The organism is Kosakonia sp. HypNH10 (genome assembly GCF_029850615.1).
Lineage (GTDB): Bacteria > Pseudomonadota > Gammaproteobacteria > Enterobacterales > Enterobacteriaceae > Kosakonia > Kosakonia cowanii.
Genome location: NZ_JAOTIU010000008.1, coordinates 57,672 through 113,106, shown reverse-complemented (window position 1 = coordinate 113,106; position 55,435 = coordinate 57,672). Strand labels below are relative to the sequence as shown.

The 55,435-nt window shown below is 55.4% G+C and carries 60 protein-coding genes and 2 tRNA genes (2 of these 62 only partly in view); 25 read left to right on the top strand and 37 right to left on the bottom strand.

Annotated elements, in window-relative coordinates:
* The 4 genes in view from N7V53_RS19560 to dolP are tightly spaced (at most 22 nt apart) and all read left to right on the top strand, a layout consistent with a single transcriptional unit that may run on beyond the window.
* Positions 1–806 carry the 3' portion of a penicillin-binding protein activator gene (locus tag N7V53_RS19560; RefSeq protein ID WP_279794583.1) on the top strand. Its footprint begins 1,354 nt before the window's first position, so 806 of the gene's 2,160 nt are visible here — the last part of the coding sequence; its start codon lies off the left edge, out of view; its stop codon occupies positions 804–806.
* Entirely contained in the window at positions 764–1,159 is a 396-nt protein-coding gene (locus tag N7V53_RS19555) for a YraN family protein (protein WP_279794581.1), read from the top strand. The genes N7V53_RS19560 and N7V53_RS19555 overlap by 43 nt, the downstream gene beginning before the upstream one ends.
* A 22-nt stretch (positions 1,160–1,181) precedes the next feature.
* Positions 1,182–1,772, top strand: coding sequence for a DnaA initiator-associating protein DiaA (gene diaA, locus N7V53_RS19550; protein ID WP_023481027.1), 591 nt, complete (start codon positions 1,182–1,184; stop codon positions 1,770–1,772).
* 9 nt (positions 1,773–1,781) lie between these two features.
* The gene (dolP, locus tag N7V53_RS19545; RefSeq protein ID WP_023480922.1) at positions 1,782–2,357 is read left to right on the top strand and encodes a division/outer membrane stress-associated lipid-binding lipoprotein; all 576 of its coding nucleotides are present in this window, start codon (positions 1,782–1,784) and stop codon (positions 2,355–2,357) included.
* A gap of 46 nt (positions 2,358–2,403) precedes the next feature.
* Here the strand turns inward: dolP and N7V53_RS19540 are convergent, their stop codons facing one another.
* Together N7V53_RS19540 and N7V53_RS19535 are read right to left on the bottom strand one after the other, a co-directional pair.
* Positions 2,404–3,441, bottom strand: a complete 1,038-nt coding sequence (locus N7V53_RS19540) for a permease (RefSeq protein ID WP_279794579.1) — start codon at positions 3,439–3,441, stop codon at positions 2,404–2,406.
* Positions 3,442–3,495: 54 nt separating this feature from the next.
* Positions 3,496–4,149 (bottom strand): NAD(P)H-binding protein, encoded by a 654-nt coding sequence (locus N7V53_RS19535; RefSeq protein ID WP_279794578.1) that lies wholly within the window; start codon positions 4,147–4,149, stop codon positions 3,496–3,498.
* A 119-nt stretch (positions 4,150–4,268) separates the two neighbouring features.
* On the opposite strand from N7V53_RS19535, the gene N7V53_RS19530 reads away from it, so the two are divergent.
* Complete coding sequence (locus N7V53_RS19530; RefSeq protein WP_023480806.1) at positions 4,269–4,787, top strand: type 1 glutamine amidotransferase domain-containing protein; 519 nt, start codon at positions 4,269–4,271, stop codon at positions 4,785–4,787.
* Here the strand turns inward: N7V53_RS19530 and N7V53_RS19525 are convergent.
* Complete coding sequence (locus N7V53_RS19525) at positions 4,773–5,210, bottom strand: YhbP family protein (protein ID WP_270221574.1); 438 nt, start codon at positions 5,208–5,210, stop codon at positions 4,773–4,775. The genes N7V53_RS19530 and N7V53_RS19525 overlap by 15 nt on opposite strands.
* A gap of 14 nt (positions 5,211–5,224) precedes the next feature.
* Between N7V53_RS19525 and N7V53_RS19520 the strand changes: the two genes are divergently transcribed.
* Positions 5,225–5,566 (top strand): GIY-YIG nuclease family protein, encoded by a 342-nt coding sequence (locus tag N7V53_RS19520; protein WP_076769244.1) that lies wholly within the window; start codon positions 5,225–5,227, stop codon positions 5,564–5,566.
* On the opposite strand, the gene N7V53_RS19515 is transcribed toward N7V53_RS19520, so the two are convergent.
* Both N7V53_RS19515 and N7V53_RS19510 read right to left on the bottom strand, forming a co-directional pair.
* Positions 5,553–6,056 carry an N-acetyltransferase gene (locus N7V53_RS19515; protein WP_279794574.1) on the bottom strand — a complete coding sequence of 168 codons (504 nt, stop codon included), beginning with the start codon at positions 6,054–6,056 and terminating at the stop codon, positions 5,553–5,555. The genes N7V53_RS19520 and N7V53_RS19515 overlap by 14 nt on opposite strands.
* Entirely contained in the window at positions 6,050–6,574 is a 525-nt protein-coding gene (locus N7V53_RS19510) for an SCP2 domain-containing protein (RefSeq protein ID WP_279794572.1), read from the bottom strand. The genes N7V53_RS19515 and N7V53_RS19510 overlap by 7 nt, the downstream gene beginning before the upstream one ends.
* Positions 6,575–6,814: 240 nt before the next feature.
* On the opposite strand from N7V53_RS19510, the gene N7V53_RS19505 reads away from it, so the two are divergent.
* The 3 genes from N7V53_RS19505 (at position 6,815) to N7V53_RS19495 (ending at position 9,844) form a co-directional block, all read left to right on the top strand.
* The gene (locus N7V53_RS19505; protein WP_094422227.1) at positions 6,815–7,810 is read left to right on the top strand and encodes a peptidase U32 family protein; all 996 of its coding nucleotides are present in this window, start codon (positions 6,815–6,817) and stop codon (positions 7,808–7,810) included.
* Positions 7,811–7,817: 7 nt separating this feature from the next.
* Positions 7,818–8,696: a U32 family peptidase gene (locus tag N7V53_RS19500; protein WP_279794569.1), complete on the top strand. Its 879-nt coding sequence runs from the start codon at positions 7,818–7,820 to the stop codon at positions 8,694–8,696.
* Between the two features lie 140 nt (positions 8,697–8,836).
* Positions 8,837–9,844 carry a luciferase-like monooxygenase gene (locus N7V53_RS19495; RefSeq protein WP_279794568.1) on the top strand — a complete coding sequence of 336 codons (1,008 nt, stop codon included), beginning with the start codon at positions 8,837–8,839 and terminating at the stop codon, positions 9,842–9,844.
* 124 nt (positions 9,845–9,968) lie between these two features.
* Here N7V53_RS19495 and mtr read toward each other — a convergent pair whose 3' ends face one another.
* The 11 genes from mtr to N7V53_RS19440 form a co-directional block, all read right to left on the bottom strand.
* Positions 9,969–11,213: a tryptophan permease gene (gene mtr / locus N7V53_RS19490; protein ID WP_279794567.1), complete on the bottom strand. Its 1,245-nt coding sequence runs from the start codon at positions 11,211–11,213 to the stop codon at positions 9,969–9,971.
* Between the two features lie 141 nt (positions 11,214–11,354).
* Complete coding sequence (locus N7V53_RS19485; protein WP_094422235.1) at positions 11,355–13,259, bottom strand: DEAD/DEAH family ATP-dependent RNA helicase; 1,905 nt, start codon at positions 13,257–13,259, stop codon at positions 11,355–11,357.
* A 182-nt stretch (positions 13,260–13,441) separates the two neighbouring features.
* Entirely contained in the window at positions 13,442–14,326 is an 885-nt protein-coding gene (nlpI, locus tag N7V53_RS19480) for a lipoprotein NlpI (protein ID WP_023481039.1), read from the bottom strand.
* Positions 14,327–14,434: 108 nt separating this feature from the next.
* Positions 14,435–16,570 carry a polyribonucleotide nucleotidyltransferase gene (gene pnp / locus N7V53_RS19475; protein WP_279794564.1) on the bottom strand — a complete coding sequence of 712 codons (2,136 nt, stop codon included), beginning with the start codon at positions 16,568–16,570 and terminating at the stop codon, positions 14,435–14,437.
* A 244-nt stretch (positions 16,571–16,814) separates the two neighbouring features.
* Entirely contained in the window at positions 16,815–17,084 is a 270-nt protein-coding gene (gene rpsO, locus N7V53_RS19470) for a 30S ribosomal protein S15 (protein ID WP_017457357.1), read from the bottom strand.
* A 145-nt stretch (positions 17,085–17,229) separates the two neighbouring features.
* A complete protein-coding gene (gene truB, locus N7V53_RS19465; protein WP_279794562.1) occupies positions 17,230–18,177 on the bottom strand; it encodes a tRNA pseudouridine(55) synthase TruB in 948 nt (315 codons plus the stop codon).
* A complete protein-coding gene (gene rbfA, locus N7V53_RS19460; RefSeq protein WP_023480926.1) occupies positions 18,177–18,578 on the bottom strand; it encodes a 30S ribosome-binding factor RbfA in 402 nt (133 codons plus the stop codon). The genes truB and rbfA overlap by 1 nt, the downstream gene beginning before the upstream one ends.
* A gap of 95 nt (positions 18,579–18,673) precedes the next feature.
* Positions 18,674–21,388: a translation initiation factor IF-2 gene (infB, locus tag N7V53_RS19455; RefSeq protein WP_023480825.1), complete on the bottom strand. Its 2,715-nt coding sequence runs from the start codon at positions 21,386–21,388 to the stop codon at positions 18,674–18,676.
* Positions 21,389–21,412: 24 nt separating this feature from the next.
* Complete coding sequence (gene nusA / locus N7V53_RS19450) at positions 21,413–22,900, bottom strand: transcription termination factor NusA (protein ID WP_023480893.1); 1,488 nt, start codon at positions 22,898–22,900, stop codon at positions 21,413–21,415.
* 28 nt (positions 22,901–22,928) lie between these two features.
* A complete protein-coding gene (rimP, locus tag N7V53_RS19445; protein WP_017457352.1) occupies positions 22,929–23,381 on the bottom strand; it encodes a ribosome maturation factor RimP in 453 nt (150 codons plus the stop codon).
* 209 nt (positions 23,382–23,590) lie between these two features.
* Positions 23,591–23,667: transfer RNA gene (locus tag N7V53_RS19440), tRNA-Met, on the bottom strand.
* Between the two features lie 377 nt (positions 23,668–24,044).
* Between N7V53_RS19440 and argG the strand changes: the two genes are divergently transcribed.
* The gene (gene argG / locus N7V53_RS19435; protein WP_023481007.1) at positions 24,045–25,391 is read left to right on the top strand and encodes an argininosuccinate synthase; all 1,347 of its coding nucleotides are present in this window, start codon (positions 24,045–24,047) and stop codon (positions 25,389–25,391) included.
* Between the two features lie 129 nt (positions 25,392–25,520).
* Here argG and N7V53_RS19430 read toward each other — a convergent pair.
* The 6 genes from N7V53_RS19430 to rlmE all read right to left on the bottom strand — a co-directional run bounded on the left by N7V53_RS19430 (position 25,521) and on the right by rlmE (position 31,124).
* Positions 25,521–25,607: transfer RNA gene (locus N7V53_RS19430), tRNA-Leu, on the bottom strand.
* A gap of 20 nt (positions 25,608–25,627) precedes the next feature.
* Positions 25,628–25,960 (bottom strand): preprotein translocase subunit SecG, encoded by a 333-nt coding sequence (gene secG / locus N7V53_RS19425; RefSeq protein WP_054802976.1) that lies wholly within the window; start codon positions 25,958–25,960, stop codon positions 25,628–25,630.
* Positions 25,961–26,186: 226 nt separating this feature from the next.
* A complete protein-coding gene (gene glmM, locus N7V53_RS19420) occupies positions 26,187–27,524 on the bottom strand; it encodes a phosphoglucosamine mutase (RefSeq protein WP_279794558.1) in 1,338 nt (445 codons plus the stop codon).
* Positions 27,517–28,365, bottom strand: coding sequence for a dihydropteroate synthase (gene folP / locus N7V53_RS19415; protein ID WP_279794556.1), 849 nt, complete (start codon positions 28,363–28,365; stop codon positions 27,517–27,519). Before folP ends, glmM begins: the two co-directional genes overlap by 8 nt.
* Before the next feature lie 98 nt (positions 28,366–28,463).
* Positions 28,464–30,395 carry an ATP-dependent zinc metalloprotease FtsH gene (gene ftsH / locus N7V53_RS19410; protein WP_023480969.1) on the bottom strand — a complete coding sequence of 644 codons (1,932 nt, stop codon included), beginning with the start codon at positions 30,393–30,395 and terminating at the stop codon, positions 28,464–28,466.
* A 102-nt stretch (positions 30,396–30,497) separates the two neighbouring features.
* Positions 30,498–31,124: a 23S rRNA (uridine(2552)-2'-O)-methyltransferase RlmE gene (gene rlmE, locus N7V53_RS19405; RefSeq protein WP_094422249.1), complete on the bottom strand. Its 627-nt coding sequence runs from the start codon at positions 31,122–31,124 to the stop codon at positions 30,498–30,500.
* Positions 31,125–31,242: 118 nt separating this feature from the next.
* Between rlmE and yhbY the strand changes: the two genes are divergently transcribed.
* The gene (gene yhbY, locus N7V53_RS19400; RefSeq protein WP_023480872.1) at positions 31,243–31,536 is read left to right on the top strand and encodes a ribosome assembly RNA-binding protein YhbY; all 294 of its coding nucleotides are present in this window, start codon (positions 31,243–31,245) and stop codon (positions 31,534–31,536) included.
* Positions 31,537–31,689: 153 nt separating this feature from the next.
* Here the strand turns inward: yhbY and greA are convergent, their stop codons facing one another.
* A complete protein-coding gene (greA, locus tag N7V53_RS19395; protein WP_023480955.1) occupies positions 31,690–32,166 on the bottom strand; it encodes a transcription elongation factor GreA in 477 nt (158 codons plus the stop codon).
* A 247-nt stretch (positions 32,167–32,413) separates the two neighbouring features.
* Between greA and dacB the strand changes: the two genes are divergently transcribed.
* Positions 32,414–33,847: a serine-type D-Ala-D-Ala carboxypeptidase gene (gene dacB, locus N7V53_RS19390; protein WP_279794553.1), complete on the top strand. Its 1,434-nt coding sequence runs from the start codon at positions 32,414–32,416 to the stop codon at positions 33,845–33,847.
* Positions 33,848–33,926: 79 nt separating this feature from the next.
* Here dacB and cgtA read toward each other — a convergent pair whose 3' ends face one another.
* The 4 genes from cgtA to rplU all read right to left on the bottom strand — a co-directional run bounded on the left by cgtA (position 33,927) and on the right by rplU (position 36,768).
* Entirely contained in the window at positions 33,927–35,105 is a 1,179-nt protein-coding gene (gene cgtA / locus N7V53_RS19385) for an Obg family GTPase CgtA (protein WP_279794552.1), read from the bottom strand.
* Positions 35,106–35,120: 15 nt separating this feature from the next.
* Positions 35,121–36,086, bottom strand: a complete 966-nt coding sequence (locus N7V53_RS19380; RefSeq protein WP_279794550.1) for a DMT family transporter — start codon at positions 36,084–36,086, stop codon at positions 35,121–35,123.
* A gap of 93 nt (positions 36,087–36,179) precedes the next feature.
* The gene (gene rpmA / locus N7V53_RS19375; protein ID WP_017457338.1) at positions 36,180–36,437 is read right to left on the bottom strand and encodes a 50S ribosomal protein L27; all 258 of its coding nucleotides are present in this window, start codon (positions 36,435–36,437) and stop codon (positions 36,180–36,182) included.
* Between the two features lie 19 nt (positions 36,438–36,456).
* Positions 36,457–36,768 carry a 50S ribosomal protein L21 gene (gene rplU, locus N7V53_RS19370; RefSeq protein WP_003025032.1) on the bottom strand — a complete coding sequence of 104 codons (312 nt, stop codon included), beginning with the start codon at positions 36,766–36,768 and terminating at the stop codon, positions 36,457–36,459.
* Positions 36,769–37,028: 260 nt separating this feature from the next.
* Between rplU and ispB the strand changes: the two genes are divergently transcribed.
* Positions 37,029–38,000, top strand: coding sequence for an octaprenyl diphosphate synthase (gene ispB / locus N7V53_RS19365; protein WP_023481026.1), 972 nt, complete (start codon positions 37,029–37,031; stop codon positions 37,998–38,000).
* Positions 38,001–38,213: 213 nt separating this feature from the next.
* A complete protein-coding gene (gene sfsB, locus N7V53_RS19360) occupies positions 38,214–38,489 on the top strand; it encodes a DNA-binding transcriptional regulator SfsB (protein ID WP_023481038.1) in 276 nt (91 codons plus the stop codon).
* 55 nt (positions 38,490–38,544) lie between these two features.
* Here the strand turns inward: sfsB and murA are convergent, their stop codons facing one another.
* The 7 genes from murA to mlaF all read right to left on the bottom strand — a co-directional run bounded on the left by murA (position 38,545) and on the right by mlaF (position 43,343).
* Entirely contained in the window at positions 38,545–39,804 is a 1,260-nt protein-coding gene (murA, locus tag N7V53_RS19355) for a UDP-N-acetylglucosamine 1-carboxyvinyltransferase (protein ID WP_270221581.1), read from the bottom strand.
* A gap of 53 nt (positions 39,805–39,857) precedes the next feature.
* Positions 39,858–40,112: a BolA family iron metabolism protein IbaG gene (ibaG, locus tag N7V53_RS19350; protein ID WP_023480818.1), complete on the bottom strand. Its 255-nt coding sequence runs from the start codon at positions 40,110–40,112 to the stop codon at positions 39,858–39,860.
* 126 nt (positions 40,113–40,238) lie between these two features.
* A complete protein-coding gene (gene mlaB / locus N7V53_RS19345) occupies positions 40,239–40,532 on the bottom strand; it encodes a lipid asymmetry maintenance protein MlaB (protein ID WP_023480865.1) in 294 nt (97 codons plus the stop codon).
* Positions 40,529–41,167, bottom strand: a complete 639-nt coding sequence (gene mlaC / locus N7V53_RS19340; protein ID WP_023481036.1) for a phospholipid-binding protein MlaC — start codon at positions 41,165–41,167, stop codon at positions 40,529–40,531. Before mlaC ends, mlaB begins: the two co-directional genes overlap by 4 nt.
* 17 nt (positions 41,168–41,184) lie before the next feature.
* Entirely contained in the window at positions 41,185–41,736 is a 552-nt protein-coding gene (gene mlaD, locus N7V53_RS19335; RefSeq protein ID WP_023480973.1) for an outer membrane lipid asymmetry maintenance protein MlaD, read from the bottom strand.
* Positions 41,737–41,740: 4 nt separating this feature from the next.
* A complete protein-coding gene (mlaE, locus tag N7V53_RS19330; protein WP_023480856.1) occupies positions 41,741–42,523 on the bottom strand; it encodes a lipid asymmetry maintenance ABC transporter permease subunit MlaE in 783 nt (260 codons plus the stop codon).
* 7 nt (positions 42,524–42,530) lie between these two features.
* Complete coding sequence (gene mlaF, locus N7V53_RS19325) at positions 42,531–43,343, bottom strand: phospholipid ABC transporter ATP-binding protein MlaF (RefSeq protein WP_023481012.1); 813 nt, start codon at positions 43,341–43,343, stop codon at positions 42,531–42,533.
* Between the two features lie 230 nt (positions 43,344–43,573).
* Between mlaF and N7V53_RS19320 the strand changes: the two genes are divergently transcribed.
* The 11 genes from N7V53_RS19320 to npr all read left to right on the top strand — a co-directional run bounded on the left by N7V53_RS19320 (position 43,574) and on the right by npr (position 51,495).
* On the top strand, positions 43,574–44,548 hold the full coding sequence (locus tag N7V53_RS19320; RefSeq protein ID WP_279794546.1) for a calcium/sodium antiporter: 975 nt from the start codon (positions 43,574–43,576) through the stop codon (positions 44,546–44,548).
* Positions 44,549–44,561: 13 nt separating this feature from the next.
* Complete coding sequence (kdsD, locus tag N7V53_RS19315; RefSeq protein ID WP_023481006.1) at positions 44,562–45,548, top strand: arabinose-5-phosphate isomerase KdsD; 987 nt, start codon at positions 44,562–44,564, stop codon at positions 45,546–45,548.
* Positions 45,549–45,562: 14 nt separating this feature from the next.
* Positions 45,563–46,129: a 3-deoxy-manno-octulosonate-8-phosphatase KdsC gene (gene kdsC / locus N7V53_RS19310; RefSeq protein ID WP_023480796.1), complete on the top strand. Its 567-nt coding sequence runs from the start codon at positions 45,563–45,565 to the stop codon at positions 46,127–46,129.
* A complete protein-coding gene (gene lptC, locus N7V53_RS19305; RefSeq protein ID WP_023480988.1) occupies positions 46,126–46,701 on the top strand; it encodes an LPS export ABC transporter periplasmic protein LptC in 576 nt (191 codons plus the stop codon). Before kdsC ends, lptC begins: the two co-directional genes overlap by 4 nt.
* On the top strand, positions 46,670–47,230 hold the full coding sequence (lptA, locus tag N7V53_RS19300; RefSeq protein WP_023481020.1) for a lipopolysaccharide ABC transporter substrate-binding protein LptA: 561 nt from the start codon (positions 46,670–46,672) through the stop codon (positions 47,228–47,230). Before lptC ends, lptA begins: the two co-directional genes overlap by 32 nt.
* 6 nt (positions 47,231–47,236) lie before the next feature.
* Positions 47,237–47,962: an LPS export ABC transporter ATP-binding protein gene (lptB, locus tag N7V53_RS19295; RefSeq protein ID WP_279794545.1), complete on the top strand. Its 726-nt coding sequence runs from the start codon at positions 47,237–47,239 to the stop codon at positions 47,960–47,962.
* Positions 47,963–48,010: 48 nt separating this feature from the next.
* Entirely contained in the window at positions 48,011–49,444 is a 1,434-nt protein-coding gene (rpoN, locus tag N7V53_RS19290) for an RNA polymerase factor sigma-54 (protein ID WP_279794543.1), read from the top strand.
* A gap of 22 nt (positions 49,445–49,466) precedes the next feature.
* The gene (gene hpf / locus N7V53_RS19285; RefSeq protein ID WP_023480744.1) at positions 49,467–49,754 is read left to right on the top strand and encodes a ribosome hibernation promoting factor; all 288 of its coding nucleotides are present in this window, start codon (positions 49,467–49,469) and stop codon (positions 49,752–49,754) included.
* Between the two features lie 80 nt (positions 49,755–49,834).
* On the top strand, positions 49,835–50,326 hold the full coding sequence (gene ptsN / locus N7V53_RS19280; RefSeq protein WP_023480947.1) for a PTS IIA-like nitrogen regulatory protein PtsN: 492 nt from the start codon (positions 49,835–49,837) through the stop codon (positions 50,324–50,326).
* 45 nt (positions 50,327–50,371) lie between these two features.
* The gene (gene rapZ / locus N7V53_RS19275; RefSeq protein ID WP_023480906.1) at positions 50,372–51,226 is read left to right on the top strand and encodes an RNase adapter RapZ; all 855 of its coding nucleotides are present in this window, start codon (positions 50,372–50,374) and stop codon (positions 51,224–51,226) included.
* Positions 51,223–51,495 carry a PTS phosphocarrier protein NPr gene (gene npr / locus N7V53_RS19270; protein ID WP_023481048.1) on the top strand — a complete coding sequence of 91 codons (273 nt, stop codon included), beginning with the start codon at positions 51,223–51,225 and terminating at the stop codon, positions 51,493–51,495. The genes rapZ and npr overlap by 4 nt, the downstream gene beginning before the upstream one ends.
* Here npr and mtgA read toward each other — a convergent pair whose 3' ends face one another.
* The 3 genes from mtgA to arcB form a co-directional block, all read right to left on the bottom strand.
* Positions 51,496–52,227 carry a monofunctional biosynthetic peptidoglycan transglycosylase gene (gene mtgA, locus N7V53_RS19265; RefSeq protein ID WP_124967177.1) on the bottom strand — a complete coding sequence of 244 codons (732 nt, stop codon included), beginning with the start codon at positions 52,225–52,227 and terminating at the stop codon, positions 51,496–51,498.
* The gene (gene elbB, locus N7V53_RS19260; RefSeq protein ID WP_023480733.1) at positions 52,224–52,877 is read right to left on the bottom strand and encodes an isoprenoid biosynthesis glyoxalase ElbB; all 654 of its coding nucleotides are present in this window, start codon (positions 52,875–52,877) and stop codon (positions 52,224–52,226) included. The genes mtgA and elbB overlap by 4 nt, the downstream gene beginning before the upstream one ends.
* Positions 52,878–53,107: 230 nt before the next feature.
* Positions 53,108–55,435, bottom strand: the 3' portion of a protein-coding gene (gene arcB / locus N7V53_RS19255; protein WP_270221585.1) for an aerobic respiration two-component sensor histidine kinase ArcB. It continues 9 nt past the right edge of the window; 2,328 of the gene's 2,337 nt are visible here — the last part of the coding sequence; its start codon lies off the right edge, out of view; the stop codon is at positions 53,108–53,110.

Sequence of the window (55,435 nt, the reverse complement as noted above, 5' to 3'; positions counted from 1 at the left end):
CGGAGCAGGTCGAGAACCGGCCGAATATCTGCTACTTCGCCCTGTCGCCGGAAGATGAAGCCCGCGACGCGGCGCGCCATATTCACGATCAGGGCCGCCAGGCTCCGCTGCTGCTGATCCCGCGCAGCGCGCTGGGCGATCGCGTCAGCACCGCGTTTGCTGACGAGTGGCAGAAAATCGGCGGTGGCGTTGTGCTGGCGCAGAAATTTGGTTCCACCGCGGAGCTGCGTATGGGGCTGAATGGCCGCTCCGGCATCTCAATGACCGGCAGCCCGGTCTCCGCCAGCCTGCCGCAGCAGCAGGGCGTCACTATTGGCGGTCTCAATATTCCGGCTCCGCCGAGCGATGCGCAGATTAGCAGCGGCGGCAAAGTCGATGCGGTCTATATTCTGGCAACGCAGGATGAAATTGCGCTGATCAAACCGATGATCACCCTGCGCACCGGCAGCCAGAGCGGTGTGATGCTCTACGCCAGCTCGCGCAGCGCACAGGGCGGCGCAGGGCCGGACTTCCGCCTTGAGATGGAAGGGCTGCAATACAATGAGATCCCGATGCTCGCAGGCGCGAATCCTTCCCTGATGCAGCAAGCGCTGCGCAGTGTGAATAACGACTACTCGCTGGCGCGTCTTTACGCGATGGGCGCGGATGCCTGGTCGCTGGCGAATAACTTCTCGCAAATGCGTCAGGTGCCGGGCTTTGAGCTGAACGGCAACACCGGCGACCTCACCGCCACCCAGGATTGCGTGATCAACAGGAAGTTGTCATGGCTCAAATACCAGCAGGGGCAGATCGTCCCGGCAAACTAACCCGCAAACAGAGCGGCGACGCCTGGGAGATGGAGGCGCGCCGTTTTCTGCAGAGCAAGGGATTGCGTTTTATCGCCGCCAACGTGCGCGAGCGCGGCGGCGAAATCGACCTGATTATGCGCCACGATAGCACCACCGTCTTCGTCGAGGTGCGCTACCGCGCCTCGGCGCGTTTTGGCGGCGCGGCAAGCAGCGTAACCCTCGCCAAGCAGCGCAAACTGCTGCATACCGCCCATTTGTGGCTTGCCCGGCACAATGGGAGTTTTGATACTGTGGATTGCCGGTTTGATGTGGTAGCCTTCACCGGAAATGACGTTGAGTGGCTACAGAACGCCTTTGGCGGCCACGCATAATTGCTCAATCATAGGGATTACCGTGCTCGAACGAATTAAAGTCTGCTTTACGGAAAGCATTCAAACTCAAATTGCAGCTGCGGAAGCGCTGCCCGATGCGATTTCCCGCGCAGCCATGACAATGGTGCACTCCCTGCTCAACGGCAACAAAATCCTCTGTTGTGGCAACGGCACCTCCGCCGCCAACGCACAGCATTTTGCTGCCAGCATGATCAACCGCTTTGAAACAGAGCGTCCCAGTTTACCTGCCATTGCACTTAATACCGATAATGTGGTCTTAACCGCGATAGCGAATGACCGTCTGCATGATGAGATTTATGCCAAGCAGGTGCGCGCCCTGGGTCACAACGGCGACATTTTGCTGGCGATCTCCACCCGGGGTAACAGCCGCGATATCGTAAAAGCCGTGGAAGCGGCCGTGACGCGCGATATGTCGATCATCGCGCTGACCGGTTATGACGGCGGCGAGCTGGCCGGCCTGCTGGGCCCGCAGGATGTGGAAATTCGTATTCCTTCTCACCGCAGCGCGCGCATCCAGGAGATGCACATGCTGACGGTGAATTGCTTGTGCGATTTGATTGATAACACGCTTTTTCCTCACCAGGATGATTAAGGAGTACACATGAAGGCATTTACGCCCCTCGCAGTCCTTATTTCCGCACTGCTGCTACAGGGTTGCGTTGGCGCAGTGGTGGTCGGGTCTGCCGCCGTCGGCACCAAAGCCGCGACGGATCCCCGCACCGTGGGCACCCAGGTGGATGACGGCACCCTGGAGCTGCGTGTCAACAGCGCACTGTCGAAAGATCAGCAGCTGAAGAAAGAGGCGCGTGTTAACGTCACTGCCTATCAGGGGAAAGTGCTGTTGACAGGCCAGGCGCCGAACACTGAACTCTCTTCACGGGCGAAACAGATTGCCATCGGCGTGGAAGGCGCAACGGAAGTCTTTAACGAGATCCGCCCGGGTCAGCCGATCGGTCTCGGTACGGCTTCTTCCGATACCTGGATCACCACCAAAGTGCGCTCGCAGCTGCTTGGCAGCGACCAGGTGAAATCCTCTAACGTGAAAGTCACCACCGAGAATGGTGAAGTGTTCCTGATGGGTCTGGTCACCGCGCGTGAAGGCCAGGCCGCGGCGGATATCGCCAGCCGCGTCAGCGGCGTCAAGCACGTCACCACCGCCTTTACCCTGCTCAAATAATGAAAAAGCCCGGTTGATACCGGGCTTTTTTCTTTCACTTCACGCGTTACACCAGCGCGACAAATCCGGTCAGCATTCCGCACACCGCCACCAGCGCGGCGGTCAGCCACAGGGCTTTTGCCGGGAAGGATTTACGCAGCATCACCAGCGATGGCAGGCTTACGGCTGGCAGCGTAATCAACAGCGCCAGCGCAGGCGCCATGCCCATCCCCGCCAGCATCATGGTCTGCACAATCGGGATCTCTGCCGCCGTTGGAATGACAAACAGGCAGCCGGCAATCGCCATTGCCACTACCCACAGCACCGTGTTATCCACCGCGCCATCAGCATGGGGGAAGAGCCAGACGCGCGCTGCGCCAAGCACCAGCACGGCGAGAATATAGACCGGGATGGTGCTCCAGAAGAGCTGCCAGAGTGCTCGGCCCCAGCGTGCCATAAAGCTGCCCTGCGGCTCCGGCAGCGTGATATCCACGGCTTCCGCCTGCTGCGGGCTCTCTTTAACCACGGTCTGCACAATCATCGCGACGCCAAGCACCGTCACCAGCCCTGCCACCAGGCGAATGGCAGCGAAGTGCCAGCCGAGCACAAAGCCCATAAACACCAGCGTGGCCGGGTTAAGCAGCGGGTTGCCCATCCAGAAGGCGAGCGCACCGCCCATCGAGACGCGCTGACGGCGCATGCCGGCCGCGACGGGTGCCGCACAGCAGGAGCACATCATGCCAGGTAAGGAGAAGAGTGTGCCGAGCAGCGTGCCGCGAAAACGCTGCTGACCAAGCGTGCGCAGCAGCCAGTCGCGCGGGATCAGCACCTGAATCAGCGAGCCGAGCAGCACGCCAAGCACGGCGGCTTTCCAGACGGCGAGGAAATAGACCATGGCGTAATCCAGCGCCGCCTTAAACGGGCTGGCATCAGCCTGGGCAAGAATCGATTTACCAATGCTGTGCGTCTCAGCGGCGGTGAAGGCTTTGCCGTAATAAGGCTGCCATTTCACGAACCAGAGACCAACGATAACAACAAGAAAGAACAGCGCGGGTTTCCACCATTGGATCGGTGTCGCCGCATGAGGTGAAGACTGACCAGCCATAACATGCCCCGGGGATAGTGTAGTTTTTAGCCCCGGCATAGTACGCCTGAATTGCTATTTTGCAAACGGGCTCTGAGCGGCCATCGCCCGCAGCTGTGCCGATTCGATAATCTCAACGCCGCGATTGTCACCAGAATGCGCAGCCGCCAGCAGCGCGCGGGCGACATCCTGCGCGGCAATCGACTTCCAGTTGCCGGGCAGCAGGCGAAAAAGCGGTGCCAGCAGCGATTCGTTAGCGCGCTTTTTCTCGCGATCCCCGAGCAGCATCGACGGGCGCGCCAGCGTCAGCGATGGCCACTGCTGCGCGATAAGCGCCGCCTCCATCTCCCCTTTCACCCGGTTATAGAAAAAGGGCGAATGTGCATTAGCGCCCATTGAACTCACCACCAGCATCTGTCTGGCTCCGAGCCTTTGGCCAGTTAACGCCGTATCCACCACCAGTGTGAAATCGGCCAGTACAAACGCCTCTTTGCTGCCCGCTTCGCGCCGCGTGGTGCCGAGGCAGCAGAAGACCGTATCAACCGGTTCGGTCACCTGCGCCAGCGCATCGCTGAGCTGCGGGTCGTGCGGGTTTATAACGCCTTCGGCACTTTGCAGTGGGCGACGCGTGGGCGCATAGATGGCGCTGACGCCGGGTTCCGCCATCAGCAACCGCAACAGATGCCCGCCCACTAAACCGGTCGCGCCGGTGATTAATACCCGCTCCATCCCTTCTCCTTTACAGACGAATCTGCCTTGCAATGTCAGCCTCGTGAACCAGGCTTACGGTTACTGGTGAGTTACAGTATGGATAACTCCCTTTCTGAAGCCAAAACAACGGAGGAAGTATGAGCAAGAAAATAGCGGTCTTGATCACCGACGAGTTTGAAGATTCAGAATTCACCTCTCCGGCAGAAGCCTATCGCAAGGCCGGACACGAGGTTGTGACGATTGAGAAAGAGGCCGGAAAAACCGTCACCGGCAAACAGGGCGAGGCAAAAGTTAAGATCGATAAAGCCATTGATGACGTAAGCCCGGATGAATTTGACGCCCTGCTGTTACCTGGCGGCCACTCTCCTGACTCCCTGCGTGGCGACGATCGCTTTGTCACCTTTACCCGCGAGTTTGTTGACTCCGGCAAACCGGTATTCGCCATCTGCCACGGCCCACAGCTGCTGATTAGTGCCGACGTCATTCGCGGCCGCAAGCTGACGGCGGTAAAACCGATTGTGATTGATGTGAAAAACGCCGGTGCCGAGTTCTTCGACCAGGAAGTAGTAATCGATAAAGATCAGCTGGTCACCAGCCGTACGCCTGATGACTTACCGGCATTTAACCGCGAAGCGCTGCGTCTACTCGGTGCCTGAGTCGCGTAACCAGTGAAACTTTTTGCCAAACCCCAGCGTGTTGTCGGTGAATTTGATTTCGCGAAGGCGAATCTCCCACATCGGGGCTGACAATGCGCGGGCTATCGGAAAGCGTCGGTTGTAGCGTTCGCGCAGCACCGCGCTTTCCGCCTCTTCCAGCCGTTTTATCTCACCGGAAAACTGTACGCCGCGAATCAAAGCGACGCTTTTCGGCTGCCCGTTAACTGTACCCGCTACCGGGGCGTGTGATCCTGTCATCTGCGAATGGCGTGTTTTATCTTCGCTCAGCACATAGAAGGCGACGGCCTGTGGATCGTAGATATAAAAGGCGTTGGCGCACCAGAGTTCGCCCTCCTTCGCCACACACCAGGTCACAACATGCTGCTTTGCCAGCCAGCGGTTAATCGCCGCAAGGGACTCCATTTTTTCTCCTTCTCATGCTATTTTTCGCCCACCTTAACACAGCGAAGATTGCCATGACGCCCTGGTTTCTCTACCTCATCCGCACGCGCGACAACCTGCTCTACACCGGTATTACAACCGATGTCGCGCGGCGTTTTACGCAGCATCAAACGGGAAAGGGGGCGAAAGCGTTGCGCGGTAAGGGCGCGCTGGAACTGGTCTTTTCGGCGCAGGTTGGTGAGCGTTCGCTGGCGCTGCGCCTCGAGTACCGCATCAAGCAGTTGACCAAGCACCAGAAAGAGCGCCTCGTTGCCGGAGAGGGCATCTTCGAGGCGCTGCGGGAAACGCTGCTGACGTCAGCGGTTAAAAGCGATTGAAGTGATCGCTGTATTCCACCAGACCACTGACGCCATTGAAGGCATCGTCAGCAAGGCGATGCACCAGGAATGCGGCTTCGCTTTGCGACCAGGCGCAGCGTAAATCGTACTGCGAGGCGCGCTCAAAGCCCAAACGCTGGTAGAAATCAGGATCGCCGAGCGCTACCGCAGCGGCGTAGCCAAATTCATTGAGGGAATCCAGCCCTTCATAGACGAGCTGGCGGGCGATGCCCTGACCGCGGTAGGCTTCATCCACCGCCAGCGGCGCGAGCGCGACCCACTGTAACTCTTCACCTGCGACAGCGACCGGGCTAAATGCCACATAGCCCACTACCTGCCCTTCATCGTCCGTGGCAACGCATCCCAGCGTGATCAACCCGTCTTCACGCAGATCGTGCACCAGTGACGCTTCAGCCTCGCCGTTAAAACTGCGGCGCAACAGGGCATCAATACCGGGTGCATCAATGGGAATTTCAACTCTAATCAGCATGGCTCACCTACAGAAGGTTGTGTCGTTGCAGGCGGCGTTTTCAGGCCCGCCTCAACAAAATCCGCCAGCTGTAGCAGCATCACCCGCAGGGGTTTTGGCATCTGCTCCAGCTCAATGGCGTCCATCAGGTTTTTAACATACAGCCCCAGTTCCGTGTCCCCTTCAATAAGCAGGCGACGCTGGAAGAAAAGCGTATCGGGATCCTGTTTTCGCGCGGCAATCATCAGTAAATCGCTGGCATCGGCGCTAAAGCTGACATCCGCGTCGGCAGACTCACGTACGATCATCTGCCCATCCTCAACAGAGGTATACCACGTCAGGCCAATATCACGTACCTGAATACTTAACCAGCGCCCTTCGAGAAACTCAAGATCACCTTCCGCCAGCGCCTGTTGGAATTGCCAGCGCAGCACCTGTTCAAGTACCTGACGTTTAAGGACAAACGGCGTCAGCTTTACCGGAAAAGCAAGCAGTGACGGGCCAAGATGAACAAGCTGTGAGCGCAATTTTTCCAACACGACGATGACTCCCTGAAGTGATAATGCGCGCTATTTTGCCACAATCAGCCATGTGCATAGCGGCGCACATCAACAATTACGGAATAAATGGGCAACGATTATTGCCGTCATCAATGCGCATTTAACTGCCTTAAATCAAAAATTGTCGCTGACAGGTTAACTAGAATCCCAGTTCATTAACAATTCAGTGACCCTTCGGGGTACGCCCGGGCCACTGCGCCCCTGATTGCAGGAAAGACTATGGAGTTGCTCTGCCCTGCCGGGAACCTACCGGCACTGAAAGCGGCCATCGAAAACGGTGCCGATGCGGTGTATATCGGCCTGAAAGATGACACGAACGCCCGTCATTTTGCCGGACTCAACTTTACCGAGAAGAAGCTGCAGGAAGCGGTCAGTTTCGTCCACCAGCACCGCCGCAAGCTGCATATTGCCATCAACACGTTTGCGCACCCGGATGGCTATCAGCGCTGGGAGCGCGCGGTGGATATGGCGGCGCAAATTGGTGCCGATGCGCTGATTCTGGCCGACCTCGCGATGCTGGAGTATGCCGCCGCGCGCTATCCGCATATTGAGCGTCACGTCTCCGTGCAGGCCTCGGCGACCAACGAAGAGGCGATCCGCTTCTATCACCGTCACTTTGATGTCGCCCGCGTGGTGCTGCCGCGCGTGCTCTCCATTCATCAGGTCAAACAGCTTGCCCGCGTAACGCCGGTGCCGCTGGAAGTGTTCGCCTTCGGCAGCCTCTGCATCATGGCCGAAGGGCGCTGTTACCTCTCCTCTTACCTGACCGGCGAGTCGCCGAATACCGTCGGTGCCTGCTCTCCGGCGCGCTTTGTCCGCTGGCAGCAGACGCCGCAGGGGCTGGAATCACGCCTCAACGATGTGCTGATCGATCGCTATCAGGAGGGGGAAAATGCCGGTTATCCGACGCTATGCAAAGGGCGCTATCGGGTCGACGGCGAGCGCTATCACGCGCTGGAGGAGCCGACCAGCCTCAATACGCTTGAGCTGCTGCCGGATCTGCTGGCAGCGAATATCGCTTCGGTGAAGATTGAAGGACGTCAGCGCAGCCCGGCGTATGTCAGCCAGGTGGCAAAAGTGTGGCGACAGGCGATCGACCGCTGCATCGCCTCACCGCAGGATTTTGTGCCGCAGCCGGCGTGGATGGAGACACTCGGTGCCATGTCAGAAGGCACCCAGACCACCCTTGGCGCATATCACCGTAAATGGCAGTAGGTAAACCATGAAATATTCATTAGGGCCGGTGCTTTACTACTGGTCAAAAGAGACGCTTGAGGAGTTTTATCAGCAGGCGGCAAACAGCCGCGCTGATGTGGTCTATCTCGGCGAAGCGGTGTGCAGCAAACGCCGCGCCACCAAAGTGGGTGACTGGCTGGCGATGGCGAAAGCGCTGGCCGATAGCGGCAAACAGGTGGTGATTTCGACGCTGGCGCTGGTGCAGGCATCATCGGAGCTCAACGAACTGAAACGCTATGTCGATAACGGCGAGTTTCTGCTGGAGGCGAGCGATCTCGGGGTCGTGAATCTGTGCGCCGAGCGCAAGCTGCCGTTTGTCGCAGGACATGCCCTCAACTGCTATAACGCCGTTACCTTGCGCTTGCTGCTTAAACAGGGGATGGTGCGCTGGTGCATGCCGGTGGAGCTCTCCCGCGACTGGCTGGTAAACCTGCTCGATCAGTGCGACACACTCGGTATTCGCCAGCAGTTTGAAGTTGAAGTGTTGAGCTACGGCCATCTGCCCCTCGCCTACTCCGCCCGCTGCTTTACCGCGCGCTCGGAGAACCGGGCAAAAGATGAGTGCGAAACCTGCTGCATTAAATACCCGACCGGGCGCAGCATGCGTTCGCAGGAAGATCAGCAGGTCTTTGTGCTTAACGGTATTCAGACCATGAGCGGCTATGTCTATAACCTCGGTAACGAGCTGACCTCAATGCAGGGGCTGGTCGATGTTGTGCGCCTCTCGCCGATGGGGAGTGAAACCTTCGCCATGCTTGAGGCGTTTAAAGGGAATGAAACCGGCGGCGCGCCACTGCCGCTGGCGTCCAATAGCGACTGCAATGGTTACTGGCGCAGGCTGCCTGGGCTGATGCTCGAGGCGTAAAAGGCTCACTTTGTTAACAGCAATCGTCGCCCGTTCATGCAGTATGAAAGTTGCAGCTTTTCTGGCCTGACGCGGCTCCTTGCGCCAGGCTGGAAGAAGACCTTCAATCTGATGACGATGCTGTAGCAAAGTGAGTGTTTATGTCTGAGAAAACCGTTGCGTTTTCGGTGCTGGATTTAGCGCCGATTCCACAAAACTCAAGCGCGCGTGACGCGTTTACCCATTCCCTCGATCTGGCGAAGCTGGCGGAGAAGCGCGGTTACGATCGCTTCTGGCTGGCGGAGCACCACAACATGACCGGTATCGCCAGCGCGGCGACGTCGGTGTTGATCGGTTACCTGGCAGCGAATACGCAAACCCTGCGGCTCGGCTCTGGCGGCGTGATGCTGCCGAACCACGCTCCGCTGGTGATTGCCGAGCAGTTCGGTACGCTGAATACGCTCTATCCGGGACGTATCGATCTTGGGCTTGGCCGCGCGCCGGGCAGCGATCAGCGCACCATGATGGCGCTGCGCCGCCACATGAGCGGTGATGTTGATAATTTCCCCCGCGATGTGAAGGAGCTGGTCGACTGGTTTGACGCCAACGATCCGAACCCGCACGTGCGCCCGGTGCCGGGCTACGGCGAGAAGATCCCGGTGTGGCTGTTAGGCTCCAGCCTTTACAGTGCGCAGCTTGCCGCCCAGCTTGGCCTGCCGTTTGCCTTCGCTTCACACTTTGCGCCGGATATGCTGTTCCAGGCGCTGCATCTCTATCGCACCCAGTTCAAGCCCTCGGCGCGGCTGGAAAAACCCTATGCGATGGTGTGTATCAATATTGTCGCCGCTGATAGCAACCGCGATGCGGAGTATCTCTTTACCTCGATGCAGCAGGCGTTTGTGAAGCTGCGTCGCGGTGAGACGAGCCAGCTGCCGCCGCCGATTGAGAATATGGATCACTTCTGGTCGCCGTCTGAAAAATATGGCGTGCAGCAGGCCCTGAGCATGTCACTGGTGGGTGATAAAGCGAAAGTGCGCCACGGTCTTGAGTCGATCCTGCGGGAAACCGAGGCGGATGAGATTATGGTTAACGGGCAGATTTTCGATCACCAGGCGCGGTTGTATTCGTTTGAGCTGGCGATGCAGGTGAAAGAGGAGTTGTTCGGTTAGGGCGTTGCCCGGCTTTTATGCCGGATGGCGCTGACGCTTATCCGCCCTACGGGGATTGTGCTGTCTTTATGCCGGATGGCGCTGGCGCTTATCCGGCCTACGCGATTGCGCAGGCCGGATTTGATTAGTGATAGACCGGCAGCAGATCAAAGCTTGATAACAGATGCACTACCGCGTTGCCTGCGCCGAAAAGCAGGATTAAAACAATCATCGGCTTACCGCCCCAGACGCGAAACGCCGGGCTGCCGAAGCGTTTACGTGAAGCATTCGCCAGCAGCGCTGGCACAATCGCCGCCCAGATGGTGGCGGCTAAACCCGCATAACCAATGGCGTATAAAAAGCCGTTCGGCCACAGCAGACCACCAACAATCGGCGGCAGGAATGTCAGCAGCGCGGTCTTAAAACGCCCCAGCGGCGCATCATCAAACTTAAAGAGATCCGCCAGGTAATCAAACAGCCCCAGCGTCACGCCGAGGAAAGAGCTGGCAACGGCAAAGTTGGAGAAGATCACCAGTAGCAGATCGAGGCTACGGCTGTTCAGCACCCCGCTCAACGCCTGCACCAGCACATCGATATTGCCGCCTTTTGCCGCGATATCGATAAACGCCGGACGGGCAATATTTCCCATCGTCACCAGTAACCAAACCACATACAGCCCAAGCGCCAGCAGCGTGCCGTAGACCAGGCAGCGGGTAATCACGCGCGGATCCTTGCCGTAATACTTCATCAGGCTCGGCACGTTGCCGTGGTAGCCGAAAGAGGCGAGACAGAACGGCAGCGTCATCAGCAGATACGGCGTGTAAGAGGCATCGCTCTGCGCAACATTAAACAATGTTGCCGGCTGCACATGCCCGAGCAGGCTGCCGAAGGTGAGGAAGAAGGTGATCACTTTGGCACCCAGCACAATCGCCGTCATGCGGCTGACCGCGTGGGTTGAGAGCCAGACGATAAACGCCACCAGCAGCGCAAAACCCAGCCCTGCCAGGCGCGGCGGCACATCCAGCGACATTTCCGCAAACGTGTGGTGCAGGATCGAGCCGCTCGCCGAGATGTAGGCGTAGGTCAGGATGTAGAGCACAAAGGCGATAGAGAGGCCGTTAATCAGGTTCCACCCTTTGCCCAGCAGATCTTTGGTGATGGTGTCGAAGCTCGCGCCGCTGCGGTAGTTGAGGTTGGCCTCAAGGATCATCAGGCCCGAGTGCAGCATGCAGAACCAGGTAAACACCAGTGCCAGAAGCGACCAGAAGAACCACGCGCCGGACATCACCACCGGCAGGGAAAACATGCCTGCGCCAATAATTGTGCCGCCGATAATCACCACTCCGCCGAACAGCGAAGGGGTAGCCTGGGTGGTTGTCAGTGTCGACATCTGAAACGTTCTCCTGTAATGGCGCTATGCCGAAAGTAAAGCCGATGCATTGTACCAGTACAGGAGTACATTGCGGATAAAAAAAGCCCCAATCTTTTCGATCGGGGCTGTATCTATTACTTTACGTTTGAAGCGTAAGGTTTACGCATCACGACGACGGGTAGTACCTTCTTCGCGGCGCGGGCCGCGATTTTCACGACGCTCACCGCTGAAACGGCCTGCACCGGCAGGTGCTGCACCATCACGACGCGGACCACGGCCACCTTCGCGACGCTCGCCGCCGCCGAAGCTACGACGCTCACCGCCGCCAGGACGGCGTTCGCTGCGCTCACGCGGCTGTGCATCGCCCAGCAGCTGCATATTCATCGGTTTGTTGAGAATACGCGTGCGGGTAAAGTGCTGCAGAACCTCGCCCGGCATGCCTTTCGGCAGCTCGATGGTAGAGTGCGAACCGAACAGCTTGATGTTGCCGATGTAGCGGCTGCTGATGTCGCCTTCGTTAGCGATCGCGCCAACGATATGACGAACTTCAACACCGTCATCACGGCCCACTTCAATACGGTACAGTTCCATATCGCCAACATCGCGACGCTCACGACGCGGACGGTCTTCACCGGCACGTTCGGTACGCGGACCACGATCATTGCGGTCGTTACGATCGCCACGACGTTCGAAACGCTCATCACGCTCGCGGAACTCACGCTTAGGACGCATCGGTGCATCCGGCGGCAGGATCAGCGGACGTTCGCCCTGTGCCATTTTCAGCAGTGCGGCAGCCAGCGTTTCGATATCCATCTCTTCTTCAGAAGAGGGCTGGATTTTCGCCAGCAGCGCGCGGTACTGGTCCAGATCGCTGCTTTCCAGCTGCTGCTGTACTTTCGCGGCGAATTTTTCCAGGCGGCGTGTGCCCAGCAGTTCTGCGTTCGGCAGCTCTACTTCCGGAATGGTCAGCTTCATCGTACGTTCGATGTTGCGCAGCAGACGACGCTCGCGGTTCTCAACGAACAGCAGCGCGCGGCCAGCACGACCCGCACGACCGGTACGGCCGATACGGTGAACGTAAGACTCGGAGTCCATCGGGATATCGTAGTTAACAACCAGGCTGATACGCTCAACGTCCAGGCCACGGGCCGCAACGTCGGTTGCAATCAGGATGTCCAGACGACCATCTTTCAGACGCTCCAGAGTCTGCTCACGCAGGGCCTGGTTCATGTCACCGTTCAGCGCGGCGCTGTTGTAACCGTTGCGCTCCAGCGCTTCAGCCACTTCCAGAGTTGCGTTTTTGGTGCGTACGAAGATGATCGCGGCATCAAAATCTTCAGCTTCAAGGAAGCGAACCAGCGCTTCGTTTTTACGCATGCCGTAGACAGACCAGTAGCTCTGGCTGATGTCCGGGCGAGTTGTCACGCTGGACTGAATGCGCACTTCCTGCGGCTCTTTCATAAAGCGGCGGGTAATGCGACGAATCGCTTCCGGCATGGTGGCGGAGAACAGAGCGGTCTGGTGACCCTCCGGGATCTGCGCCATGATAGTTTCTACGTCTTCGATAAAGCCCATGCGCAGCATTTCGTCGGCTTCATCCAGCACCAGACCGCTCAGTTTGGAGAGGTCCAGGGTGCCGCGTTTCAGGTGATCCAGCAGGCGTCCCGGCGTACCGACAACGATCTGCGGGCCCTGACGCAGGGCGCGTAATTGCACGTCATAACGCTGGCCGCCGTAAAGAGCAACCACGTTCACGCCATGCATGTGTTTAGAGAAATCGGTCATCGCTTCAGCTACCTGAACCGCCAGTTCGCGGGTCGGAGCAAGCACGAGGATCTGCGGCGCACGCAGGTCCGGATCGATGTTATGGAGCAGCGGAAGAGAAAACGCTGCGGTTTTCCCGCTACCAGTCTGGGCCATGCCCAGCACGTCACGACCGTTCAGCAGGTGCGGAATGCACTCAGCCTGGATCGGAGATGGTTTTTCGTAACCGAGATCGTTAAGGGCTTCAAGGATAGGAGCCTTCAGGCCCAGATCTGCAAAAGTGGTTTCGAATTCAGCCATGTAGTACAAGTGCCTCTATGTCATTGGCGGCCAGTCTACATAACTCATCGTGAAAATATTTGGCAATTTTCATTGAAAAGTGTGAACCGGCTCAAAGTAGGTGTATTGACGAACAACAACGCCCTCACCAGTTAAGGTGATGGCAATCAAAAAAGATTACGGGCTGATGTTTATGTCGTCAGCTATTGCTGGTCCGATTCTGCCAGGTCGTCTTGCTCCTGGCCCAAGAGCGATAATTCCAACAATGCATAACGGTGCTCAACGAAGTTGTGGACGTTGTTAGCAACCGCTAATTTGAACAGTGCCGTAGCGCTGTCCTTATCCCCCAGACTTAGGTAGTACTTACCTAAATAGAAGTTGGTTTCACTGAGATGCTCAGCGAGCGAGGTGTTATCCGTTGCGTCCGCCTTCAGGCGATCCATTAGCTCAGATTCGCTAATGTCACCGAGGTAGAACTCGACAATATTCCATCCCCATTGCTCCTTGTCCGATTTTTCGAAGCGCTGTTTCAGTGCTTCTTTCGCCTTGTGCTCATCGAGCTTCCGCTCAACGATATAAAGCCACAGGCTACGGAAAGGATCATTAGGATCGTCTTGATAAAACGCCAGCAGATCATCTTGCGCTAACTTATCACGACCGCCATAGTGCAGAGCGATGCCGCGGTTTAAGTGCGCGTAGTTGTAAGTTGGATCAAGCTCAAGTACAGAATCAAACGCTTCATAGGCAGCATCAAAATTGCCTGCCTGCGTTAAATAAATGCCTAAGTAATTGAATACTTCAGGCATATCGGGTCGGATGGCCAGCGCTTGTGAAAAATCATTCCGCGCCAACGCCCTCAAACCGAGACTATCATACAATACTCCGCGCTCATATAAAAGCTGTGCGCGTTCATCATCGGATAAAGCCCGACTGGCAAGAATTTGTTCCATGCGTGCCAGAATCACTTCTTGCTGCAAAGTCGGTTGCAATGGCACCGCGAGGACTTCGCTCTTACGCCAGGCAGAGTTGCTGCATCCTGCCAGCGTTAGAGCTGTCGCAACGAAACACCAGCGCAAAAAAGGCTTCATTTCCTACTCCCGAAGACAACAATTGGATGAACGTCCTGTCCCCCGGCTGCAAACATGGCGTCCTGCCTGAGAATAAGCCCTCCGCCTGCGCGGAGGGCAAGGCAAACCTTACTCGCCCAGTTCTGCTTGCGGCGCTTCTGACGCTTCAGCAGGCTGAGTTTGTTCAGTTGCTTCTTTAATGCTTAGACGAATACGGCCCTGGCGGTCAACTTCCAGAACTTTCACCGGTACTTCCTGACCCATCTGCAGGTAGTCGGTCACTTTCTCTACGCGCTTATCGGCGATCTGAGAAATGTGTACCAGGCCCTCTTTACCGCCACCGATGGCAACAAACGCACCAAAGTCGACGATACGGGTGACTTTACCGTTGTAGATACGGCCCACTTCGATTTCAGCGGTGATCTCTTCGATACGACGAATCGCGAATTTCGCTTTGTCGCCGTCGGTTGCCGCGATTTTCACGGTACCGTCATCTTCGATTTCGATGGTCGTGCCGGTCTCTTCGGTCAGGGCACGGATAACGGAGCCGCCTTTACCGATAACGTCTTTGATCTTGTCCGGGTTGATCTTGATGGTGTGGATACGCGGCGCGAACTCAGAGATATCGCCACGCGGCGCGTTAATCGCCTGCTCCATCACGCCGAGGATATGCAGACGTGCACCTTTCGCCTGGTTCAGCGCAACCTGCATGATCTCTTTGGTGATGCCTTCGATTTTGATATCCATCTGCAGCGCAGAGATACCGTCGCGGGAACCGGCCACTTTAAAGTCCATGTCGCCCAGGTGATCTTCATCGCCCAGAATGTCAGACAGAACGACAAAGTTTTCGCCCTCTTTCACCAGACCCATTGCGATACCGGCAACAGCGGCTTTCACCGGTACGCCTGCATCCATCAGTGCCAGCGATGCGCCGCACACGGAAGCCATGGAAGAGGAACCGTTGGATTCGGTGATTTCAGAAACCACACGCACGGTGTACGGGAATTTATCAGCTTCCGGCATAACAGCCAGCACGCCGCGTTTCGCCAGACGACCGTGACCAATTTCACGACGCTTCGGCGAACCGACCATACCGGTCTCACCTACGGAGTACGGAGGGAAGTTGTAGTGGAACAGGAAGCTGTCAGTGCGCTCGCCCATCAGTTCGTCGATGTTCTGCGCGTCACGTGCTGTACCCAGGGTTGCTGTTACCAGCGCCTGCGTTTCACCACGGGTAAAGAGTGCGGAGCCGTGAGTACGCGGCAGAACGCCGGTACGAACGTCCAGACCACGAATCATATCTTTTTCACGGCCATCGATACGCGGTTCGCCTGCCAGTACGCGGCTACGAACAACGTTTTTCTCGATAGCGTGCAGGATTTCGCCCAGCTCGTTAGCGTCCAGGGACTCATCTTCTGCAACCAGCGTCGCGATGGTTTCAGATTTGATCACGTCAACCTGGGCGTAACGCTCCTGTTTGTCGGTGATGCGGTAAGCATCGCTCAGACGGGATTCTGCCAGCGCTGCAACGCGCGCGTTCAGCGCTTCGTTGACCGCTTCCGGCTGCCAGTCCCAGCGCGGTTTACCCGCTTCTTTCACCAGATCGTTGATGTTCTGAATAACAATCTGCTGCTGCTCGTGGCCATAAACCACCGCGCCCAGCATCTGATCTTCGCTCAGCAGTTCTGCTTCGGATTCAACCATCAGCACAGCGGCTTCGGTACCGGCAACAACCAGATCCAGCTTGCTGGATTTCAGCTCTTCCTGAGTCGGGTTCAGCACATACTGGTCGTTGATGTAACCAACGCGCGCGGCGCCGATCGGGCCATTGAACGGAATACCAGAGAGAGACAGTGCAGCAGAAGCACCAATCATCGCTACGATATCCGGGTTAACCTGCGGGTTAACGGAAACCACGGTGGCGATAACCTGGACTTCGTTGACGAAACCTTCCGGGAACAGCGGGCGAACCGGGCGGTCAATCAGACGCGCGATCAGGGTTTCGCCTTCGCTTGGACGGCCTTCACGACGGAAGAAGCCACCCGGGATTTTACCGGCAGCGTAGGTACGCTCCTGGTAGTTAACGGTCAGCGGGAAGAAGTCCTGACCTGGTTTTGCTTTTTTCTGGCCAACAACGGTAACGAATACCGCGGTGTCGTCCATGCTTACCATCACGGCAGCGGTTGCCTGACGGGCCATCATGCCGGTTTCCAGCGTGACGGTGTGTTGACCATATTGGAATTTACGAATGATCGGATTCAGCAAAATTCTATCCTTTCTTAATGAACATCAGCACACCCAGGGCGTGCTGATAATTAAACCGGACCTTCTTGCATCCTCGCGACTAATGACAACCTTAACCCGCCCATTACGGATAAAGCCTCTCATTAGCCGCGCGAACCTCTGCAATGAAGATCATACCTGGCAACAATACATCAGTTTAGTGCCAATTGCTGCCGCCTGGTTGAAAAAAGGGGCCGTAAAGGCCCCTTCTTGAAACTCGCCAGACTTAGCGACGCAGACCCAGACGCTCGATCAGCGCGGTGTAGCGTGCAACGTCTTTACGTTTCAGATAGTCGAGCAGTTTACGACGCTGAGAAACCATACGCAGCAGACCACGACGGCTGTGGTGATCTTTTTTGTGCTCTGCAAAGTGACCCTGCAGGTGGTTAATCTGAGCAGTCAGCAGTGCAACCTGAACTTCGGTAGAACCGCTGTCGTTAGAACCACGACCAAACTCGGAAACGATTTTTGCTTTAGCTTCAACGCTTAGAGACATTTTCAACTCCAGTGATATAAGAATGACAGGGTGCCGATCTCTAATTCAGCTCCCCCAGGTTTAACGCCGGGTATGTTAAATACATAGCCCGGCGTTAAGCGGCAATATTCTACTCGTAGTCGGGCATTCCCGCAAGGTAAGCCCGTCAGTCAGCAGGATACTCAACAACCAGACGACGCGGCGCAACTCGCCCCTGATCATCAATTTCGCCCATGCCGATAAACTTACCCTCTTCGCCTTCCGTCACGCGGACCAGCCCTTCGGCCGGCGTAGTGGAAGCGCGCACCGGTTGGCCGTTTTTGAAATAGGCAGCAACCACAGAGGGAATGTTTACAACAGGGAAATCGGACGCCGGGCTATCCATCGGCATCAACAGCGGATCGAGCAGCTCAGCCGCAGGAACTTCCTGCTGCTCGGCCTGCTGGACTAACGCCTGCAACTGCTCAAGGGTAACCATCCGCTCAATCGGGTAACGGCTGACCGCCAGACGACGCAAATAGATTACGTGCGCGCCGCAGCCCAGCTTCTCGCCCAGATCGTCAATAATGGTGCGAATGTAAGTCCCTTTGGAGCAGTGGATTTCCAGCTCCAGCTCATCCCCTTCATGGCGGATAAACAGCAGTTCATACACGGTTATGGGGCGCGCTTCACGCGGCACTTCAATGCCCTGACGCGCATACTCGTAAAGCTTCTTACCCTGGTACTTCAGAGCCGAGTACATCGAAGGGATTTGCTGCGTGTTACCGCGAAAGCTCTCCAGTGCGCTCGCCAGTTCTGCAGCGGTAAAGGTCACCGGGCGCTCTTCAACGACCTGGCCATCGGCATCCGATGTATCAGTGCGTTGGCCAAGGCGGGCAATTACCCGGTAGCGCTTATCGGAATCCAGCAGATACTGAGAAAATTTTGTCGCCTCACCGAGACAAATCGGCAGCATGCCGGTTGCCAGCGGATCCAGCGCGCCGGTGTGACCCGCACGGTTGGCGTTATAGAGGCGTTTTACTTTCTGCAGGACATCATTGCTTGATGCGCCCTGCTGCTTATCCAGCAGCAGTACGCCATGCACATCGCGACCGCGACGACGAGGACGACTCATCAGTCCTCCTTGCTGTCGTCCGGGTTCACACGACGTTCATCGTCATGCTTCACCACGCTGGTGACCAGGTTTGACATGCGCATCCCTTCAACCAGCGAGTTGTCGTAGAAGAATGTTAGTTCCGGCACGATACGCAGACGCATCGCTTTACCCAGCAGGGAGCGAATAAAACCGGAAGCGTCGTGCAGGGCTTTAATGCCCGCTTTGATCGACTCTTCATCTTTGTCATTCAGGAAGGTCACGAACACTTTGGCATACGCCAGATCGCGGGAGACTTCGACACCGGATACGGTGGTCATCATGCCCAGGCGCGGATCTTTGATTTCACGCTGCAGGATAGTGGCAATCTCTTTTTGCAACTCCTGAGCGACGCGCTGCGGGCGACCAAATTCTTTCGCCATATTACTTCTCCAGACTAAAAAGGGGCCGTAGCCCCTTTAGATATCTCTTGCCGGGTGGCGCTTCGCTCCCGGCCTACGTTGCGCTAATGCGTCGATTATTCGATAGAGCGCTTAATTTCGATAATTTCGAAGACTTCGATCATATCGCCGGTACGTACGTCATTGTAGTTCTTAACGCCGATACCACACTCCATGCCGTTACGGACTTCGTTAACGTCATCTTTGAAGCGGCGCAGGGATTCCAGCTCGCCTTCATAGATAACCACGTTGTCGCGCAGGACGCGGATCGGGTTGTGACGTTTGACGACGCCTTCGGTAACCATACAGCCAGCGACCGCGCCGAATTTCGGCGATTTGAACACATCGCGCACTTCAGCCAGACCGATGATCTGCTGTTTCAGCTCAGGTGAGAGCATACCGCTCATCGCCGCTTTCACTTCGTCGATCAGGTTATAGATGACGGAGTAGTAGCGCAGATCCAGACCTTCCGCTTCGATCACGCGACGCGCAGAGGCATCGGCACGAACGTTGAAGCCAACCAGGATAGCGTTGGACGCAGCTGCGAGCGTGGCGTCGGTTTCGGTGATACCACCTACGCCGGAGCCGACAATCTTCACTTTCACTTCTTCAGTAGAAAGTTTCAGCAGCGAGTCGGAGATCGCTTCCACGGAGCCCTGAACGTCAGCTTTCAGCACGATGTTCACTTCGTGCACTTCGCCTTCGGTCATGTTGGCAAACATGTTCTCCAGCTTAGATTTCTGCTGGCGAGCCAGTTTAACTTCGCGGAATTTGCCCTGACGATAGAGCGCAACTTCACGCGCTTTCTTCTCGTCACGTACCACAGTGGCTTCATCACCCGCCGCCGGAACGCCGGAGAGACCGAGGATTTCCACCGGAATGGACGGACCCGCTTCGGTCACTTCGCGACCCAGCTCGTCACGCATCGCACGTACACGGCCATATTCGAAGCCGCACAGTACGATGTCGCCTTTATGCAGCGTACCTTCACGTACCAGCACGGAAGCTACCGGACCACGACCTTTATCGAGGAAGGATTCGATAACAACACCGCTCGCCATGCCGTTACGGACAGCGTGCAGTTCCAGAACTTCGGCCTGCAGCAGGATTGCATCCAGCAGGTCGTCGATACCGGTACCGGCTTTCGCGGAGACGTGTACGAACTGGCTTTCGCCGCCCCACTCTTCCGGAATGATCCCGTACTGAGAGAGTTCGTTTTTAACGCGATCCGGATCGGCTTCCGGCTTATCGATTTTGTTCACTGCAACAACTACCGGCACTTTCGCCGCTTTCGCGTGCTGAATAGCTTCGATAGTCTGCGGCATCACGCCATCGTCTGCTGCAACAACCAGAACAACGATATCCGTTGCCTGAGCACCACGGGCACGCATTGCGGTAAACGCGGCGTGGCCTGGGGTATCCAGGAAGGTGATCATGCCGTTGTCGGTTTCAACGTGGTAAGCACCGATGTGCTGGGTAATGCCACCCGCTTCAGCGGATGCCACTTTCGTTGAACGAATGTAGTCCAGCAGCGAGGTTTTACCGTGGTCAACGTGACCCATGATGGTCACGACCGGCGCGCGCGGTTCAACCGCAGCACCTGTGTCACGGTCGCTCATTACCGCTTCTTCCAGTTCGTTTTCACGACGCAGGATAACTTTGTGGCCCATCTCTTCCGCAACCAGCTGTGCGGTTTCCTGGTCGATGACCTGGTTGATGGTTGCCATCGCGCCCAGTTTCATCATCGCTTTGATGACCTGAGAGCCTTTAACTGCCATTTTGTTAGCCAGCTCGCCGACGGTCAGGGTTTCACCGATCACAACGTCACGGTTAACGGCCTGGGCCGGTTTGTTGAAGCCCTGCTGCAGTGCAGAGCCTTTACGCTGACGGCCGCCTTTACCACCGCGAACCGCGGCACGCGCTTCTTCACGGTCAGCTTTGCTTTCAGAGTGCTTGTTGCCTTTCTTCGGACGCGGGGCTTTAGCGGTACGGGTACGGCCGCGGCCACCTTCGACTTCACGATCGTTATCATCTTCAGCCTGACGTGCATGCTGGGAGGTGGTGACGTGATAATCGCCGGTCGTCTCTTCTTCTTCGCCTGGCGTTGCCGTCCAGGTTGCTTCGTTCTGTTCTGCCATTCGACGGGCTTCTTCCGCTACGCGACGTGCATTTTCTTCCAGTTTACGACGAGCCTCTTCTTCCGCTTTACGCTTGAGTTCCTGCGCTTCGGATTCACGACGGGCTTTTTCCGTCTGGGCTGCCCTGGTCACTTCGTCAGTTTGATGGTTGCTCACTTTGCTATTTTCCGCAGCTTCGCGTTTCGTGCTTTCGGCATTTTCGCGTTTAGCTTTTTCTTCAGCTTCACGTTTCAGACGCACTTCGGCTTCACGCTTGGCTTTTTCCTCGGCTTCTCGCTCAGCGGCTTCCTCTGCTTCACGACGGGCCTTCTCCTCCGCTTCACGCATCGCCTCTTCTTCCGCAGCGAGACGTTCAGCCTCTTGTGGATCGCGTTTTACAAAGGTGCGCTTTTTACGGACTTCGATCTGCACCGATTTACTTTTCCCACCGGTGCCCTGAATATTTAATGTGCTGCGCGTTTTGCGCTGCAACGTCAGCTTATCAGGCGCAGAACCGTGTTCACGGTTCAGATGCGCTAACAGCGTCTGTTTTTCCTGCGCCGTCACTGAATCATCAGCAGACTTGCGGATCCCTGCATCAGCAAATTGCTGTACCAGGCGGTCCACAGAGGTTTGAATCTCAGCGGCCAGCGTTTTTACGGTTACATCTGTCATGCTGTTCCTTCCTGCTACAGTTTATTACGCTTCGTCACCAAACCAGCAAATATTACGCGCGGCCATGATGAGCTCACCGGCTTTGTCGGCAGTTAACCCTTCGATATCGCTCAGGTCATCCACACCTTGCTCGGCGAGGTCTTCCAGCGTACAAACACCACGAGCAGCCAGTTTGAAAGCCAGTGCACGATCCAGACCGTCCAGGTTCAGCAGGTCTTCAGCCGGTTCTTTATTCCCCAGGCTTTCTTCCTGCGCCAGCGCCAGAGTAGTCAGTGCGCTTTTCGCACGATCACGCAGCGCTTCGACGGTGTCTTCATCCAGGCCATCGATTTCCAGCAGCTCTTTGATTGGCACATAGGCCAGTTCTTCCAACGTTGAGAAACCCTCTTCGACCAGAACAGTGGCGAAATCTTCGTCAATATCCAGATAACGGGTGAAGGTATCAATCGCTGCGTGAGCCTCAGCCTGATGCTTGGACTGCAGATCTTCAACGGTCATAACGTTGAGTTCCCAGCCGCTCAGCTGAGACGCGAGACGCACGTTCTGACCGTTACGGCCAATCGCCTGCGCCAGGTTGCCCGCTTCAACAGCGATATCCATGGTGTGCTTATCTTCATCCACCACGATAGAAGCAACATCAGCCGGTGCCATCGCGTTGATAACGAACTGGGCCGGGTTGTCGTCCCACAGTACGATATCGATACGCTCGCCGCCGAGTTCGGTAGAAACGGCCTGAACGCGGGCACCACGCATACCAACGCATGCCCCAACCGGGTCGATACGCTTGTCGTTGGTTTTCACCGCAATTTTGGCACGAGAACCCGGATCGCGGGCTGCGGCTTTAATCTCGATAACTTCTTCGCCGATTTCTGGCACTTCAATGCGGAACAGTTCGATCAGCATTTCCGGCTTGGAACGCGTAACGAACAGCTGCGCACCGCGCGCTTCAGGGCGCACTGCGTACAGCACGCCGCGAATGCGGTCGCCCGGACGGAAGTTTTCACGCGGCAGCATATCTTCGCGCAGGATCACGGCTTCAGCGTTGCTACCCAGATCCAGCGTGATGTTGTCGCGGTTCACTTTTTTCACCACGCCGGTGATGATTTCACCTTCGTGTTCGCGGAACTGATCGACAACCATTGCGCGCTCTGCTTCACGTACTTTCTGTACGATAACCTGCTTCGCGGTTTGGGTGGTGATACGGTCAAACGTCACGGATTCAATCTGATCTTCAACGTAATCGTCGAGGTTCAGGCTCTCATCTTCGTAACGTGCCGCTTCGAGAGTGATTTCACGCGTCGGCTGCGTCACTTCTTCTACGATCAGCCAGCGACGGAATGTGTCGAAATCACCGCTTTTACGATCGATGCTTACACGCACATCAATCTCTTGCTCATATTTTTTCTTGGTTGCTGTAGCCAGAGCACTTTCCAGCGCTTCAAAGATTTTTTCACGCGGAAGCGACTTTTCGTTAGAAACAGCTTCAACAACAGCCAAAATTTCTTTGTTCATTGGGGGCCTTTCACCTCAATCCAGACTGTTAAAAGTGGGGGACCAGGTTCGCTTTTTGAATATTGCTCAAGGCGAACACTTCATCTTTACCTTCGACCGTAACGGTGATCATTTCGCCATCGACATCTTTAATGATGCCCTGCCACTTACGACGGTTCTGCACCGCCATCCGTAGCACCAGCGAAACTTCGTCGCCCTTAAAGCGCGCGTAGTGCTCAGCCGTAAACAAAGGTCGCTCAAGACCTGGTGAGGAAACTTCCAGGTTATACGCTACGGTAATGGGATCTTCGACATCCAGTACCGCACTGACCTGGTGGCTGACATCAGCGCAATCATCAACATTGATGCCATCTTCACTATCAATATAGATGCGCAGTGTAGATGTGCGACCACGCACGAATTCGATACCGACCAGTTCGTAGCCCAGTGCTTCAACCGGCGCCGTAATCATCTCTGTTAATTTTTGCTCTAATGTGGACAAGTCCACCCCCAAGACATAAAAAAAGGGCATATAGCCCAGTTATTTCGTACTCAGATAACAAAAAACCCCGATAAATCGGGGCTTTAAATAACTGAACCCTATAGCCGCAACTGCGGCCTGGATAACCTTCCGGAAGAACTCTTTTCAAATCCCGCTAAAGAAGGCGTTAAGTCTTCACAGTATATTTGAAAAAGAACACTAAGGGAAAGTGGTTGCGGGGGCCGGATTTGAACCGACGACCTTCGGGTTATGAGCCCGACGAGCTACCAGGCTGCTCCACCCCGCGCCTGAAACGTGGCAAATTTTACTCGATTGAGCGTCAACTTGCAAATAATGCTGGGATTTGGTACCGAAGACGGGACGTAAAACCGGCTTGCAGTATATTGAAAAACATCGCGTTGTGTCAACCGCTCATCTATAGCATCACGTGCTCCGCCGTTGTTACATATTATTAAGAGAGTTTTTATGCACAGAAGGCGCTTTTTCTTTCAGTTATACAATGAAAATTGCGCTTCTCTCTTCCGGTGCGCGCCAAAAGATGATTAAATGAAAACTCATTTATTTTGCATAACCATTCACTAAAGAAGTAAGAATGAGTGGTGTAAATAGCGTGGCGTGGCTGTTAAGTCTCTCACCATCAGTCTATCAAGCAGGGATTTTTTTATGACAACGATTCTCAAGCATCTTCCCGCAGGTCAACGTATTGGTATTGCTTTTTCAGGCGGTCTGGACACCAGCGCAGCGCTGCTGTGGATGCGTCAGAAAGGCGCAGTTCCTTATGCATATACTGCTAACCTGGGCCAGCCTGACGAGGATGACTATGAGGCGATCCCGCGTCGCGCGAAAGAGTACGGTGCGGAAAATGCTCGCCTGATCGATTGTCGTAAACAGCTGGTCGCTGAAGGCATCGCGGCTATTCAGTGCGGTGCGTTCCACAACACCACCGGCGGTTTAACCTATTTCAATACCACCCCACTCGGTCGTGCGGTAACCGGCACCATGCTGGTTGCGGCAATGAAAGAGGATGGCGTCAACATCTGGGGTGACGGCAGCACTTATAAAGGCAACGATATCGAACGTTTCTATCGTTACGGCCTGCTGACCAATGCCGAGCTGAAGATCTATAAACCGTGGCTCGATACTGACTTTATCGACGAGCTGGGCGGCCGTCAGGAAATGTCCGAATTCATGACCGCGTCGGGCTTCGACTACAAAATGTCGGCCGAAAAAGCCTACTCGACGGACTCCAATATGCTGGGTGCCACCCACGAAGCGAAGGATCTCGAATTTCTCAACTCCAGCGTAAAAATCGTTAACCCGATTATGGGCGTGAAGTTCTGGGATGAGAGTGTGAAGATCCCGGCCGAGGAAGTTACCGTACGTTTTGAACAGGGCCATCCTGTTGCGCTGAACGGCAAAACCTTCAGCGACGATGTCGAACTGATGATGGAAGCCAACCGTATTGGTGGCCGTCACGGTCTGGGCATGAGCGATCAGATCGAAAACCGTATCATTGAAGCGAAAAGCCGCGGTATCTATGAAGCCCCGGGGATGGCGCTGCTGCATATCGCCTATGAACGTCTGCTGACCGGCATTCATAACGAAGACACCATTGAGCAGTATCATGCGCACGGCCGTCAGCTGGGACGCCTGCTCTATCAGGGCCGCTGGTTCGATCCGCAAGCGCTGATGCTGCGTGATGCTCTGCAACGTTGGGTGGCAAGCGCCATTACTGGCGAAGTGACGCTCGAGCTGCGTCGCGGGAATGACTACTCAATCCTCAATACGGTTTCCGACAATCTGACCTACCAGGCAGAGCGTCTGACCATGGAGAAAGGCGACTCGGTATTCTCTCCGGACGATCGTATTGGTCAGCTGACGATGCGTAACCTCGACATTACCGATACCCGCGCCAAGCTGTTCAACTATGTACAGACTGGCCTGATCTCCACCACGGCAGGTAATGGCCTGCCGCAGGTGGAAAATCTGGAGCACAGCGATAAGAAATAATCGCCGCCACTGAAATGCAAAAAGCGCCTGCGGGCGCTTTTTTATTACCGGTTGAACTGCCACAAACGTCAGGCATACAAACTACAGACGAAAAAAAAGACATCTTTCGATGTCTTTCTTTCGGAATATTGGTACCGAGGACGGGACTTGAACCCGTAAGCCCTATTGGGCACTACCACCTCAAGGTAGCGTGTCTACCAATTCCACCACCTCGGCACGACTTACTTCTTCACAACTTACTGTGGGATATCGCTGGTCGGCTTCGCCGGCGCTGCTGGCTGAGTCTGTTCACTCTTCGCCGGTGCGCTCAGATTTTCCCACTCGCTTCCCTTATTGGTTTTATTGCTGTTAATGTTGCCCAGCACAAGGCTAATAATAAAGAACAGTGTTGCCAGCACAGCAGTTGCACGAGTCATGAAGTTACCAGAACCACTTGAACCGAACAGCGTACCGGACGCGCCAGCGCCAAAGGAGGCTCCCATGTCAGCGCCTTTACCTTGCTGCAGCATAATCAGAGCTACAAGAGCCAGAGCCACAATAAGGAAAACTACTAAAAGAGCTTCGTACATAATCAACCTGTTCCTTGCGGGGTTGCCGCAGCCAATGCTTCAAACCAATAACGCGGGATGTTTCATGCTTTCCCACTGAAGCGGGTGTGAATACTAACTAAAGCGACTGACCTGCGCAAGGGCAATTTCGACGCTTTTTATCAAGTGCGGAAAAAAACAGCAAAAGCGCGCAACATGGCGAAGAAAGAGGCAGCAAAAGCTGCCTTTTTAGCCACTTACCGAATCGTTAAACCGCTTTAACGGCATCGGCGATGCGATTAGCCAGCGCGGTAACCTGCGCTTCATCTTCGCCCTCAACCATCACGCGGATCAATGGCTCAGTGCCAGACTTACGCAACAGCACGCGACCACGGTTCCCCAGCGTCGCTTCAACCTCTGCCATCACGGTTTTAACGTTCTCATCTTCCAGCGGATCGCCATTACCAGCGGTAAAGCGGACATTTACCAGAACCTGCGGGAACATTTTCATGCCGCTGCAGAGATCGTGCAGCGTCATATGGTTACGCACCATCGCCGCGACAACCTGCAACCCGGCAACAATTCCGTCGCCAGTGGTGGTTTTATCCAGCAGGATCACATGGCCTGAGTTTTCCGCACCGATGCGCCAACCTTTCTCCTGCATTTTTTCCAGCACGTAACGGTCGCCCACTTTCGCGCGCGCAAAGGGAATGCCCAGTTGCTTAAGCGCCAGTTCGAGCCCCATATTGCTCATCAGCGTGCCGACCGCACCACCGCGCAACTGCCCCTGACGCAGGCCTTCACGCGCGATGATATACATAATCTGGTCGCCATCGACTTTATTACCTTCGTGGTCAACCATGATCACGCGATCGCCATCGCCGTCAAAAGCGATGCCCAGATCCGCCTTCTCTGCCAGAACACGATCTTGCAGCGCTTTCACATCCGTCGCACCACATTTTTCATTGATGTTGACGCCATCCGGATCGCAGCCAATCGCAATGACTTTAGCACCCAGCTCGCGGAAGACATTCGGGGCGATGTGGTATGTCGCGCCATTGGCACAATCCACCACAATTTTCAGGCTGTTGAGGCTTAGCTCATTCGGGAAGGTCGCTTTGCAGAACTCAATATAACGGCCAGCGGCATCGACGATACGGCTGGCTTTACCCAATTCGGCAGAGTCAACGCAGGTCAGCTCTTTCTCCATCTCCGCTTCAATCGCCTCTTCAACCGCGTCCGGCAGCTTAGTACCGTCAATGGAGAAGAACTTGATCCCGTTGTCATAGAACGGGTTATGGGAAGCAGAAATCACAATCCCCGCTTCCGCGCGGAAAGTACGTGTCAGGTAAGCGACAGCAGGGGTCGGCATCGGACCGGTAAAGGAAGCAGAAAGGCCAGCGGCAGCCAGCCCGGCTTCCAGTGCCGATTCCAGCATATAGCCCGAGATGCGGGTATCTTTGCCGATAATAATTTTACGTGAGCCGTGACGCGCCAGCACCTTGCCTGCCGCCCAGCCCAGTTTCAGAACGAAATCCGGGGTGATAGGTGCGTCGCCAACACGGCCACGAATGCCATCAGTGCCAAAATATTTACGATTACTCATAGCGTTTGTTTTCCCTCGCTGACAGTGTGGCTTCCACCACCCGCATAGCTTCTACCGTTTCTTTTACGTCATGGACACGAATAATCTGCGCACCCTGCATCGCAGCAATCACTGCACATGCCAGACTGCCGCTTAACCGCTCTGTGGGCCCGACATTCAATAACTGGCCGATCATCGTCTTACGCGACATTCCTGCCAACAACGGCAAACCGAAGTGGTGAAACTCGCCTAATCGGGCAAGCAGCGCATAATTGTGGGAGAGATTCTTACCGAAACCGAACCCAGGGTCGAGCAACAATTTTTCTTTTGCGATCCCCGCACGTTCGCAGCGCGCAATATTCTCCACAAAAAAGCGGTTTACGTCGGCAAAGACGTCATCATACTTTGGCGCTTCCTGCATCGTCTTCGGTTGACCCTGCATATGCATCAGGCAGACAGGCAGGCCGGTTTGTGCCGCCGCTTCAAGCGCGCCAGGCTCCGTTAAAGAGCGAATATCATTGATGATGTGCGCGCCTGCCCGCGCGGCTTCACGGATCACTTCAGGCTTTGAGGTATCAACCGAGATCCACACTTCAAAACGCTGCGCTATCGCTTCCACAACCGGGATAACGCGCGCCAGTTCCTCTTCAACGCTCACTTCCGCGGCACCAGGTCGCGTAGATTCACCACCGATATCCACAATGGTCGCCCCTGCGTTAATCATCAGGTTGGCATGTTTGACCGCCTCAATCAGCGTGTTGTGGCTGCCGCCATCAGAAAAGGAGTCCGGCGTGACGTTGAGGATCCCCATCACGTGGGGATGAGACAGCTCAAGTGTGGAGCCCTGGGCATGAAGTTTCATGACTGAAGTCCCTGAAGGTATTACGGTTGAACAAAAAAGAAAAACCCCGGAGCAGGCCCCAGGGTTTCATTACACACAGTTCATCAACTGCAGAAAGCTTATTTGTCGCCAAACTGCTCTGACATGGTGTTGCCCGGGTTCGGCGTACGCGGTTCATCAACCGGACGCGGCGCGCGCGGGGTACCGTTATTGTCAGAGTTATTCGCGCCTGGATCTTCCCAGCCCGCTGGCGGACGTACATCACGACGAGACATCAGGTCATCAATCTGCGGTGCGTCGATGGTCTCATATTTCATCAGAGCATCTTTCATCGCATGGAGAATATCCATGTTCTCATTCAGGATCTGGCGTGCGCGATTGTAGTTACGTTCAATCAGCGCCTTCACTTCCTGGTCGATAATGCGCGCAGTTTCATCAGACATATGTTTCGCTTTCGCGACGGAACGTCCGAGGAACACTTCGCCCTCTTCTTCGGCGTAAAGCAGCGGACCCAGTTTGTCCGAGAAGCCCCACTGCGTCACCATGTTGCGTGCCAGGTTGGTCGCGACTTTAATGTCGTTCGACGCACCGGTAGAAACATGCTCAACACCGTAGATGATCTCTTCTGCAAGACGACCGCCGTAGAGCGTAGAGATCTGGCTCTCCAGCTTTTGACGGCTGGCGCTAATCGCATCCCCTTCCGGCAGGAAGAAGGTTACGCCCAGCGCACGACCGCGCGGAATAATCGTCACTTTATGTACCGGATCGTGTTCCGGCACCAGACGACCGATAATCGCATGGCCCGCTTCATGATACGCGGTGGACTCTTTCTGCGCTTCCGTCATCACCATGGAGCGACGTTCCGCACCCATCATGATTTTGTCTTTCGCTTTTTCGAACTCAACCATCGAGACAACGCGTTTGTTACCGCGCGCAGCAAACAACGCAGCTTCGTTGACCAGGTTGGCCAGATCCGCACCGGAGAAGCCCGGAGTACCACGCGCGATGATCGCAGCGTCAATATCCGGCGACAGCGGCACACGGCGCATATGCACTTTCAGGATCTGCTCGCGACCGCGAACATCCGGCAGCCCAACGACAACCTGACGGTCGAAACGACCTGGACGCAGCAGCGCCGGGTCCAGTACGTCCGGACGGTTGGTCGCAGCAATAACGATAATGCCTTCATTGCCTTCGAAACCATCCATCTCAACCAGCATCTGGTTCAGGGTCTGCTCACGTTCATCATGACCACCGCCTAAACCTGCGCCACGCTGACGGCCTACGGCGTCAATCTCATCGATAAAGATGATGCACGGTGCGGCTTTCTTGGCTTGTTCAAACATGTCGCGTACGCGGGATGCGCCCACGCCGACAAACATTTCAACAAAGTCAGAACCGGAAATCGTAAAGAACGGCACTTTTGCTTCGCCGGCGATCGCTTTCGCCAGCAGCGTTTTACCGGTACCCGGAGGGCCGACCATCAGGACGCCTTTCGGGATTTTACCGCCCAGTTTCTGGAAACGGCTCGGCTCACGCAGATATTCAACCAGCTCGCCTACTTCCTCTTTAGCTTCATCGCAGCCCGCGACGTCGGCAAAAGTGGTTTTGATCTGATCTTCAGTCAGCATGCGCGCTTTGCTCTTACCGAACGACATGGCGCCTTTGCCACCGCCGCCCTGCATCTGGCGCATGAAGAAAATCCATACCCCAATCAGCAACAGCATCGGGAACCAGGAGATGAAGATGTTACCGAGCAGGCTCGGTTCTTCAGGTGGTTCACCCACAACCTTGACGTTTTTGGTCACCAGGTTGTCGAGCAGTTTAGGATCTTCGACCGGGATGTAAGTCGTGTAACGGTTACTATCTTTCTTGGTAACGTTGATCTCACGTCCGTTGATACGCGCTTCGCGAACCTGGTCCTGGTTGACCTCTTGCAGGAAGGTAGAGTAATCCACCTTACGGCCATTTGACTCGCTGGGCCCAAAGCTCTGGAATACTGACATCAGCACGACGGCAATGACCAGCCAGAGTATTAGGTTTTTCGCCATGTCACTCAAGGGATTAACCTCATATTACAACTGTGTTAAAAACAGCGGCAGGATACAACATATCCCGTTTCATTCAAACCGAAGGCCGAAATCAACGGGGTATCATTTTCGCCCGGTCGCTACAATATACACTTCGCGCGAACGAGCACGCGAAGAGTCCGGTTTACGCACTTTAACCTTCGTAAACAGGGAGCGAATTTCCGTAAGGTACTCATCGAAACCTTCGCCCTGGAACACTTTCACTAAAAAATTACCGCCTGGCGCTAACACATCGCGGCACATCTCCAGCGCCAGCTCTACCAGATACATAGAGCGGGGAATATCCACCGCTGGCGTTCCGCTCATATTAGGAGCCATATCTGACATGACAACCTGAACCTTACTGTCACCAACACGTTCCAGTAACGCTTTCAGAACTAATTCATCACGAAAATCGCCCTGAAGGAAGTCTACGCCGACGATTGGATCCATCGGTAAAAGATCGCACGCGATAATGCGCCCGTTCCCACCAATCTGTGTGACCGCATATTGCGACCATCCACCGGGTGCAGCACCCAGGTCAACCACGGTCATCCCCGGTTTAAAAATCTTGTCACTTTGCTGTATTTCATCAAGTTTAAACCAGGCACGGGAACGTAACCCTTTTTTCTGCGCCTGAAGAACATATTTATCGCTAAAGTGTTCCTGGAGCCAGCGGCTTGAACTGGCAGAACGCTTTTTACCTGTCATTTAACTTTCCATCCGGTTTCATCGGCGTCACAGAGAAATTTCGACGCGCAATTTGGCGATACAGAGGAGATGGCGGTAGAATGACCCGTTTTCAATCCCAACGTAAGCAAAATATACGATGAATCTGAGTACTAAACAAAAACAGCACCTGAAAGGTCTGGCACATCCGCTCAAGCCGGTAGTTATGCTTGGCAACAATGGTTTGACCGAAGGGGTACTGGCCGAGATCGAACAAGCGCTTGAGCACCATGAACTTATCAAGGTGAAGATCGCCTCTGAAGAGAGAGAAACTAAGACCTTGATCGTGGAAGCTATCGTTCGCGAAACCGGTGCCTGTAATGTCCAGGTCATCGGTAAAACGCTGGTGCTTTATCGCCCGACCGCAGAGCGTAAAATTTCGCTGCCGCGCTAAAGGATATCCTGAGTTGAACACAAAATCAGTGTAAAACGAGGGGTTTCCGCCAGCAGATGAGCAAAATGCCACGCTCCAGGAGTTCATAAAAGGCCGCAATGCGGCCTTTTTCTTATCTTTACAATCCGTCAACAATTAACGCTGACGCTGCAATCAAAGATATTCCACCTTGATGATTTCGTACTCCACTTCGCCGCCAGGGGTGCGAATGACAACCACATCATCCTGCTCTTTCCCCACCAGGCCGCGTGCGATAGGCGAGTTCACCGAGATAAGATTCTGCTTAAAGTCGGCTTCGTCATCGCCAACGATGCGGTAGGTTTGCTCTTCGTCGTTATCCAGGTTCAGCACGGTCACCGTGGAACCGAAAATGACGCGGCCATTTTTCGGCATTTTGGAGATATCGATAACCTGCGCATTCGACAGTTTCGCTTCGATATCTTTAATGCGGCCTTCACAAAAGCCCTGCTGCTCACGCGCCGCGTGGTATTCAGCGTTCTCTTTGAGATCGCCATGTTCGCGGGCGTCCGCAATAGCGGCGATGATTTCAGGGCGACGAACGGTTTTCAAAAATTCCAGCTCTTCGCGCAGTTTTTCTGCACCACGTAGGGTCATCGGAATAGCTTGCATTTGTTATACCTCTTAAACATTCCTGTTAGGAGTAGTCCCCCACCCCGTCAGCGTTACCTCCCCGCATTCAGGCGTAAACAGCCGGGCAGGAGCAAAAGAAAACTGACCCGGAGACAAAGCCCCAGGTCAGCGCAATTTTTCAATTTGATACGTATTTTAACCGGAAGTTCACCGTGGGTCATCGTTTACTTTCCGGGTCGATGCGCCGTAGTATGTCGGCCTGTTTCCAGCTTGTTAGCGCGAGATTATGCGATTTCCCAGCTTTATCATCGGATTGTCCACCAGTATAGCCCTGAATGTTCAGGCCGCGAATGTCGACGAGTACATCAACCAGCTTCCGGACGGTGCCAACTTGGCGTTGATGGTGCAGAAGGTCGGCGCCGAGGCTCCTGAAATTGATTACCACGCCAAACAGATGGCGTTGCCGGCGAGCACGCAAAAAGTGATCACCGCGCTGGCTGCATTATTACAACTGGGGCCGGACTTTCGCTTTACAACCACGCTGGAAAGCAAAGGTTCTGTCGATGGCGGTACGCTTAAAGGCGACTTAATTGCACGATTTGGCGGCGATCCGACGCTAAAACGTCAGGATATTCGCAATATGGTCGCAACGCTTAAAAAATCAGGCGTGCAAAAAATCGATGGCAACGTTCTGATCGATACCTCGATCTTTGCCAGTCACGATAAAGCGCCAGGCTGGCCGTGGAACGATATGACGCAATGTTTTAGCGCCCCGCCCGCTGCCGCCATCATCGATCGCAACTGTTTCTCCATTTCGCTGTATAGCGCGCAAAACGCCGGTGATTTGGCCTACATCCGGGTCGCCTCTTACTATCCGGTGAACATGTTCAGCCAGGTACGCACCCTGGCGCGCGGATCGTCGGAAGCACAATATTGCGAACTGGATGTAGTGCCGGGCGATCTCAACCGTTTCACGTTAACAGGCTGTTTGCCCCAGCGCGCCGATCCGTTGCCGCTCGCCTTTGCCGTGCAGGATGGTGCCAGCTATGCAGGCGCTATTCTCAAGCAGGAGCTGACCCAGGCGGGCATTACCTATACCGGCACGCTGCTGCGCCAGACGCAGGTTAATCAGCCCGGTACCGTTATCGCCAGTAAACAATCCGCGCCGCTACACGATCTGCTGAAAATCATGCTGAAGAAGTCGGACAACATGATTGCGGATACCGTCTTTCGCATGATTGGCCATGCGCGCTTTGGCGTGCCGGGCACCTGGCGAGCGGGTTCGGATGCGGTGAGGCAGATCCTGCGCCAGCAGGCTGGCGTCGATCTGGGTAATACCATCATTGCGGATGGTTCCGGCCTCTCGCGCCATAACCTGCTCGCACCAGCGACCATGATGCAGGTGCTGCAATATATTGCTCAGCATGATACCGAGCTTAACTTCATCTCGATGCTGCCGCTGGCGGGCTATGATGGCTCGCTGCAATACAGGGCAGGGCTGCACGAAGCGGGCGTCGACGGCAAGGTATCAGCCAAAACAGGCTCGCTGCAGGGCGTCTACAACCTGGCAGGCTTTATCACCACCGCCAGCGGTCAGCGAATGGCGTTTGTGCAGTATCTATCGGGGTATGCGGTTGAACCTGCCGATCAGCGTAATCGTCGTATTCCACTGGTGCGTTTCGAAAGCCGTCTCTACAAAGATATCTATCAGAACAACTAATAAAAAATGCCGGGAAGCATCATGCTGACCCGGCATTTTTTTATCTCATCTCCCCGCCTGAGCGAGGAGGAAGCAGAGATTAACGTTTGTAGATGAACTCGACGCCCTCTTCGTCGTCTTCGTCCCAGTCGTCATCCCACTCTTCGTCATCTTCTTCTGTCGCTTCGGCCTCTTCGAGCTGCTGGCGATGATAATCATCCCACATAAACTCGACTTTCTCCGGCTGCTGCTCTTCCTGCGCCTGCGTAATCGGGTTTTCGATGATAAAGGTCATCACGTCCCAGCACAGGTCTTTAACGCCCTGCTGGCTGGCAGCAGAGATCAGGTAGAACTTATCTTCCCAGCCCAGCGCTTCGGCGATCGCTTTCGCTTTCGCTTCTGCTTCGTCTTTATCCATCAGGTCGATCTTGTTAAATACCAGCCAGCGCGGCTTGGCAGCCAGCTTCTCGCTGTATTTTTCCAGCTCGCCAACGATGATACGGGCGTTTTCTGCCGGATCGGAACCGTCGATCGGATCGAGGTCGATGAGGTGCAGCAGCACACGGCAGCGCTCAAGGTGTTTCAGGAAGCGGATACCGAGGCCAGCGCCATCAGCCGCACCCTCAATCAGCCCAGGAATATCGGCAACCACGAAGCTCTTCTCATTGTCCATACGAACAACACCCAGGCTCGGAACCAGCGTGGTAAACGGATAATCCGCCACTTTTGGTTTTGCGGCGGATACCGCGCGGATAAAGGTGGATTTACCGGCATTCGGCATCCCCAGCATCCCGACATCTGCCAGCAGCATCAGCTCCAGCTGCAGATCGCGCTTGTCGCCCGGCGTACCCATCGTTTTCTGACGCGGAGTACGGTTTACCGAGGATTTAAAACGGGTGTTGCCGAGACCGTGCCAGCCGCCTTTAGCGACCATCAGGCGCTGACCATGTTTGGTCATATCGCCCATGGTTTCGCCAGTGCCCTGGTCGATCACGCGCGTACCAACAGGTACTTTCACCGTAATATCTTTTCCGCGTTTACCGGTGCAATCACGGCTCTGGCCGTTCTGCCCACGTTCTGCGCGGAAAGATTTTTCAAAGCGGTAGTCGATCAGGGTATTCAGGTTTTCGTCCGCTTCCAGCCAGACATCACCGCCGTCGCCACCGTCGCCGCCATCAGGGCCGCCTTTCGGGATATACTTTTCGCGGCGGAAGCTTACGCAGCCGTTACCGCCATCACCCGCTACGACCAGAATCGTAGCTTCATCTACAAACTTCATTTTACTCTCCGTAACTCATTCGCCTGAGCGGGGCACAGTGACGACCACTTCACGACTACGCCTGCGTCCCAAAAGACGATGGCCAATAGCGGAAAACATCGCGCCCGCAACCACGACAAACGCACCGAGATAACCGACAAGGTTTAACATCGGTCTGGCGAAAACATCGGGCCAGGCCATTGATAACAAATCTGAGAAAAACAGTGTAAACAGCGGCGTTAAGGTAATTAACGCGCTTACCTGCGCCGCCTGCCAGCGCGCCATTGCTTCTGCCAGCGCGCCGTAACCAACCAGCGTGTTGAGCCCGCAAAAAACCAGACAGGCCAGTTGCCAGTCGCTCAACTGGAGCACCACGGTGGGCTTCGCCAGTGGCAGCAGCGCAAGCGTACATAAAGTGTACAGCAAAAAGAGGATCTGCTGGGAGGCCAGACGACGCAGAAGAACTTTTTGCGCCACGCCGTAGCTTACCCACACCGTCGCCGCACCGACGCCGAAAATAACGCCCCAGGTGTAATCCGTCAGCCGGGTAAAGATCTCAATCAGGCTGGTATTGAAAAACATCACCAGACCGCTAATCAGCATCAGCGCGCCAATCACCTGCGTGATGCGCATCTTCTCTTTGAGAATAAAGACGCTGGCGACCATCATACCGACGGGCGAGAGCTGGCCAATCACCTGCGACGCGGTCGGGCTGACATACTGCAGAGAAGAGCTGAACAATATGAAGTTGCCAAACAACCCGCCGGTGGCAATTGCCAGCAGCAGCAGCCAGCGAGGCTTGCGGAAAATACGCAGTGGCGGCAGTTTTCGTTTCCAGGTCAGGATCAGACCGAGACCAATGCCCGCCATTAAAAAGCGATAGAAGACCACCGTTGGCGGCTCCATCACTTCCAGCACCTGCTTCATTGCAATCGGCAACGCTCCCCAGCACATCGCTGTTGTCAGCGCCAGGAGAATACCGATGCCCGCCTGCTGTTTCATGCTTCTTCCCTGCCCGAATTTTGCCGGGCTTCTAATGTAAAAAGCCCCGCAACGTGTTGCGGGGCTTTCTTCCGTTACCGGGACGCGAAAAACTTATTCAGCAACGATGCTGATGAATTTACGGTTTTTCGGGCCTTTAACTTCGAACTTAACTTTACCGTCAGTCAAAGCGAACAGAGTGTGGTCACGGCCGCAACCTACGTTGGAACCAGCGTGGAATTTAGTACCACGTTGACGAACGATGATGCTACCTGCCAGAACTGCTTCACCGCCGAAGCGTTTTACGCCCAGACGTTTAGCTTCTGAATCGCGACCGTTACGAGTTGAGCCGCCAGCCTTTTTATGTGCCATTTAAATCTCTCCTCAGGTCTTAGGCGCTGATGCCAGTAATTTTCACATCAGTGAACCACTGACGATGGCCCTGCTGCTTACGGTAGTGTTTACGACGACGAAACTTAACGATTTTAACTTTCTCGCCACGACCATGAGCAACAACTTCAGCTTTGATTACGCCGCCATCAACGAAAGGAACGCCGATTTTGACTTCTTCACCGTTTGCGATCATCAGAACTTCAGCGAATTCAACAGATTCACCAGTTGCGATGTCCAGCTTTTCCAGGCGAACGGTCTGACCTTCGCTTACTCGGTGTTGTTTACCACCACTTTGGAAAACCGCGTACATATAAAACTCCGCTTCCGCGCACCTATCCTGATTAATTCAGAGGGCGCTATAAATATTCACAATAGGGCGCGAATATTACGCAAATTGCGAGCCGTTGACAAGTGTGATCGTCACTCCTCGCAGAAAAAAAACACAACGTGTAAGGTAACGTTTATCTGGCGCGTTTTTTCAGTACAATCGACAATACTATTCAAACCCGTAACCCTTTGTTATCCCACTTTTGATATGTGGTAAACAGGACTGAAAGCCCGGCTTTTGCGATGAATTTAGAAAAAATCAATGAGTTAACCGCGCAAGATATGGCGGGTGTGAACGCGACGATTCTGCAACAACTCAACTCGGATGTGAAATTAATCAACCAGTTGGGTTATTACATCGTAAGCGGCGGCGGCAAACGCATACGTCCGATGATCGCTGTACTGGCGGCGCGCGCAGTTGGCTATGAAGGCAACGCGCATGTCACCATCGCTGCATTAATCGAATTTATCCACACAGCAACCCTCCTCCACGACGACGTTGTGGATGAATCAGATATGCGCCGCGGCAAGGCAACGGCAAACGCTGCCTTTGGTAATGCCGCCAGCGTACTGGTCGGGGATTTTATCTATACCCGTGCATTCCAGATGATGACCAGCCTCGGCTCGCTGAAAGTGCTGGAGGTGATGTCAGAAGCGGTAAACGTGATTGCAGAAGGCGAAGTGCTGCAATTGATGAACGTCAATGACCCGAACATTACCGAAGAGAACTACATGCGCGTGATTTACAGCAAAACCGCGCGCCTGTTCGAAGCGGCCGCCCAGTGTTCTGGTTTACTGGCGGGCTGTTCGGAGGCACAGGAGAAGGGGCTGCAGGATTATGGCCGCTACCTGGGCACCGCCTTCCAGCTGATTGACGATCTGCTTGATTACAGCGCGGATGGCGAAACGCTGGGTAAAAATACCGGCGATGATCTTAACGAAGGCAAACCGACGCTGCCGCTGCTGCATGCGATGCATAACGGTACGCCTGAGCAGGCACAGATGATCCGCGAAGCAATTGAACAGGGAAGCGGACGTCATCTTCTGGAACCGGTTCTGGAAGCAATGGCGCAGTGCGGGTCGCTGGAGTGGACGCGCCGTCGTGCCGAAGAAGAGGCGGATAAAGCCATCGCCGCGCTGCAGGTTCTCCCTCACTCTGAGTGGCGCGACGCCCTTATTGCCCTCGCCCACATCGCCGTTCAGCGCGATCGTTAAACTCTCTGTTTCCCGCGATTTATCGCGGGAAAGTTCCAATAAGCTCTAATAGCATCTATTTTCAGGTGCCGAATCCTTGCGGCGCAAGCCTTGGCATAATCTGAAAACACAACAACCTCCCTGAACTTTTTAGAACAAATATTCCCATGTGCGTATAGTAATCTGCGTTGTTGGCGAACGATGGTTGAAACCGATTCTCATCAGGGAGATGTTATGGAAACGAAATATACCGACTGGCATCAAGCCGATATCATTGCCGGGCTGCGAAAGAAGGGGACGTCGCTGGCGGCTGAATCTCGAAAAAATGGCTTGAGTTCATCCACCCTCGCCAATGCACTGACCCGGCCCTGGCCGAAGGGTGAGTTGATTATTGCCCGGGCGCTGGATACCGATCCCTGGGTTATATGGCCCTCGCGTTACCACGATCCCATCACGCACGCGTTTCTTGATAAAACGAAGTTCATCCGGAAAAAACGCAGTGAAGCCTGAAAATGTTGCAGATAAAAAAAGGGAGCTTTCGCTCCCTTTATTAACGGCATAAAGGTTATTCGCCCTTCACACGCTCAATCTTCGCACCCAGCGCGCTGAGCTTATCTTCAATACGCTCATAACCACGATCAATATGGTAAATGCGATCGACAAAAGTGGTCCCTTCCGCAATACAGCCTGCCAGCACGAGGCTCGCCGATGCACGCAAATCGGTCGCCATAACCTGCGCGCCGGAGAGCTTTTCTACGCCGTGGCAAATCGCGGTGTTGCTCTCAATCTCTGCATGAGCGCCCATACGAATCAGCTCAGGGATGTGCATGAAGCGGTTCTCGAAGATGGTTTCGGTGATCACACCAGTACCTTCGGCCACCAGGTTCAGCAGCGTGAACTGCGCCTGCATATCTGTCGGGAAGCCCGGATGCGGCGCGGTACGCACGTTAACGGCCTTCGGACGTTTACCGTGCATATCGAGGCTAATCCAGTCCTCGCCCAGCTCAATATCCGCACCCGCGTCACGCAGTTTAGCCAGCACGGCATCCAGCGTATCCGGCTGGGCGTTGCGGCAAACAATTTTTCCACCAGAGATGGCGGCTGCCACCAGGAAAGTCCCGGTTTCAATACGGTCCGGCAGCACGCGATAAACGCCGCCGCCAAGGCGCTCTACGCCCTCAATGGTAATGCGGTCAGTGCCCATGCCGGTAATTTTGGCACCGAGCGTATTGAGGAAGTTGGCGGTATCGACGATTTCCGGCTCGCGCGCGGCGTTTTCGATAATGGTGGTGCCTTCAGCCAGCGTTGCGGCGGACATAATTGTCACCGTCGCGCCAACGCTCACTTTGTCCATCACAATGTGCGCGCCCTTCAGGCGACCGTCGACAGAGGCTTTAACGTACCCCTCTTCCAGCTTAATCTCCGCGCCCAGTTGCTCAAGGCCGGTGATATGCAGATCGACCGGACGCGCGCCAATCGCGCAACCGCCCGGGAGTGAAACCTGCCCCTGGCCGAAACGGGCAACCAGCGGACCCAGCGCCCAAATCGAGGCGCGCATGGTTTTCACCAGGTCGTAAGGCGCACAGAAGACGTTCACCTTGCTGGCATCGATCCACACCGAGCCATTACGCTCAATTTTGGTGCCCAGCTGGCTCAGCAGCTTGATGGTCGTGTCGATATCTTTCAGTTTCGGCACGTTGCGGATTTCGACCGGCTCTTCCGCCAGCAGCGCGGCGAAAAGAATCGGCAGTGCGGCGTTTTTAGCGCCTGAAATTGTCACTTCGCCCTGGAGACGCGTTGGCCCCTGTACACGAAACTTATCCATTTATCTGATCTCTGTTAAGAATTCACACGCGCGGCGGGTCATACCGCCTGCGCTCAAAAGCCGTTAAGTTTGCGATCGCGCGCCCATTCTTGCGGCGTATACGCTTTGATCGACAGGGCATGAATGCGGTTATCCGCAATGTACTCCATCAGCGGGCCATAAATGGTTTGCTGCTTCTTGACCCGGCTCATGCCGTCAAAAACTTCACCCACAGCGACAACCTGAAAGTGGCTGCCATCGCCAGTGACGTGGGCTTCCTGGAGAGAGAGTGCTTCCATCAGCACGGTCTGGATTTCATGATTTTCCATGGGCGTAAATATCATCTAAAAGTGAAAACAGTCACACATCTTAGAGGAAAGTGCGACGGTCTTAAATAAGCAAAAAGCCCCATCCACTCTCTGGACGGGGCTTTAAATAGTAACGTATTGAAAAAATTAGCGTGGCAGGGCACTTTGCGGCAAGTTATAGAGCGCCGCGAGAGTGCTCACATTCTCACTTACGCCCAGCAGCGTTACTTCCGCGCCCTGCTTTTTACCCAGCTCAACCAGATGAACCAGCAGCGCGACGCCCGCGGTATCAACCCGTGTTACGCCCTGCAGATCGATGATGGTTACCCCTTTCATCGCCTCTGCGCGCGCATCCCATAAAGGATTTAACACGTCCTGATCCAGCTCGCCCAGCAGCGCCAGGCGTTCGCCGTCACGCGACCAGCTTAGCTGCTGGGTCATTGTTTCTTCTCATCCAGGGTAATTTTCTGGCGGGAGATAGATTGCAGCTCAGCGGTCAGGCCATCGATGCCTTTGGTACGCAGCAGATCGCTCCACTCATTCTGCTTGGTGGTGATCATGCTTACGCCTTCAGCGATCATGTCATAAGCCTGCCAGTTACCGGTCTGGCTGTTTTTACGCCACTGGAAATCCAGGCGTACCGGCGGACGACCGTTCGGGTCGACGATGGTTACGCGGATCGGCACGATGGTGGCATCGCCCAGCGGCTGTTCCGGGGCAATCTGGTAAGTCTGGCCGTGATAGAGCGCCAGCGCCTGACCATATGCCTGTTTCAGGTATTCGCGGAACGCCTTGAAGTAGGCATCACGCTGCGCAGGGGTCGCTTCTTTGTAGTAACGGCCCAGCACCAGCGCCCCGGCATATTTTACCTGAACGTAGGGCAGCAGCTCCTGATCGACCACCTCGCGCAGGTAATCCGGGTTTGCACGAATTTTCGGTTGTTCATTTTTAAGGCGATCGAAAGTCTGTTTCGCCGCCCCCTGCATTGCGGTGTACGGGTTGCTTTGATCAACAGCCAAAGCCGAGCTCAACGGTGCAACGACCAGCAGAGCAACCATCATGAGACGTTTAAACATTGCGTAACTTCTCCTCGTTAATGCGTCTGATCCGCAGACGGCGCAGGTTGAGTATTCCCTTCATTTTGCGCCGCCGCATCGCCTGAATTCTTATTGTCGCCGCCTTTACTGTTGTAAAGGAACTGGCCAATGAGATCTTCCAGCACCATCGCGGACTTGGTGTCCTGAATCGTGCTGCCTTCCTTAAGCATAGATGTTCCCATCTCGGGATCGTCAAACCCGACGTTCAACGCCAGATATTGTTCGCCCAGCAGGCCAGATGTGCGGATCGCCAGCGAACTGGTATCCGGGATCTGGTTGTAACGCTCTTCGATATCCAGCGTTACGCGCGGCAGGTAAGTTTTCGGGTCGAGAGAGATATCCGATACGCGCCCAATCACTACCCCGCCGATACGCACCGGCGAATTGGCTTTCAGGCCGCCGATATTGTCAAAGGTGGCATAAACGCGGTACGTCGGTTCTGTACGCATCGAGGCGACATCCGCCGCTTTCAGGCAGATAAAGAGCCCCGCCAGTAACGCCAGCAGAAGAAACAGGCCGACCCAAATTTCACTTTTTTTCGTTTGCATGAACTCAATTCCCAAACATCAATGCGGTGAGCACAAAATCCAGACCGAGAACGGCCAGCGAGGAGTGCACAACGGTGCGTGTTGTCGCGCGGCTGATCCCGGCCGAAGTCGGGATCGCATCGTAACCGTTAAACAGCGCAATCCAGGTCACGGTGATAGCAAAGACCACGCTTTTAATCAGACAGTTAACCAGATCCATTCGCAGGTCGACGGCGTTCTGCATCGCAGTCCAGAAGAAACCACTGTCGATCCCTTTCCAGTTAACGCCCACCAGCGAGCCGCCCCAGATGCCAACTGCGACAAACATAACCGTCAGCAGCGGCAGTGAGATGACGCCGGCCCAAAAACGCGGCGAAATAACCCGACGTAAAGGATCGACCGCCATCATCTCGAGGCTGGAGAGCTGCTCGGTAGCGCGCATCAAGCCAATCTCTGCGGTGAGCGCCGAGCCTGCGCGTCCGGCAAACAGCAGCGCGGCAACAACCGGGCCTAATTCGCGTAGCAGCGAGAGCGCCACCAGCATGCCGAGGCTCGTCTCCGCGCTGTAGGTCGTCAGCACCAGGTAGCCCTGCAGCCCCAGCACCATGCCGATAAAGACGCCGGAGACGAGGATAATGACCATCGACAGCACACCGACGTTATAGAGCTGACGAATCAGCAGCGGCGCGTGTTTGCGAAACTCCGGCTTGCCAACCAGGGCGTTGAACAGCATTAACCCGGCACGCCCGAACGTCGCGATCGTTTTGATCCCACGATGGCCAAGCGCAGCCAGTGCATTTAACAGCATGAGTGTATTAACTCCCTGTTTCTAAAAGATCGCGCTGGTAATCACCAGCAGGATAGCGGAACGGAACCGGCCCGTCGGCAATGCCATCAAGGAACTGACGCACGCGAGGATCGCTATTCTCCTGCAATCCCTGCGCGCTGCCGTGGGCGACAATTTTCCGGTCCGCCACAATATAGGCGTAATCCGCGATGCTCAACACCTCCGGCACATCATGGGATACAACGATACAGGTGACGCCCAGCGCATTGTTCAGCTCAGAGATAAGCTTTACCAGCACCCCCATGGTAATGGGATCCTGGCCGACAAAGGGCTCATCAAACATGATCAGATCCGGCTCCAGCGCAATCGCACGCGCCAGCGCTGCACGCCGCGCCATACCGCCAGAGAGTTCGGAGGGCATTAATTTTGCCGCACCGCGCAGGCCGACCGCTTCGAGCTTCATCATCACCGTGCTGTGCAACAGCGCCGGTGGCAAGGTGGTATGTTCGCGCAGCGGATAGGCGACGTTATCGAACACATTCATATCGGTGAAGAGCGCGCCGGACTGAAAGAGCATGCTCATTCTTTTGCGCACCGTGAAGAGGCGCGAACGCGACATGGCCGGCACGTTTTCGCCATCAAATAAGATTTCGCCGCTATCGGGCGGGATCTGCCCGCCAATCAGGCGCAGTAAGGTGGTTTTACCGATCCCTGACGGCCCCATAATCGCGGTAATTTTCCCGCGCGGCACGGTCAGTGAAATATTGTCGAAGATCGGGCGGCTGCCTCGGGAGAAGCTGACGCCACGAACATCGACCAAATTCGCCACTGTCTGGCTCATTTCCTCTTCCTTATCACCCTGTGGGCCGCAAGCATTACGCTTGATATCATCACGAACCCAGCATTTTTACAGAATATTACCCGCCCAGGTTAGCGAAAGCTGGCATTTGTTTTACTTTTGAGCCGCATAAAGTCAAAATTAGGAATCATTACGCTACGCGTAAGTTCCGGTTTTAACCCGGTATAGCAGCCTGCGAACCGGCGAAATTATACCTGAAGAAAGGACGTTAGATGCTCTTAGCGACGGCGCTATTGATAATTGGTTTACTTCTTGTGGTCTACAGTGCCGATCGTCTGGTGTTTGCCGCCTCCATTCTTTGCCGCGCTCTCGGTATTCCGCCATTAATTATTGGTATGACGGTGGTCAGTATTGGCACCTCGTTGCCGGAAATCATCACCTCTGTTGCCGCCTCGCTGCATGGCCAGCTCGATCTCGCTATCGGCACCGCCATCGGATCGAACATCACCAATATCCTGCTGATCCTCGGCGTTGCTGCGCTATTACACCCTTTTACCGTGCATTCCGATATTCTGCGCCGTGAATTGCCGTTAACCTTAGTAGCTAGCCTGCTGGCGGGCGTCGTGCTGTATGATGGGCGGCTTACGCCCATAGACGGCATCTTTTTACTGTTATTAGCCGTGCTATGGCTGGTGTTCATTGTTAAAATCGCCCGTCTGGCCGAACGCCAGGGTAATGATAGCCTGACGCGCGAGCAGCTGGCCGAGCTGCCGCGAGAAGGAAGTGTGTCAGTTGCCTGCCTCTGGCTGGGCGTGGCGCTGATTATCATGCCGATGGCGACGCGCATGGTGGTGGATAACGCCACCGTGGTGGCGAACTTCTTCGCCATTAGCGAACTGACTATCGGCCTGACGGTTATCGCCATCGGTACCGGCCTTCCTGAGCTTGCCACCGCCATCGCCGGCGCGCGCAAAGGGGAAGACGATATCGCCATCGGCAACCTTATCGGCTCCAACATTTTTAATATCGCGATCGTGCTTGGCTTGCCGGCACTGATTGCGCCAGGCAGCTTTAACCCGATGGCGTTCACACGCGACTACGGGGTAATGGTGCTGGTCAGCGCCCTTTTCGCGCTTATCTGCTGGCGACGCAAGCAGATCGGCCGTGGCATCGGGGGGCTGTTGTTCGGTGGATTTATCATATGGCTGGCGATGCTCTACTGGCTGTCGCCGCTTTTGACGGGATAATCGGATACGCACTATGTCGCAAATAGATTTGCAGCCGGGTTTTGACTTTCAACAAGCCGGCAAAGAAGTTCTGGCGATTGAACGTGAAGGCCTCGCACAGCTGGATCAGTACATTAATGAAGATTTCACTCGCGCATGCGAAAGCATCGCTTATTGTGCTGGCAAAGTCGTGGTGATGGGCATGGGCAAATCGGGCCATATCGGCCGGAAAATGGCGGCAACCTTTGCCAGCACCGGCACGCCCGCGTTTTTTGTCCACCCCGGTGAAGCCGCGCACGGCGATTTGGGTATGGTCAGCCCGCAGGATGTCGTGATTGCGCTGTCGAACTCCGGTGAGTCCAACGAGATCCTCGCCCTGATCCCGGTGCTGAAGCGCCTCAAGGTCGCGCTGATTTGCATGACCAGCCGCCCTGAGAGCAGCATGGCGCGCGCGGCGGATATTCATTTATGCGTAAAAGTGCCGAAAGAGGCCTGCCCGCTGGGCCTGGCGCCGACCTCTAGCACCACCGCAGCGCTGGTAATGGGCGACGCGCTGGCGGTAGCGCTGCTGAAAGCGCGCGGCTTTACCGCCGAAGATTTTGCCCTCTCCCATCCGGGCGGCGCGCTGGGCCGTAAACTGCTGCTGCGTGTGAATGACATCATGCACACCGGGGATGAGATCCCGCACGTCAGCAAAGAGGCCAGCCTGCGTGATGCGTTACTGGAGATCACGCGTAAGAATTTAGGTATGACGGTGATCTGCGACGATCTGATGAAGATCGAGGGTATCTTTACCGATGGTGACCTGCGTCGGGTGTTTGATATGGGTGCCGATGTGCGCAGCCTCGGCATCGCCGATGTGATGACGCCAGGCGGTGTGCGCGTGCGCCCCAATACGCTGGCGGTCGATGCCCTGAACCTGATGCAATCCCGTCACATTACCTGCGTACTGGTTGCCGATGGTGAGCAGTTACTGGGTGTGTTACATATGCATGACTTACTGCGCGCGGGCGTGGTGTAAAGAAGGACATAAGAATGAGTAATGCTGGCGCGTCGCTTGCCACCTGCTATGGGCCGGTAAGCACGCAAGTCATGGAGAAAGCCGCGAAGATTCGCCTGCTGATCCTCGATGTGGATGGCGTGCTGTCCGACGGGCTCATCTATATGGGCAATAATGGCGAAGAGCTAAAAGCGTTCAATGTCCGTGACGGTTACGGCATTCGCAGCGCCCTCACCTCCGGTATTGAGATGGCGATCATTACCGGGCGTAACGCTAAACTGGTAGAAGATCGCTGTGAGACGCTGGGCATCACGCATCTCTACCAGGGGCAATCCGACAAAATGATCGCCTACCGGGAGCTGCTTGCCCGCCTCGATTTGACCGCCGATCAGGTTGCCTATATCGGCGACGATTTGATCGACTGGCCGGTGATGGCGGAGATTGGCCTGAGCGTTGCCGTTGCCGATGCGCACCCGCTGCTCAGCGCGCGCGCCGATTACGTGACGCGGATTAACGGCGGTCGCGGCGCGGTGCGTGAAGTGTGTGACTTACTGCTGCTGGCACAGGGCAAGCTGGATGAAGCCAAAGGGCAATCAATATGAGTAAAACCAGACGTTGGGTCATTATTCTGCTGGCGCTGGTCGCACTGGTTCTGATTGGTATTAACTTCACCACTCAGGATGCGCCGGAACAGAGCGCCGCAAACAGTTCAGATCCGACTTATAAAAGCCAACATACGGATACTGTCGTTTACAGCCCGGAAGGCGCGCTGAACTATCGCCTGATCGCGCAGAATGTGGAGTACTACTCCGCCGATAGCATCAGTTGGTTTGCCAAACCGGTGTTAACCACCTTCGATGAGAACAAAGTACCGACCTGGTCTATCAAGTCGGATAAAGCGAAGCTCACCGACGACAAAATGCTTTACCTCTATGGACATGTCGAAGTTAACGCACTGACTGCGGACGCACAATTACGCAAAATCACCACGGATAACGCCCGGATCAACCTGGTCACCCAGGATGTTTTCTCAGACGATCAGGTTACGTTATACGGAACAACATTTAATTCCACCGGCCTGAAAATGCGCGGCAATTTACGCAGCAAAAACGCCGAGCTGATTGAAAAGGTTAGAAGCTCCTATGAAATTCAAAACAAACAAACGCAGCCTTAATCTTCTCCTGGCGGGTACGCTCTTCGCTGCCGCGCTTCCGGCGCTCGCTGTGACCGGGGATACCGAACAGCCGATTCACATCGACTCCGATCAGCAGTCGCTGGATATGCAGGGGAATGTTGTCACCTTCACCGGCAATGTCGTCGTGACGCAGGGGACCATTAAGATCAACGCCGATAAGGTCGTGGTCACCCGTCCTGGCGGCCAGCAGGGCAGAGAGATTATCGACGGTTACGGTAATCCGGCCACCTTCTACCAGATGCAGGACAACGGCAAGCCGGTGAAAGGCCACGCTTCGCAGATGCACTACGAACTGGAAAAAGATTTCGTCATCCTGACCGGTAACGCCTATCTCGAGCAGTTAGACAGCAATATTGCTGGCGACAAAATCACCTACCTGGTGAAAGAGCAGAAGATGCAAGCGTTCAGCGACAAAGGCAAGCGCGTAACTACCGTGCTGGTACCGTCGCAGTTGCAGGACAAGAGCAATAAATCCGCCCCGGCCCCGGCGCAAAAGAAGAGTAACTAATCCGTTATGCCAACATTAACTGCAAAGAATCTCGCCAAGGCTTATAAAGGCCGTCGCGTGGTCGAAGACGTCAGTCTGACCGTTAATTCCGGTGAAATCGTCGGCTTGCTTGGCCCTAACGGCGCAGGGAAAACCACCACCTTCTATATGGTGGTCGGGATTGTCGCGCGCGATGCCGGCAACATCATTATTGATGATGAAGATATCAGCCTGCTGCCGCTGCATGCGCGCGCGCGCCGCGGCATCGGCTATTTACCGCAGGAAGCCTCCATCTTCCGCCGCCTCAGCGTCTACGACAACCTGATGGCAGTGCTGCAAATTCGTGACGATCTCACCGCGGAACAGCGTGAAGATCGCGCCAACGAGCTGATGGAAGAGTTCCACATCGATCACCTGCGCGACAGCATGGGTCAGGCGCTCTCCGGCGGTGAACGTCGCCGCGTCGAGATTGCCCGCGCGCTGGCAGCAAACCCGAAATTTATCCTGCTCGATGAACCCTTTGCGGGCGTTGACCCGATCTCGGTTATCGACATCAAACGCATTATCGAGCATCTGCGCGACAGCGGGCTTGGGGTGCTGATTACCGACCACAACGTGCGCGAAACGCTGGCCGTGTGTGAGCGCGCCTATATTGTCAGCCAGGGACATCTCATCGCCCACGGCACACCGCAGCAAATCCTTGAAGACGAACATGTTAAGCGCGTATATCTTGGGGAAGACTTCAGACTCTGATAGGGTAAGGTTTATTGACATTTTTTGTCGGAGAGTGCTGCTCTGAATATGAAGCAAGGTTTGCAACTACGGCTTAGCCAACAGCTAGCCATGACGCCGCAACTGCAACAGGCCATTCGCCTTTTGCAGTTGTCCACGTTGGAACTTCAGCAGGAACTTCAGCAGGCGCTGGAGAGCAACCCACTGCTGGAACAAACCGATCTTCACGAAGAAGTGGATAGCGAACAGGTTCAGGAAAAAGATGGCCTGGACACCGCAGATGCGCTTGAACAGAAAGAGATGCCCGACGAACTGCCGCTCGATGCCAGCTGGGATGAGATCTACACCGCAGGCACCCCGTCAGGCAGCAGTAACGATTACATTGATGATGAACTGCCGATCTACCAGGGCGAAACCACCCAGTCGCTGCAGGATTACCTGATGTGGCAGGTTGAGCTGACGCCCTTCTCCGATACGGATCGCGCCATTGCGACGTCGATCGTTGATGCCGTGGACGAAACCGGCTATCTCACCGTGACGCTGGAGGAGATCCTCGAGAGCATGGGGAACGACGAGATCGGCATGGATGAAGTTGAAGCGGTGCTAAAGCGCGTTCAGCGTTTCGATCCCGTTGGCGTAGCGGCGCGCGATCTGCGCGACTGCCTGCTGGTTCAGCTCTCCCAGTTCGCGAAAGCGACGCCGTGGTGCGAAGAGGCCCGGCTGATTATCTGCGATCATCTCGATCTGCTGGCCAATCACGACTTCCGCTCGCTGATGCGCGTGACGCGCCTGAAAGAGGATGTGCTGAAAGAGGCGGTGAATCTGATCCAGTCGCTCGATCCACGCCCCGGTCAGTCGATCCAGACCAGCGAGCCAGAGTATGTGATCCCCGATGTGCTGGTGCGCAAACACAACGGGCGCTGGACGGTGGAGCTTAACGCCGACAGCATTCCGCGTCTTAAGATCAACCAGCAGTATGCAGCGATGGGCAGCGGCGGGCGTAACGATGCCGACACGCAGTTCATTCGCAGTAATTTGCAGGAAGCGAAGTGGTTGATCAAAAGCCTGGAGAGCCGCAACGACACGCTGCTGCGCGTCAGCCGCTGCATCGTCGAGCAGCAGCAGGCGTTCTTTGAGCAGGGCGAAGAGTTTATGAAACCGATGGTGCTGGCGGATATCGCCCAGGCCGTCGAGATGCACGAGTCGACCATCTCTCGTGTGACCACCCAGAAGTACCTGCACAGTCCTCGCGGCATTTTTGAACTGAAGTATTTCTTCTCCAGCCACGTGAATACCGAAGGCGGCGGCGAAGCCTCCTCCACGGCCATTCGCGCACTGGTGAAGAAGTTGATCGCCGCGGAAAACCCTGCAAAACCGCTGAGCGACAGTAAGCTGACGACGCTGCTCTCCGATCAGGGGATCATGGTCGCGCGGCGAACCGTTGCGAAGTATCGAGAATCTTTATCCATTCCGCCGTCTAACCAGCGTAAACAGCTGGTGTGACCCAACCGATAAGGAAGACACTATGCAGCTAAACATCACCGGACAAAACGTTGAGATTACCGATGCCCTGCGCGAGTTTGTAAACAGCAAATTTGCCAAGCTGGAGCACTATTTCGACAGGATTAATCAGGTTTATGTTGTGTTGAAAGTGGAAAAGGTGACGCACATTTCAGATGCCACGCTGCATGTGAATGGAGGCGAGCTGCATGCCAGTGCGGAAGGACAAGATATGTATGCTGCTATTGACGGTTTAATTGATAAACTGGCGCGGCAGCTCACGAAGCATAAAGATAAACTGAAACAACACTAATTGTCCGGGCGTCCGTCTGGCGCGTTGCACCCGACCGCAACCCGGTTGGGTGCTGGCTCCGGCGTCGCTTAGGTGAAATTATGATGAATAACGATTCGGCTCTTCAACTGAGCACAGTACTTAACCAGGAATGCACCCGTAGCGGCGTTCACTGCCAGAGTAAAAAACGCGCGCTGGAAATTATCAGCGAGCTGGCGGCGAAACAGTTAGGCCTGCCGCCGCAGGTGGTCTTCGAGGCGGTTCTTACGCGTGAAAAAATGGGCAGTACCGGTATTGGTAACGGTATCGCCATTCCTCACGGCAAGCTCGAGGAAGATACACTGCGCGCCGTCGGCGTGTTTGTGCAACTTGAAACGCCTATTGCCTTCGACGCTATCGATAATCAACCCGTCGATCTGCTCTTTGCCCTGCTGGTGCCGGCAGATCAGACCAAAACGCATCTGCACACCCTTTCGCTGGTCGCCAAACGGCTGGCGGATAAAACCATTTGTCGACGCCTGCGCGGCGCGCAGAGTGATGAAGAGCTGTATGAGATCATCACGCAGACAGAAGGCGAGCGCGGCGATGCGTAACCGGGTAAGACTCTACTTGTCAGTCGTTCTGAGGAGAAATGACCCATGGTCCTGATGATCGTCAGTGGTCGTTCGGGTTCAGGGAAATCCGTGGCGCTACGCGCACTGGAAGATATGGGTTTCTACTGTGTTGATAACCTGCCGGTTGTGCTGTTGCCGGAACTGGCGCAAACTCTCGCCGATCGCCAGATCTCTGCCGCCGTCAGTATCGATGTGCGCAACATGCCGGAGTCGCCGGAGATCTTTGAGCAGGCGATGAGCAATCTGCCGGAGGCGTTTTCGCCGCAGCTGCTCTTTTTAGATGCGGATCGCAACACCCTGATTCGCCGCTACAGCGACACGCGCCGCCTGCACCCGCTCTCAAGCAAAAACCTGTCGCTGGAGAGCGCCATCGATGAAGAGAGCAATCTGCTTGAGCCGCTGCGTTCGCGTGCCGATCTGATTGTTGATACCTCAGAGATGTCGGTGCATGAGCTGGCGGAGATGCTGCGCACTCGCCTGCTGGGCAAACGCGAGCGCGAACTGACCATGGTCTTCGAATCCTTCGGCTTCAAGCACGGCATTCCTATCGATGCTGATTACGTCTTTGACGTGCGCTTCCTGCCGAACCCGCACTGGGATCCGAAACTGCGTCCGATGACCGGCCTCGATAAGCCCGTCGCCGCATTCCTCGACAGGCACACCGAAGTACATAACTTTATCTATCAGACGCGCAGTTACCTCGAGTTGTGGTTGCCGATGCTGGAGACCAACAACCGTAGCTACCTGACGGTGGCCATCGGCTGTACCGGGGGTAAACACCGCTCTGTCTATATCGCCGAACAGCTGGCGGACTACTTCCGCTCGCGCGGCAAAAACGTGCAGTCCCGTCACCGTACGCTGGAAAAACGCAAAACATGACCGTAAAACAAACCGTTGAGATCACCAATAAGCTGGGCATGCACGCGCGCCCGGCGATGAAACTGTTTGAACTGGTACAGGGCTTTGACGCGGAAGTGCTGCTGCGTAACGAAGAGGGAACCGAAGCGGAAGCCAGCAGCGTGATCGCTCTGCTGATGCTGGATTCCGCCAAAGGCCGACAGATTGAAGTCGAAGCCAGCGGCCCCCAGGAAGAGGAAGCGCTGGCCGCGGTGGTGGCGCTGTTTATCGCCGGGTTCGACGAAGAGTAATCAGTGCAGGTTGTTACTCTGCAAAAAGCCTTCGCCACCGAGCTGCTGCATCTGGCGCATGATCCACGCCTGACGGTTACGCACATAGCCTGAAGGCGCTGCGGCTTTATAACGAATCGGGTTAGGCAGCACCGCCGCCAGCAGCGCGGCTTCCGACATCGTCAGCCGGCTCGCGGGTTTATGAAAATAGCGCTGCGACGCCTCTTCCACACCAAATATGCCGTCACCAAACTCCGCAATATTCAGGTAGACCGTCAGGATGCGCCGTTTCGTCCATACCGCTTCCGTTGTTACCGTCAGCCCTGCTTCCAGCCCCTTTCGCAGCCAGCTTTTACCGTCCCACAAAAAGAGGTTTTTCACCGTCTGTTGCGACAGGGTCGAAGCGCCGCGAATGCGGTTCTCATGCTTTTCATTATGCGAAAGCGCTTTTTCGATGGCTTCCACATCTAATCCCCAGTGATCGGGAAAGCGCTGATCTTCAGCGGCAACCACCGCCAGCGCCATCCACGGCGAGATCTCATCCATGCTGACCCAGTCGGAGTGGGCGACATAGCTAAAGTCCCCGCTCAGCCACGCACTCAGCTGCCGCTCGACCATCACTGCGGAAAACGGCACCGGCATAAAGCTGAACAGCAGAATACCGCCGCCCCAGAAAGCCACCAGCACTAACAGAACACGCAGAAGAAGGCGTTTCAGCGCGGTCTTCAGCGTACCGCGTCCGCCTCGCTTCATTCGCACAATACCAGCACGCGCGTCACCAGCTTCTCAATTCCTGTTGCCGCCTGGGCAATATCTTCCGCCAGCATATAAGCCGGTGTGGTCACCACTTTGTTCTCTTCATCGACAACAATATCGTCCACCGGACACGGCACGTGCTCCGCGCCCATCTCTTCCAAAACTTCGGCGGTATCGACATCGGTTCCAATAGTGAGACGCAGCGGGAAGTCGAAAATTTTCGGCAGCATCGCCGGTGCAATGCACATAAAACCGAGCGGTTTTCCAGCCTGGTGCATCGCCAGCGCGAGGCTTTTCAGATCGTTATCCACCGCGCAGTCGCCGCCGAGGCTGGCAAAGCTGCTGAGGTTTTTCGCCGCGCCAAAGCCGCCGGGGACAATCAGCGCATCCAGATCGTTTACCGATGCCTGCGCCAGCGGCGCGATCTTGCCGCGGGTAATGCGGGCAGCTTCAACCAGCACGTTACGGCTTTCCGCCATACTTTCGCCGGTGAGGTGATTGATGACATCACTCTGTGCTTTATCGGGCGCAAAACAGACGGCCTCTGCGCCGTTGCGGGCAAGCGCCAGCAGGGTAATTACCGCTTCGTGGATCTCGGAACCGTCATACACGCCAGACCCACTAAGAACAACGCCGACTCTTTTCATGCCAAACATCCTTTCTGCGAATTGCGGTCAATAACTAAAAATTTTGATAAGGGAGCCTTGCTTCACACATTTCACTGATTGCTGTAACAAATCATTTAAGATTTGCTATCTTATGTGCGTGTGGTCGAATTTTAATAGACTGCGCCCTTGCAATTAAAACCAAAAATTACGGCGCAGCCACGGTTTCCCTGGTGTTGGCGCAGTATTCGCGCACCCCGGTTAATCCGGGGTCATTTTTTTGCAGCGTCTGCCACCCAGGCTTTGAGCACCGCGACATCATTGCGCCACTCCTGCTTCATCTCTTCCACCCATTCGCCGACATTATCCCACCAGGCGGGAAGATCCGGGGACTGGATCTGCTGGCCCAACTGCTGCAGATGGCGCAGGCCGACGGATCCAGCAGCACCCTTAATTTTGTGCCCCTCTTCAACAATCCCTTTCTGGTCGCGCGCGGTGAGGTTCGACTCCAGCACGCTCAGGTAGCCTGGCATCATCTTCTCAAACACTGCCAGCCCATCGGTAATCAGCTTCGGCCCAACCAGCTCGAGGTACTGCTCAAGCATGGCGGTATCCAGCAGAGTTTGCGCTTTGTCGTTGTCTATCGTTGCCACCTGTTCCTCCTCCTCATCTCCGGCGTCCCAGAACTTCTTGATCATCGCCGTTAATGCTGGCACCGCCAGCGGTTTGCTTAAGACATCATCCATGCCGGCATCCAGATACTCCTGCTTATCTTTCAGCACGTTTGCGGTCAGCGCCACCAGCGGCGGCAGTTCGTCGCGCGAATAGCGGCTGGTCAGCGCGCGCGAGATATCCAGCCCGGTCATATCCGGCAGCTGAATATCAAGCAGTACCAGGTCATATTCGCCCGGGGCGAACATCTCCAGCGCGGCACCGCCGGTCATCGCCACATCGACGCTGTTGCCGAGTTTCTCCAGCACCGAGCGCGCGACGATCACGTTGAGTTCGATATCTTCTACCAGCAGCACATGCAGCGCCGGTAAGGGCATCTCATCCTCTTCGAAGGCGTCGTCGACCTCTTCCGCCACCGCAGGGGCATGAACGGTCAATGTAAAGAGCGAGCCGTTGCCAGGCTGGCTGCTGACGGTAATATCGCCGCCCATGCTTTTCGCCAGACGGCGCGAAACCGCAAGCCCAATGCCGGTGCCGGTGGCCGGTTTGCCGCCGTGGCTATCTTTCACCTGGTAATACATGGCGAAGATTTTATCCTGCTCATCGCGCGGAATACCGATCCCGGAGTCCTGCACTTCAAAATGCAGAATCTCACCCTCGTCGTAGCGCACGCGCACCGTCACCTGCCCTTCGCGGGTAAATTTCACGGCGTTGCTGATAAGGTTCCAGAGGATCTGCCGCAAACGGGTGCCGTCGGTGATCACCTGGTGCGGCAGCGGCAGCGTCGGCTCGAGTTCGAAACGTAGCCCTTTTTGATGCGCCTGCAACCCGGAGAGGTTCTCCAGATCCGCCAGGAAGCTGGTGAAGTCGAGCGGCTGGTTATCGAGCTGTACTTTGCGCCGCTCCATCTTATCCATGTCGATAATATCGTTGAAGATATTGCCCAGCGTCACCGCAGAGACATGGATCGTTTTGAGGTACTTCTCCTGTTCCGGCGCAAGATCGGTATCCAGCAAAATGCGGCTTAAACCGACGATGCCGTTAAGCGGCGTGCGCAGTTCGTGGCTGATGGTAGAGATAAAGGTGGTCTTGTCCCGGCTGGCCCGCTCCAGCGCATCCTGATAGCGCTTACGCTCGGTAATATCGCGCCCGAAGCCCATCAGCCCGTGGCGTTTACCAACGCGGTCATAATAGGGAACTTTGCGGATTTCGAAGCAGGCTTTGCGCCCGTCAGGGTAATCCAGCCACTGTTCATAGGTGAGCGAGACATTGTGACGAAACACTTTCTCGTCGGTCTCAATCACTTTTTGTGCCGCTTCCGGCGAGTAGACATCCTGCGGCTTGAGGTGAATCAGCTGCTTTTCGCTTTTACCGGTGAGCAACTCCATGGCACGGTTGCAGCCAGAAAACTCTTTATCTTCATTGCGATAGAAGACGAGGTCAGGGGAAGCATCAAGGAAGGAGCGCAGAAAAGAGGATTGCTGTTCAAGCTGGATCTGCGTCTGCTCACGCTCCTGCATCTCAATCTTCAGCCGCTCAAAGGTTGCCTGTCGTTCCGCCTCGGCTTTTTCGCGATCGCTGATCTCCTGATTAAGCTGCATGATGTTGTCTTTAAGCTTCACGTTGAGCTTAAGATCGCGCTCGCGCATCTCCTCCAGCTTCTCCACCAGTCGCGATAAGCGCTGGCGCGACTCCTCCAGTTGCTCAACCACCACCGATAAGAAGTAGACCGCCCAGGGGGTGATCAGCAGACCAAAGAAGATAGAGCGGATCACGTCAATACGCTCAACCTGCCCCTGCAATACCATCGTGACCGCCATTTGCACCACGATGGCCAGCACCACCAGCGCCAGCGCTAACAGCATGGAAAAGCGCACCAGACCCAGCTTCATCATCAGGTCGACGTAATATTGCGCCAGTAAACGGAT

Excerpts from the sequence above, each read along its gene's own strand:
- N7V53_RS19555 (WP_279794581.1), top strand. The coding sequence starts at position 764 with ATGGCTCAAATACCAGCAGGGGCAGATCGTCCCGGCAAACTAACCCGC.
- dolP (WP_023480922.1), top strand. The coding sequence starts at position 1,782 with ATGAAGGCATTTACGCCCCTCGCAGTCCTTATTTCCGCACTGCTGCTA.
- N7V53_RS19540 (WP_279794579.1), bottom strand. The coding sequence starts at position 3,441 with ATGGCTGGTCAGTCTTCACCTCATGCGGCGACACCGATCCAATGGTGG.
- N7V53_RS19535 (WP_279794578.1), bottom strand. The coding sequence starts at position 4,149 with ATGGAGCGGGTATTAATCACCGGCGCGACCGGTTTAGTGGGCGGGCAT.
- N7V53_RS19530 (WP_023480806.1), top strand. The coding sequence starts at position 4,269 with ATGAGCAAGAAAATAGCGGTCTTGATCACCGACGAGTTTGAAGATTCA.
- N7V53_RS19525 (WP_270221574.1), bottom strand. The coding sequence starts at position 5,210 with ATGGAGTCCCTTGCGGCGATTAACCGCTGGCTGGCAAAGCAGCATGTT.
- N7V53_RS19520 (WP_076769244.1), top strand. The coding sequence starts at position 5,225 with ATGCTATTTTTCGCCCACCTTAACACAGCGAAGATTGCCATGACGCCC.
- N7V53_RS19515 (WP_279794574.1), bottom strand. The coding sequence starts at position 6,056 with ATGCTGATTAGAGTTGAAATTCCCATTGATGCACCCGGTATTGATGCC.
- N7V53_RS19505 (WP_094422227.1), top strand. The coding sequence starts at position 6,815 with ATGGAGTTGCTCTGCCCTGCCGGGAACCTACCGGCACTGAAAGCGGCC.
- N7V53_RS19500 (WP_279794569.1), top strand. The coding sequence starts at position 7,818 with ATGAAATATTCATTAGGGCCGGTGCTTTACTACTGGTCAAAAGAGACG.
- N7V53_RS19495 (WP_279794568.1), top strand. The coding sequence starts at position 8,837 with ATGTCTGAGAAAACCGTTGCGTTTTCGGTGCTGGATTTAGCGCCGATT.
- mtr (WP_279794567.1), bottom strand. The coding sequence starts at position 11,213 with ATGTCGACACTGACAACCACCCAGGCTACCCCTTCGCTGTTCGGCGGA.
- N7V53_RS19485 (WP_094422235.1), bottom strand. The coding sequence starts at position 13,259 with ATGGCTGAATTCGAAACCACTTTTGCAGATCTGGGCCTGAAGGCTCCT.
- nlpI (WP_023481039.1), bottom strand. The coding sequence starts at position 14,326 with ATGAAGCCTTTTTTGCGCTGGTGTTTCGTTGCGACAGCTCTAACGCTG.
- rpsO (WP_017457357.1), bottom strand. The coding sequence starts at position 17,084 with ATGTCTCTAAGCGTTGAAGCTAAAGCAAAAATCGTTTCCGAGTTTGGT.
- truB (WP_279794562.1), bottom strand. The coding sequence starts at position 18,177 with ATGAGTCGTCCTCGTCGTCGCGGTCGCGATGTGCATGGCGTACTGCTG.
- rbfA (WP_023480926.1), bottom strand. The coding sequence starts at position 18,578 with ATGGCGAAAGAATTTGGTCGCCCGCAGCGCGTCGCTCAGGAGTTGCAA.
- infB (WP_023480825.1), bottom strand. The coding sequence starts at position 21,388 with ATGACAGATGTAACCGTAAAAACGCTGGCCGCTGAGATTCAAACCTCT.
- nusA (WP_023480893.1), bottom strand. The coding sequence starts at position 22,900 with ATGAACAAAGAAATTTTGGCTGTTGTTGAAGCTGTTTCTAACGAAAAG.
- argG (WP_023481007.1), top strand. The coding sequence starts at position 24,045 with ATGACAACGATTCTCAAGCATCTTCCCGCAGGTCAACGTATTGGTATT.
- secG (WP_054802976.1), bottom strand. The coding sequence starts at position 25,960 with ATGTACGAAGCTCTTTTAGTAGTTTTCCTTATTGTGGCTCTGGCTCTT.
- glmM (WP_279794558.1), bottom strand. The coding sequence starts at position 27,524 with ATGAGTAATCGTAAATATTTTGGCACTGATGGCATTCGTGGCCGTGTT.
- folP (WP_279794556.1), bottom strand. The coding sequence starts at position 28,365 with ATGAAACTTCATGCCCAGGGCTCCACACTTGAGCTGTCTCATCCCCAC.
- ftsH (WP_023480969.1), bottom strand. The coding sequence starts at position 30,395 with ATGGCGAAAAACCTAATACTCTGGCTGGTCATTGCCGTCGTGCTGATG.
- rlmE (WP_094422249.1), bottom strand. The coding sequence starts at position 31,124 with ATGACAGGTAAAAAGCGTTCTGCCAGTTCAAGCCGCTGGCTCCAGGAA.
- yhbY (WP_023480872.1), top strand. The coding sequence starts at position 31,243 with ATGAATCTGAGTACTAAACAAAAACAGCACCTGAAAGGTCTGGCACAT.
- greA (WP_023480955.1), bottom strand. The coding sequence starts at position 32,166 with ATGCAAGCTATTCCGATGACCCTACGTGGTGCAGAAAAACTGCGCGAA.
- dacB (WP_279794553.1), top strand. The coding sequence starts at position 32,414 with ATGCGATTTCCCAGCTTTATCATCGGATTGTCCACCAGTATAGCCCTG.
- cgtA (WP_279794552.1), bottom strand. The coding sequence starts at position 35,105 with ATGAAGTTTGTAGATGAAGCTACGATTCTGGTCGTAGCGGGTGATGGC.
- N7V53_RS19380 (WP_279794550.1), bottom strand. The coding sequence starts at position 36,086 with ATGAAACAGCAGGCGGGCATCGGTATTCTCCTGGCGCTGACAACAGCG.
- rpmA (WP_017457338.1), bottom strand. The coding sequence starts at position 36,437 with ATGGCACATAAAAAGGCTGGCGGCTCAACTCGTAACGGTCGCGATTCA.
- rplU (WP_003025032.1), bottom strand. The coding sequence starts at position 36,768 with ATGTACGCGGTTTTCCAAAGTGGTGGTAAACAACACCGAGTAAGCGAA.
- ispB (WP_023481026.1), top strand. The coding sequence starts at position 37,029 with ATGAATTTAGAAAAAATCAATGAGTTAACCGCGCAAGATATGGCGGGT.
- sfsB (WP_023481038.1), top strand. The coding sequence starts at position 38,214 with ATGGAAACGAAATATACCGACTGGCATCAAGCCGATATCATTGCCGGG.
- murA (WP_270221581.1), bottom strand. The coding sequence starts at position 39,804 with ATGGATAAGTTTCGTGTACAGGGGCCAACGCGTCTCCAGGGCGAAGTG.
- ibaG (WP_023480818.1), bottom strand. The coding sequence starts at position 40,112 with ATGGAAAATCATGAAATCCAGACCGTGCTGATGGAAGCACTCTCTCTC.
- mlaB (WP_023480865.1), bottom strand. The coding sequence starts at position 40,532 with ATGACCCAGCAGCTAAGCTGGTCGCGTGACGGCGAACGCCTGGCGCTG.
- mlaC (WP_023481036.1), bottom strand. The coding sequence starts at position 41,167 with ATGTTTAAACGTCTCATGATGGTTGCTCTGCTGGTCGTTGCACCGTTG.
- mlaD (WP_023480973.1), bottom strand. The coding sequence starts at position 41,736 with ATGCAAACGAAAAAAAGTGAAATTTGGGTCGGCCTGTTTCTTCTGCTG.
- mlaE (WP_023480856.1), bottom strand. The coding sequence starts at position 42,523 with ATGCTGTTAAATGCACTGGCTGCGCTTGGCCATCGTGGGATCAAAACG.
- mlaF (WP_023481012.1), bottom strand. The coding sequence starts at position 43,343 with ATGAGCCAGACAGTGGCGAATTTGGTCGATGTTCGTGGCGTCAGCTTC.
- N7V53_RS19320 (WP_279794546.1), top strand. The coding sequence starts at position 43,574 with ATGCTCTTAGCGACGGCGCTATTGATAATTGGTTTACTTCTTGTGGTC.
- kdsD (WP_023481006.1), top strand. The coding sequence starts at position 44,562 with ATGTCGCAAATAGATTTGCAGCCGGGTTTTGACTTTCAACAAGCCGGC.
- kdsC (WP_023480796.1), top strand. The coding sequence starts at position 45,563 with ATGAGTAATGCTGGCGCGTCGCTTGCCACCTGCTATGGGCCGGTAAGC.
- lptC (WP_023480988.1), top strand. The coding sequence starts at position 46,126 with ATGAGTAAAACCAGACGTTGGGTCATTATTCTGCTGGCGCTGGTCGCA.
- lptA (WP_023481020.1), top strand. The coding sequence starts at position 46,670 with ATGAAATTCAAAACAAACAAACGCAGCCTTAATCTTCTCCTGGCGGGT.
- lptB (WP_279794545.1), top strand. The coding sequence starts at position 47,237 with ATGCCAACATTAACTGCAAAGAATCTCGCCAAGGCTTATAAAGGCCGT.
- rpoN (WP_279794543.1), top strand. The coding sequence starts at position 48,011 with ATGAAGCAAGGTTTGCAACTACGGCTTAGCCAACAGCTAGCCATGACG.
- hpf (WP_023480744.1), top strand. The coding sequence starts at position 49,467 with ATGCAGCTAAACATCACCGGACAAAACGTTGAGATTACCGATGCCCTG.
- ptsN (WP_023480947.1), top strand. The coding sequence starts at position 49,835 with ATGATGAATAACGATTCGGCTCTTCAACTGAGCACAGTACTTAACCAG.
- rapZ (WP_023480906.1), top strand. The coding sequence starts at position 50,372 with ATGGTCCTGATGATCGTCAGTGGTCGTTCGGGTTCAGGGAAATCCGTG.
- npr (WP_023481048.1), top strand. The coding sequence starts at position 51,223 with ATGACCGTAAAACAAACCGTTGAGATCACCAATAAGCTGGGCATGCAC.
- mtgA (WP_124967177.1), bottom strand. The coding sequence starts at position 52,227 with ATGAAGCGAGGCGGACGCGGTACGCTGAAGACCGCGCTGAAACGCCTT.
- elbB (WP_023480733.1), bottom strand. The coding sequence starts at position 52,877 with ATGAAAAGAGTCGGCGTTGTTCTTAGTGGGTCTGGCGTGTATGACGGT.